The sequence below is a fragment of the Sphingobacterium cavernae genome (assembly GCF_008520265.1).
GTDB lineage: Bacteria > Bacteroidota > Bacteroidia > Sphingobacteriales > Sphingobacteriaceae > Sphingobacterium > Sphingobacterium cavernae.
Window position 1 is genome coordinate 3629 of sequence record NZ_VIQM01000026.1, and the last position, 57671, is coordinate 61299.

Sequence of the window (57671 nt, forward strand, 5' to 3'; positions counted from 1 at the left end):
CTTCTCATCTTTCTCTCGGTAACCATTCCATATGGGATGGGCACTTTCTTCAAAATCTCTTTTGTCTTTTTATTTAATCATGTATATAACGTAACGAGAATCAATAACTGTTCTCTAGAAAGGAGGTATTCCAGCCGCACCTTCCGGTACGGCTACCTTGTTACGACTTAGCCCCAATTATCGGTTTTACCCTAACACGCTCCTTGCGGTTACATGCTTTAGGCACCCCCAACTTTCATGGCTTGACGGGCGGTGTGTACAAGGCCCGGGAACGTATTCACCGCGTCATTGCTGATACGCGATTACTAGCGAATCCAACTTCATGAGGTCGAGTTGCAGACCTCAATCCGAACTGTGAATGGCTTTTCGAGATTAGCATCACATTACTGTGTAGCTGCCCGCTGTACCATCCATTGTAGCACGTGTGTAGCCCCGGACGTAAGGGCCATGATGACTTGACGTCGTCCCCACCTTCCTCACAGCTTACGCTGGCAGTCTGTTTAGAGTCCCCACCACTACATGCTGGCAACTAAACATAGGGGTTGCGCTCGTTGCGGGACTTAACCCAACACCTCACGGCACGAGCTGACGACAGCCATGCAGCACCTAGTTTCCTGTCCCGAAGGACTTATCTATCTCTAGATAATTCAGTAACTTTCAAGCCCGGGTAAGGTTCCTCGCGTATCATCGAATTAAACCACATGCTCCTCCGCTTGTGCGGGCCCCCGTCAATTCCTTTGAGTTTCACCCTTGCGGGCGTACTCCCCAGGTGGATAACTTAACGCTTTCGCTAAGACGCTGACTGTATATCGCCAACATCGAGTTATCATCGTTTAGGGCGTGGACTACCAGGGTATCTAATCCTGTTCGATCCCCACGCTTTCGTGCATCAGCGTCAATAATGACTTAGACAGCTGCCTTCGCAATCGGAGTTCTGAGACATATCTATGCATTTCACCGCTACTTGTCTCATTCCGCCATCTTCAACCACATTCAAGCCCATCAGTATCAAAGGCACTGCGACAGTTAAGCTGCCGTCTTTCACCCCTGACTTAATAGGCCGCCTACGCACCCTTTAAACCCAATAAATCCGGATAACGCTCGGATCCTCCGTATTACCGCGGCTGCTGGCACGGAGTTAGCCGATCCTTATTCTTCCAGTACATTCAAGCCCCTACACGTAGAGGTGTTTATTCCTGGACAAAAGCAGTTTACAACCCATAGGGCAGTCATCCTGCACGCGGCATGGCTGGTTCAGAGTTCCCTCCATTGACCAATATTCCTTACTGCTGCCTCCCGTAGGAGTCTGGTCCGTGTCTCAGTACCAGTGTGGGGGATTCTCCTCTCAGAGCCCCTAGACATCGTTGCCTTGGTAAGCCGTTACCTTACCAACTAGCTAATGTCACGCGAGCCCATCCATATCCTATAAATATTTAACAGTGGTTTCATGCGAAACTGCTGTGTCATGCGGTGTTAATCCGATTTTCACCGGGCTATCCCCCTGATATGGGTAGGTTGCTCACGCGTTACGCACCCGTGCGCCACTCTCACTAAAATTAAGCAAGCTTAATCTTAGATCCCGTCCGACTTGCATGTATTAGGCCTGCCGCTAGCGTTCATCCTGAGCCAGGATCAAACTCTCCATTGTAAAATGAAGTGTTGACTCTAACTATTTATAATATAAATAGAATTGTCTTTTTTAATATCTATTTAGTTATTGACTAAGGTTTGATTTTATAACTTTCGTCTTTCTCAAACTACTCGTTACGCTACATGATCATTTTCTTAAAGAACTTCTATCGAATCCGCATCGCGCTTCTTCTTATATTTCGAGCATTACTGCTGTACTTAGCTTTTTTTGTCTTCCCTTCGTTTCCGTCGGGACTGCAAAGGTAGAAACTTTATTTTAATCCGCAAATTTTATTTGAAGATTTTTTTTCGTTTTGTTTTTCCCGATTTCTCAGTTTAAACAGTCTCTAACCTCGTATTTCATGTTCCGAAGAACCGCTCCTCCCTTGCGGAGTGTTGCAAAGATAGGAACATTTATACATCACTTCAAAGCTTTAACGTGAATTAATTCTCGATATTGAGTTAACTCACTGGAAGATTGAAGGATAAATTTGTTTTATTATTCTACAACAATCTCAGATTCCTTTCTTAATATCCGCCCTTGCAAATCTATACCTTCCAAAATCAACAAATACTTACCTTTTGAATCAGAAGTGAAGAAATCAAAAGTTGCTTTTCCAGTAGCATCCGTAACTATAGCAGGCTCCCAATGAATAGTAGAACGCAAATCTATATTATACTTTAATGCCTCATCAAGATCATATGCGGGTTTGTAGAATGTCTTTTGCAATTGAAACCCTTGCGGTTGCACAGTAAGGATTCCTCGAGGCACATAATTATTTAATGCTGATGAGCCTCGTTTTGAAGTTATGACAATTAAACCGTTTGCTCCATTAGATCCATAAATCGTCGTATAATTAGCATTACGGAGCACTTCAATACTCTCAATATCCATTACATTGACCATTGCTAAATTATCACCCTCGATATACATACCATCCAAAACAACCTGCATTGGCTGATTGCCTCGTGTATTGTATGGTATACCCGATTGAAAATAAACACCTACCAAACGACCAGCAAGACATATTTCTAACGATGGACAAGTAGACAAATCTTCTGCCGACAAAATTTGATCCGCATTACCAGGACCATTAAGGTTACTGGAATAATCCGGTGCCTTTGAGCGTTGCCTTGTTACCACTACTTCATCTATCTGTATAGCTTTTTCTTTAATCCCTAGACGTTCTAATTCTGCAAAAAATTCTTTGGATGATTTGAGATTCTCTAGATACTTACTATTAATATCCCATAATATCTCAGGAGAATTGTATGTATTACCTATTTCAAAAGGTACATCCTTATTAACGGTAATATCAATATTATTTTTGCCTTTTGCGGCATCCTTCGCTGTAACTAGAAACTTGACGCTATCTGGAAAAAGTAAATTATCAAATTCAAAATAACCTTCTTCATTAGATATAGTGTCTATGTAATCTAAAAAGTTCTTCGTTGAAATCAATTGTACCTTAGCATTCGGCTCCGGCTTACTTCGTCCAATCTTCTTCGTATAACCTGATATTTTCAGACTCTTCTCCGGTTGATATTTTGTCTTCACATCTAAACCTACGGCACTCCAATCAATATTTCTCCAACCTTGAGTTAACAGAAGATGATCTAATTCGATAGTTTTAACAGTGCCATCTTCATTGAAATAAAAATTTGGATTCTCGATATGCCCTTTTATATCATTACTTAATAAAAGAGAAGAAAGGATATTTGCCTCTTGCGCGTGTGAGGTATTAACTTTACTCAAATCAATTACAGAAGCAGAATAAGCACCCATAGCTGTTGAATCCGCACCATCTCCTATTTGAATCTCTACTTGAACTTTTTCGCGTACGCCAAAAACAGGTTTATTAAACAAAATCTTGTTTTTTAAGAATGAGCTTGCTTGATGATGATATATCGGTCGCTCAATAATAGGCTGGAACTGATTACTTAAAATGCTAATGGTCATCACCCCCGTGGCTAACTTTTGCTTATCCACAGTAAACACCAATTCTTCTTTATTCAATTTTGATTTGGACACAAACAAAACTTCGCCCAAATGATGCACGACAAAATACACATCCGAATTGTCCTGTAAATCAGCACTAACATTAAGTTGAGTAAAAAGCCTATTTTCATTTAAATTATTCACCGACAAAGAAAAGCCGCTATCATGAACTGGAGGCGCTTCGATAGTAACCTTAGTGCCATCCGGGTAAATGGCGTAAGCTTTCAAAGGCCTATTATCATTCAAAAAAACAGATATTGCTCCCATCCCCAACATATTCGTTTCAAAAATACCGAGCGTGTCCGTACCTTGTTTTATAACGACATTTGACTGAATACCTAAACCTTGGCTATTTATGCTTTTGGCAGCAATTGTATTCACCCTACCTTTCACCAATTTTCCGCCTTCGGGAAAAAGACTAGTAATAGGCAATTGCTGTGGATCAACAGTTCTTATAATCTTATTAACTACATTTTTGTCTATATTTTCGAATCGAAGTTTTAGAATTGGGTTAATAAATTTATTACTCACAGAAATTTCTACAATCCCTTCCTCAGAGGAGGTCTGTGATTTCTTCTCTACAATCTTATCGCCTTCAGATATTGTATACGAAACACGTTTTTTCGCAATCGGCAACTTTGTCACACTGCTAAGATCGATTTTATATAAAACATCTTTCTCACGACTTTCGAATACAGTGTGTGTGATTACATTATCCGATCTTCCATTATATATTGGAACTTTTTTATCAAAGAAATAATCCTCGCCTGCATTTTTCATCCAATTCGTGTAAGCACGAACACGGTAAACTCCTTCTGTAATGGTATCAGAAAGCGTAAAGTCTCCGACTCCTATCCCCATCGGAGTAGAAATTGTCACACGTTGTACAATTTCGTTAGCAGGAGAAATTAACTCAGCGTACAAAATCCCACTCAAACTTGACAATAAATTAGCAGAACCAATAGTGGAATACGATTTGAAGAAAATATTTTCACCTGCGGAATAAACAGGTTTGTCAGTATGTAGGTAAACTTTTTCCTGCGCATTGCTAAGACTATGGTCTTGAAGCTTCTCTAAAAATTGTTGAATATCTTGACCCTGAGCGGACGAAAAAAGAAAAAGAAAAAATACTATAAAAAGCTTACAGTTCATATCTAGCTTATAATTAGAATTCTAAAGATATTTTATTTTTTCGAAAAATTAGGTTAAACAGAGTTTAAAATTTAAGATTATCCTGTGAGATTGTATATTTGTAGTATGAACATCTTAATCGTTGGATCGGGCGGTCGTGAATCTGCCTTTGCTTATAAAATAGCGCAAAGCCCTAAATTAACTAATCTTTATATTGCTCCTGGAAACGCAGGAACTGAACAATACGGAAAAAATGTAGACCTAAAAGTTACAGATTTTGAAGGCATTGCATCATTTGCTTTGCAAAACAATATTGAAATCATTCTTGTCGGCCCAGAAGAGCCTTTGGTTAAGGGTATTCATGACTATTTTTTAGGTAGAGAAGATATCAAACATATTGCTATTATAGGCCCTCAACAATTGGGTGCACAGCTAGAAGGATCTAAAGATTTTTCTAAAGAATTTATGTTTAGACACAATATTCCTACCGCAGCCTACAAATCTTTCAATCAATCAAATTTGGAAGAAGGTCTAGCATATTTAGAAACACAAAAACTTCCAATCGTACTTAAAGCTGATGGTTTAGCTGCTGGTAAAGGTGTTTTGATTTGCGAAACATTAGAGGATGCCAAAGCAGAATTGAAGGCAATGATTGCTGACGCAAAATTTGGTGCAGCAAGTAGTGTTGTTGTAATTGAAGAATTCTTGAAAGGTATTGAATTATCAGTTTTCGTGCTTACTGACGGCGATTCATATAAAGTTCTTCCTTCAGCTAAAGATTACAAACGTATTGGCGAAGGTGACACAGGCTTAAATACGGGTGGTATGGGCTCGATCTCCCCAGTTCCATTTGCAAATGAGGAATTCTTATCCAAAGTAGAAGAGCGTATCATCAAACCAACGGTTGAAGGTTTGAAAAAGGACAACATCCCATATAAAGGGTTTATTTTTATTGGTTTAATGAATATAGATGGCGAACCGTTTGTTATCGAATACAATGTGCGCATGGGTGACCCAGAAACAGAATCCGTATTACCTCGTATTGAATCAGATTTAGTTGATCTCTTAGAAGGAGTTGCTACTGGCGATTTAGCAAATAGATCGTATACAGTGAGTCCAAAAACTGCTGTAACAGTTATGCTTGTATCTGGTGGCTATCCTGGAGATTACGAATCAGGTAAAGTGATTTCAAACATTGAAAATGTAAAAGAATCTATTGTTTTTCATGCTGGTACAAAAGAAGAAAATGGTGAAGTATTAACTGCTGGCGGTCGCGTAATCGCAGTTACTACGATGCAAGATGATTTATTTTCGGCTCTTCAACAAGCTACCGCAGATGCTGGACGCATATTTTTCCAAGGAAAATACTTCCGCACAGACATAGGGTTTGACTTGATTTAAAAATATTAATTTCAAAATCAGCAGCTTATGAAAAAGTAGCTGAAAATATTTTGATGATGCATATTATGCCCTTATATTTGCATCATCAAATCCGATAAGGCCCGTTCGTCTAGGGGTTAGGACGCCAGATTTTCATTCTGGAAACAGGGGTTCGATTCCCCTACGGGCTACAGATCTTCAGATCAAAACATACAAAAGCTTGCAAATCAAATGATGGCAGGCTTTTTTTTTTTCATTATTTACTATAACTTACTATCTTTAGGTCAGCAACAAAATCCTGTCGTGAATATAATCCATTGACTTTCAATCCTCGTTTTGCAAATTCATTAGAGGATTGAATTAAGAGATCCAATCGGTCATCAATAAAATAAAACTGGGTATTATCTGCTTTTTCTGATGGTAGTCAGTCAAATACTTGACATTGTAATATGCCAATGCTATTTTTCCCGCTCCCAGTGTATACCAGATAATGCCTTTCCTTCTACCTTCGTCTAGATTTGCAGTTATTGCCATATTAGCAAACACTTGCGGATAACGCAAATATGTTTTTAGTACTTTCCTCACGCACATAAGCTATATCATATCGTAGAATAAAACCTAAACCTTCTCTACTGAACAACGACGTAAATATCTTATGCGTAGGACTGTGAGGTTTCTTATTCATCTTGTTTTCTGGACTATGCTTTATAACTAACAGATTGTTATCCTTCAGCAAAAAGTTTTCCTGATCTTCTAAAGCTACATCAGGATTGTTCGTTGTATTCTATCTAAAAATATAGATTCAAAGATATTACTATCCGATCATCTAATTTACTCTCGTAAAGTAATATACGTATGCCCCAAACGCTTTAAATGTAATAGCGCTGGAATCTTTACACGTGAATTTTCGTTAAATGCCATTCTAAAAGTTAGAAGATTTGATTAAACAATATTTCTAGATCTGTTTTTACGGTGTCAAAAGTCGGTAATTTCTTAGGTGAAATCTGATGCCCGAGGCTAGTTTTCCAAGCTTTTTTCACAGTACTCTCACTCTTAGCATTAAGAAATTGTTCTACACCACAATATTCGAGTCCTTTAAATTCCATTTTTTTCAAAAAGGCCGTTTTTATTTCAGACCAATCAATATCTCCTCCGTATTTGGATAGACACCATATATCATAGTAATCCCGAGGAGCGGTGTAAGAACGTTGAATTAATGCACTCAGCTTTTCAGACAATACCTCACGTATGTCATAACATGAGATAGCCGATACAGCAGAGGAAAGCTCGTCCGAATAATCATGATAGACTGGCTTGCCAATAGGTCTAAATAGCATTTGCTCATAGAGAATGATTTCTATTTTAATAGAAGTCGTCCACCTAGCAGGAGTAGGGGAAGCTTGGTCTTTAGCATGGTCCGCTCCCCAAAACTTTACAATCGCCGCATATCCCGTCAACATATCTTTATGACGTAGCTCAGTTAACTTATCTAAATGAAGAGGCATCTCTGTCCTTTGCTGAACAGAAGTTATTATTTCTTGCATCAACTGCTTAGCCAACTTAAACTCCGTATTTATAGAAGTAAAATCCAAGTCCTCTGAAAAACGGTAATCTGGGAAATAACACTTGCGCAAGCAAGTTCCTCCCTTAAAAATTAAAGAATCTCGACAAATCTTGTTTGAAAATATAGCATCTATAAAATGACCTAATACCCAATCTTTATCAATTGTACTTCTAGAAACGTCGTGTTCCAGCTCTTTTTTATCGACTTCCTTTTTCAGTATCATCAATATTGTTTATTAGAGATATCTAACAATTCTCCACGACTGATATTCAATCGCAACCGCCATTCCGCGACAAACTCACCCTCTTCCAACCCCTGGGGATCAAACAAATTATATTTGTTATTTACTTGGCTTTTTGCATAGTCAATAAAAGTTTCTAAACCTTCTATACGGAGCAATTCAATTAGATATCCTAATCGCTTAGTGACAGCTATATTGTTCAACTGCTGACTATATTTAATTAATTTATGAGCCTCCATTTCCGCTTGGCCAACCGCTCGGATCAACTCTGCGTATCCTCCCGAATATTGAGGCAGGTCAAAACAATCAACAATCGTTTTTTCCACATCAGTAATAGCATATTTAAGACTTCCATACCCATTGTAAGTAATACCTGCTTTTTTATACGAAGCAATTCTTACAAATTTATACGACGTGCCTAATATAGTTTTATCCAGTTTTTTGTGGGTTGTCTGAATAAAAACCGTATTCGAAAACTGTTCTGTCAATCCATGCAGATTCAATGCAGACCAGTACGCGACAGCACTGTTTTCCGTAACGAAGGTGCCTATCACGTATTCGTCCCTGAAATTTTGTCGACAAAACTTTCCTTTTTCTATCCGAGAGAGGAGTTCCTTATCAACCAGATTTTCCAATATCTCACTTAAGTTATCAAATGTTTGATCCAAAAGCTGTTCTATTTCAGTGAATTTAAAAATCTGTATTTCATAATCATCCAACAACTTTAAGAATTCAAGCTGTGGTTTAGTTAAGTGTTCCGATATATAAACGCTGTCTGCCATATTACCAATTGAGGAACGATAAGACCCAATTATTAGGTCTTATCGTTCCGCGATTGGTAAAGATATGAAACGAAATAGATAAAAAACAAGCAAAGAATTGATATCCTAAATCAAATTGGAACATCATTAATTTCTACAAAAGTTAATAACAATGGCACTCAATTTTATATCTTAACCCAGAATTGCATAATGCGTAATGAATTACACACCAAATGACATAAAACTTATTCTTAGGCTCTTTAAAGGTCGCGAAGATGTGTTTGCTACTCGTTGGGAAAAGGCTGGTAAATCTGCCTATATGCCCGCCTATAGTTACGACCCGTATCATTATAGGTTGCATAAAGCAAATGGAGGTACATTTAAAAGCTATCAACACAAGACATACTTGCCATTATCGGAGATAGAGATTGATAAACACTTAAGAGGAGATCAGCAGATTGGCATTTATCCATTGCTACAGGATAATACTTCTTGGTTCATCGTAGCTGACTTTGACAAATCAGACTGGCAAGAACAAGCTGCAAAGTATTTGGAAGCTTGCACTAATAAAAATATTCCCGCTTATCTTGAACGTTCTCGTTCAGGCAATGGAGCACATGTGTGGATATTCTTTGATCAGCCATATCCCGCCATTAAAAGTCGTAGGATATTCCTTCGTATCTTAGAAAATTGTGGAGCTTTCTCTATGTTTGATAAGAGTTCTAGTTTTGACAGAATGTTTCCAAGCCAAGATTATCATTCAGGTGAAGGACTAGGGAATTTAATCGCACTACCTTTATATTTACCAGCGCTAATAAAAGGTAATAGTTGCTTTATCGATTCTGAAACATTAGAAGCATTTCCTGACCAAGTCACCTACCTGAAAAACATCAACAAGGTCAATTTGGAATTACTGGACCGACTAGATAATGAAATTGATAGCGACGAGAATAACCCTAGCTCTTATATTGATAAAAAACTTAAAATAACTCTAAATAACACAATTCGGTTAAATCGTTTCTCCATCCCATTTACTCTGATCAATTTTCTAAAAGAAAACCTGAACTTTGCAAATTCTGCTTTTATCATAAAGAAAAAAGCCGGTAGAAGCACGTTTGAAACACCTAGGTTCTATAATTTAATAGAAGAGAAGAAAAATGAACTTCACATCCCTAGAGGATTTATTGGGAGACTTTTGAGGTTCTGTAGAGATATAAAATTAGAGCATGAATTTGTGGATGAAAGAAAAGCACTTCCTGTTATCCCTTTTGTTTTTCAAGCGACATTAAGAAATCATCAAAATAACACAGTAGAGGCTGTTGCAAAAAAAGACTTTGGAATAATTGTCGCGCCACCTGGTGCAGGAAAAACCGTTATTGGATTAAAAATTATTGCAGACAAACAACAGCCAGCTCTTATCCTTGTACATCGTAAGCAACTTTTAGATCAATGGATAGAACGTATTGAGGGATTTTTAGTCATTCCTAAAAAAGACATAGGTATCATTGGTAAAGGAAAAGCTAAAATTGGCAATCATATTACAATAGCTACTATCCAGAGTCTCCCTAAATATATCGACACTTTACATGATAAGTTTGGAACAATTCTCATCGATGAATGTCATCACGTTCCTGCAGAATCATACCGTAATACCATTAATGCTCTACAAAGCAAGTATTGTTATGGACTTACAGCAACACCATTCAGGAAGCATAACGATGATAAGCTAATTTTTACATATCTCGGTGACATTATAACCGAAATCAAATCTGAAGAAATTGAAGACTATAAAAAAGCAACAATAATTATTAGAAACACAACGCTTAATGTACCATACAATTCGAAAACAGACAATTTTGAGGTTCTTTCTCAAATACTAATCCATGATACAGCCAGAAACAATATCATAAGGGATGATGTAGCTAAGGAACTAAATCAAGGAAAGAAAGCTGTAATAATTACGGAGCGAAAAGAACATATCGAAACATTAAACCTGCTTCTAAAATCTAATTATGAAACCATAACACTCAGTGGCGACGATACAGACAGTAATAAGAAAGCAAAGTGGAAAACACTTTCAGAAGGGAATTTTCAAGTGTTAATTACTACAGGACAATACTTCGGTGAAGGCTCCGACATTAAGCATATTAACACACTTTTTTTAGCTTATCCATTTTCATTTAAAGGGAAATTAATACAGTACATCGGCAGGGTACAAAGGTCCGAAATCAACCCAACGATATACGACTATCGGGACTTGCAGATTGACTATCTTAATAAACAGTTTTTGAAACGAAACACATATTATCGTCAAATAGATAAACAAGTGACATTGTTTGATGAACCAACCTTAGATTACCAACCCAATACAGCAGACCTATTTATATTAGAAAAATCAGTCAAAATACCAATTGACAATCTTTCTTTTCATTATGGTCATGTGACATTTACCTATAAAGTTGATGAGATGCACAGTATGTTAGAGTTTCAGATTGAAAACAAAGAAATGCGACCTGAATTTGATGTATTAAAAGCATATTTCAGCAAAAACTTAAAGTCAAAAAATATAACTGTCGAAATTAAAGCAGAATTTGAGTACGGAAAACTAGTAGCACAAATAGCTACTTCTAAAGATATCGAACATATCAATAAAGAGATAGTAGAAGGGGTAAAATTCCAATTTCTCAATAAAGGTTTATTAGGGAGAAGCCCTTTTCAAAAGAAAGATATACTAACCGCAGAGCAATTACAGGAAGGACATAATATATATAAAAATGCAAAGGATATGATATCCGATATTCTTAAGCAACGACAATACAAACATTCCGATCAAATTCGTTTTTTAGCCGACCAGCATAGAACTGATATTATGAAAATTCGCTTTGTGCTTAGTCCGTTTGCTTTTGTATTCCTTTTTTCAGGGAATAGACAATATCACATCATTCTAGAAACACTAGATACAGAAGAAGCAACATACATCTGGCATACAGATAAAAACAGATCTTCATTAATAGAAGCAATCGAAATCATTAACAAAGACCTTCAGGTTATTCGAGAAAAAGGCAGACAAGTGTTTTTAGATGAATACATTCCTTCAAATTTTAGTCGAATACTACATGACTATACAGAACCAGAGAAAGGTTTCATATTATGGAAGAGCATGTTGGAAGAAGTCATTCACTGAGAGACAAGCTTAAAATTACAGTCAACACCGTATAATACTCATGAGTATATAAATTCCTCAATCATGTAACACAAACCTTACTTTCTCCAATTATTTACTCAAAAACAAATATTACAATTAGATAATATTAAGAAAAATCACTAAATTTATCAAATAGCAATTGCGGCTAAAATGTATATCAAACAAGTGAGATATTCAGTATGTCTGAAAAAATAAGGTTTGTAAATCACTGATAAAGAGATTGATGTTCGGCAGGTGTTATTCCCCTACGGGCTACGAAAAGCGACTACAAAAGAGTCGCTTTTTTATTTTAAGACCTCATCCAAAAACAATATTAAATGATTCCAAGCGCGTTTTGCCATTGTAGGGTTATAATCATTTGATGCAGGATTTGTAAAAGTATGACCGCTATTTGCGTAAGTTATGATTTGGTAATCTGCTTTCCCCTCTTTTAATTCTTTTTCTAGATTGTCGTAATCAGCCTTACTAACAGATTTGTCTTCAGCTGGATGCTGAACCAACACCCTCGTCTTAATTGTACCATTTATTCTATCTGATCCTTTCGACAAACCTCCATGAATACTCACAGCACCTAGGACATCAAAATTTGCTCTCGCTACCTCTAGTGCTCCTGTCCCTCCAAAACAATATCCGATTACAGCAATTTTTTCAGGATCAACCCCTTTCTCAATAAATGTTTGTAATGCTAATTTAATACGATGTTGGTAAGCTTTGTAATCTGACTTATACATCCCAGCTAGTTTACCTGCTGCAGCGTTGTCTTGCGGCACATTTCCCTCGCCATAGATATCAGCAATAAAAACATTGTAGCCAATTTTATGCAATTCTACCGCAGCGTCTTTGGCCTCTTGATCAATTCCCTTCCATGCTGGCAAAATAAGAACACCGGGCTGCAAATTACCTTTGGTCGAGGTAATAACCAAACCTTTAAGTATTTGTGTGTTATCCTTGTAAATTACTTCTTTTAGTTCTTGGCTAAAGGAATTGCTAACACAAAGTAAGCATAGTAATACTGCAATTAGATTATTTTTCATAAAGATCTTAGATTAGTGATATTTAATTTACAACATATAATCTATACAATTTGTTCGGCTATATTAAATCAAATATTTACTTGCTTGTTTTTGAAAAATTAAATACTGCTTTTAAAACGGCCATTCTACCACGTAGTTCATAGCTGTTTTGAGATTGCATATTAGCATTGATGTTATAAGTATTGAATCTCTTGTTATTTCCAATATTGGATATACGAAGCTCAAAATCTGTTTTCCATTTCTTATGCGCGTAACGCATAAAGGAGTCCATGAAAAAGTAATTTATATCTTGTAATGCTTGTTGATGGCTATATAAATGTCGACCACTAACCTGGATATGAAATTTCTTGTATAAAGTCAACGGAAAACTCAGATTTTGAGAAATGCCAAATGTTTTTTGATCTAGATCCATATCTGAATGCATTTGTTCTGTCTTCGTCCAATTCATATTTCCACTGTAGGAAAGATTTAACTTCTTCCATAGTCTAGTTTCAATTTTTGGACTTAAAGAATAAGTTGTATTTAAAAATGGCAACAACTCGTCATTGAATATTTGATTGTAATCAGTCCAGTTTACAGAGGATCCTATTTTTAATGATGTTGCCCATTTGAAAATATATTTATCAAAACCCGCATTTACACCATAACTATTTATCGCATTCTCTTGTTCTATTAGCACAATCTGCGAGTTGTCTACATCAATCCTATTCGAAATCATCGTTGAAGAAACTGATTTATTATAATTCAATCCCAGATTGTAGAAAAGAAGCTTCACCGCTTTACCGGATTTATAATTCAAAGTAAAATTGTTGTGTATAGATTCATTAATTCCTGCGGTATTGTTTGCAATCATCCGGTAATTTCGTACGATATATCCACGATAAACATTCTCTATATTGCCAAAAGTATTGCCTCGCTGAAAATTAAATGATAGTTCATTTTGTGCATCAAAATTGTATCTACTTGAAAAAGCTGGCTCAAACATTATCTTATTCAAATTTTCTTTGAGCTGAAACAGCGGATCATTGTACGATGTATGTTGAAATGCTAATGGCAAAACAAGTTGAGACGACAATTTTCGATGTTTATAATCATACGTCGCTAGTGCAGCTACAGAAGACCGCGACCACTCCATATCATTTTGCGTAGATATTGCAGTTAATGGTATTAGACTATTGCCATCTTCTAGGGAAATATCGGAATTTAAATTTTGCTTGTCCGCGGTAATATTTACACTATAATACTGCGAAATTCTACCTTTTGGAAGCCTATAGCCAACACTCATATTTGTCAACCAAGAAGGAACTTCTACGTGCTGATTAATCTTATCATAAGGAGAATCCTCATTCAATAAGTCAACATATACTCCTGGCGTAATACCTAATATTTGTGGTTTAGAACCGTAATTAAAATACCAGCCAAATTGAATGATATCGCCATTTTTCAATGCGGGTACATAATCCAATTTATTCTTAAATCCTTTTATTAAATAATCGCGGTTAAGTTCGAATGATGAGTTATTTGAAAATATAGAAGCATTAGCATGTGCGTTTTCAATTTCCCACGCAAATTCATTATTGAAATAATACTTCTCAATATTTTTAGCGAAGCTAGCGTTGAATGAACCCACCCATTCTTTTTCCAAAGCATGTTGTTTCTCGTCAAAACTTATATCTCCACCCTCTGTAAAATAGGTTGTTTTTCCAAAAAATTCCTTCGAACTTTTATCCAATACCCCCTGTATGTTAATTGTCAACGTCCAATCTTTCTTGAATTTGTAAAGATTGTTCGCGTTAAATCCTACTGAATTATTCATTAAATAATGCGCTCTTTGGATCGGTGGATTTCCTACCGTGCCTAAATCCAATAGGTTATTAATTGGTGTTCGTCCTAATCGCGATAATAGCGAAGATGAATTAAACCCAATTAAATCTCCCTTCAGCTCATTTCCAATATTATTTCCTTGTAATACATTTAGACCTTTATATTTCTTATTGAACATCACACTATTCAATTCCATGTCATATTGCTTTGGAAGTCCTATACCAATCTTCGCTTGCCCAGACACAGAAATTTTGGCTTCATCTTTAGTCACCAAATTCAATGCAACATCATCGCTGTACCTTCTATTTTTTAGTACTTTCATATGCTCATGATTGCTAATCATCTCCACATCTTGAATTAGTTTGTGTCCTATAGTCTTTGTGCCTATTCGATATTTGTCCTTCAACAGATCATCCCCATCCAAATAAAAATTTGATATAGCCTTACCTTGATATTTTATTTGTCCAGACTCAGACACTTCAATTCCTGGCATTCGCTTTAGCACGTCGCCTATAGATCGATCTTCATCTTGCGCAAATGAAGACACATTATAAGCTAGAGTGTCTCCAACTTGCTGTATCCTTGGCTTGCTTTTTACTTCTACATCTTCTAATAAAATTGTACTCTCTTCAAGTTCAATAATCTGTGTTTGCCCTTTATTGATAAGGTCATGTCGCTTCTTTTTATAACCTAAGTGATTAATCTCAAGGTAGATTCCTTCTATTTGTTTAGAAGTTTGAAGTACAAACTCTCCTTCTTTATTCGTTGACTTAAAAGTAATTATTTTGTTTTCATAACTTTTCAATAAAACTGTAATTGCTTGTAAGCTTTTTTTGGTTTCGTAGTCAATAACTTTGCCTGAAATCTCAGTAACTTGCGCGATGCCGTGTATGCATACGAATGTGCAAAAGAAGAGTAATAACAGTATTTGACGCATACAAACTAAGGAATCAGTTCTATAGGATTATTAGTAATCTGTGAAGGCTTATAGTTCTCTTCATTATTGATTGAAATAGATTTAATCCGAGATGGATCCATAACTCCTCCAGCCGCACTTCCGCTAGATGAAGACTTCACAACCACACCATTACCTGATGAAATCATTTTACTATTATTCGCTTGTCTGGACTCAATGTATGCAGATGGATTATTTCTAAATGCTTTATCCAACTTTTCTACTTCCTCCTTTGTCGCAGAAATCGCTTTTTCAGAAGGTTGAATTTTTAAAGGAGTATCGCCTTCGATTTTTTCAAAACCATCGAATTCAAACATAACTTCTTGTTTCGTATCTGCTGCTGATAATATTAATCCAGGCAATCCATGCAATTTCCATGGTCCAAAAGGCATAGGTATCTCCGTTGTAAACCAAGCTTCATAAGTTCTTCCTTTAAACTTTGTTGTAGCTTTCTGACAAGTGTATCCGCCTATTACTTTTGAGTCTTCAAAAATCTCCCAGTCCAATACTGGAAAGTTTTCTTTTAAAAGATATTCATCTGATGCTACACGATATACTTCCTGCAATTCATTTTTAGCTAAATCTAACACATAAGATGATTTTATCGTTGATGTGTTTTTACTAAGGACGATATTTCCGTCAAAAGAAGGGTTACTCATTTGCTCCTTTAGCTTTTCATTGACTTTGTCACTAGATACACTCGTATAAAGACTAGTCTTTACACCTAAATATGTACCAACATTATCACGCAAGAATTTATCACGCTGCGCGGTATCATTCATATGTTTAAAAACATAATAGATTTTTGCGATAGGTGTTTCTTGTGCTATTGATTGTAAGCAAAACACCAATAAAAACGATAGAATTGAAAGTCTCATAATATATTAATTTACGATTTTTTAGTAATACTACGGTTTTTTAGTAACTAACGCAAATTTTTTCTTCCTTTCAATTCTTTGGGGTTATTAGTTTCAAAAGAAGGCTTATAATCGTCATCGGTCCTTAAATCGAAATGATGCTTTGAATAATCAATTCCCATTAAATCATTACCGATCTCCATTCTTCCAGAATTTTGTAAGGATTGAAAATAGGTGCCTTGATCTTCATTAAAGGCTTTTCTTATCTTCTCAATTTCAGATGGATTAGACTTTATCACGTAAAATGGAATTTCTACCCGAGAATCATCATCAAGTTTTTCAAAACCATGATATTCGAATTTTACTTCTCTTTTATCATCATATGCTTCTAATATAAGTCCTGGTAAGCCATGAAGTTTCCAAGGTCCGAAAGGAAATGGTAACTCTGTTGTAAACCAAGCTTCATACGTTCTTCCTTTGAATTGTGTTATGGCTTTCTGACAGGTGTAACCACCAATTTCTTTTGTTTCTTCTAAAATTTTCCAGTTTTATTCCACTAAAGGCACTTTATAAGTAAATGCATCAAAGGTTGATGATATAGTTACCACCTTATCCACCTCTTTACTCTCTTTATGAATCAACTAGAATTCATTAATTGCTGTGGTAGTGAACTTGAGAACTATATGCCCTGTAAAATCCGCTAAAACTTTTTGTGCAGCTATGTCTTTTTGAATAATAACATTACTATACGTTGTATAATAAGAAGAATTATTACTTAAGTAAGTAACTACTTTATCTCGTAACGGTTGATCTATGTGATTTGAATCGTTGATGTGGTGAACTACCCATTTGCTAAAGACAAATGGGCTTCGGGCTTCACAGACTTGTGCTTTGTTGCCAAAGTCTTATTTGAGTCTCCGCCCGTGTAATCGCCAGTTCCTGACGATATTATTTTTAATCCTTCTTTCAGAATGTTTTTTGCAGCGTTTAAATCACGGTCTAAAACGTGTCCATTTTTGCAAGTCCATTCTCTTATTGAAAGATTTAAGTCTTGATTTATCCAACCGCACTCACAGCAGGTTTTACTTGATGGATAGAAGCGATTGATTTTTACAATCTGTTTATCGTTCCAATCAGCCTTGTATTCAAGCAACCTAACGAAAGTTCCCCAACTTGCATCAGAAATATGTTTTGAAAGTTTATGGTTTTTCACCATACCTTTCACATTCAAATCTTCTAATGCAATTATATCGTAGTTAGAAACTAATTGGTGCGATACCTTATGTAAGTTATCCATTCGTGAGTTGGTTATCTTCTGGTGAAGTCTTGCTGTTTTTCGTCTTTGTCTTTCAAACGAATTACTGCCTTTTGTCTTACGAGAAAGATGTTTTTGTGCTTTCGCTAATTCTTTTTCATATTGTTTTGTGTATTTGTTGTTCTTGAATTTGACACCATCAGAAGTAATAGCAAAGTCTTTTAAACCTAAATCTATTCCACAAAAAGCACCAGTCTTTTCTTTTACTTGATATTCTTCTTCTGATAGTATTGATACAAAATATTTTCCTGTTGGTGTTTTACTCAAAGTACATTTACTAATTTCGCCTTTAACTTCACGATGAACATTAACTTTAATACCTTCTTTGAATTTTGGTGCAAAAAATCTACCACCTTCAAGTTTTGCGAACTGTGGAACTGTGAATGAGTTTTTCTTTTTCCTTGACTTAAATCGTGGAAACTTAGCATTACCTCTAAAAAAATTCACGTAAGCAGTATCTAAACATCTTAAAACAAATTGTAATGATTGACTATTCACTTCTTTCAGCCAAGCAGTTTCCTCTTTCTTTTTTAGTGCAGTTAAGGTAGCTGCCTGTTTATAGTAATTATCAGACTTTTTATTTGCTTGATATTGCTCTTTCTTTTCATTTAAAAAGTAGTTGTAAACGTAACGGATACATCCAAAATGCTTATCCAACAACACTTTTTGCTCTTGTGTTGGCTGCAATTCAAATTGATATGTCCGAAAAATTATCTTCATTCTACTATTAAATAGTTTTATTTTATGCAAAAAAACATTTTATTTATGCAGTCCGATGCGTTTTTTGTAAATATCTCCATTTTCATTGAGAAACATTCACAAAAAACTTCGCTAATATGTCTAAAAAATGTAATTACATCAGCACAAATCGTTCAAAACACTACTTAAAGTGTCATTTAATCTTCGTTTGCAAGTATCGTAAAAAGTTACTTGTAGGTCAGTTAAAAGATGATATGCGTTCTCTCTTAAACATTACTTCTAATTCAGATTTTCAAATTGAAGTGTTTGAATCTGATTTAGAACACATCCATTTTCTTATTCGTTATATCCCCCGTGTTTCAATTACTTCTATTGTTCGCAAGTTAAAACAAGAATCTACTTATTACATTTCCCGTTCACCACACAGGTCATTCTTATTTAAACATTTTTGGAAAGAACATACTTTCTGGTATGATGGTTATTTTGTTTGTTCAATAGGTGAAGCATCTCCTGATACTATTCGTGAGTATATTCTCAATCAGGGTGAGTCGCTTACATCCAACAGGCTAAAGACCTGTGGGTTTTACGCTCCGTTTTATAAAATTTTTACAAATGATGCTTTTATTGAAGCATATCCATAATATAACGATTCATGAAAGGAATTATTTTATCAAACTACTAAATTTTAGTAATAATACGATTATTCAGTAGGTAACATCAATTTTATAGTTATGCAAAATACCAGAGGAAAATATTATCCTACTATGCTATAAGCCAATCGATAACAATGCCGTCTTTTTCCATCTTTCGAAAATAAGTCATCTGTCTCTTCGCATAGCGATGGATTTCGGTTTCTAATTTTTTCACAAAATTATCGTAAGGAATCTTTCCTTTGAGGTAATATGAGATATACTTGTATTCCAAACCGTAATATTCGAGTTCATCATGCGTTATTCCACGCTCCAAAAGATCTTTAACCTCAGCGATCATACCTTCATCCAAACGCTGTAGCAGACGCTTACTAATTCGATCTCGGCGAGTTTCGACAGAGGGGTTTAAACCTATAATTTTATAACGGTGTAATTTCCCAGTACTAAAATCATATTCTGGATTTGCTACTAGAAATCTACATATTTCAACAGCTCTAATCATTCGTTTTCGGGAAGAAAAATCAATTTGAAAATTAGATGGGATGGACTCTTCTTTTAATAGAATTTGAAGTTCTTCCTTATTAAGTGATTCTAATTCACTACGCAATTGCAAATCATTGGGAATTTGTGTGTAACGTTTAGTTTGTAAAAGGCTTTGAATATAAAAACCTGTACCACCACAGACTATCACACATTTGCCGCGTTGAATAATATCGTAATAACTATCTTCAAAATCTTTCAAAAACAAATCGACATTATATTTTTCTCCAGGCTTAAGAATATTTATTAAGTGATATTGAATATCTTGGTATTCGGCCAAATCCTTGCCCGTACCTATATCCATATGCCGATAAACTTGACGTGAATCTGCGGAAATAATTTCGGCATTAATATGTTTTGCAATTTCTACAGCAAGTTTGGTCTTACCGCTGGCAGTTGGGCCAAGAATTATTAATAAATCTTCAGGAAGAAGTTGAGCATCTTCCTGAAGATCTGTTATAATTTTTGAAGTGTTTATCACACCACAAATTTAGTCCATTTTTCGTTACTTTCGTTGCTTTTTACTACAGTATCAATAAATGCCATACCTCTTACCCCATCAGCTACTGTAGGGAAATCTAATTGTTCAGGAGTCGGTGTTTTACCTTCATTTTTGGCTGAAACTGTTAACGCAAAATTTCGGTAAATATTTCCAAAAGACTCTAATAATCCTTCAGGGTGACCTGCAGGAATACGCGTATTATGCGTTGCAAATGAACTTAAAGTATACGGATCTGCATAATTATTTCCCGTACGATAAATTTGACGTGGAATATCCAGCATCTTAACAATTAAATTATTTGGATCTTCATTTGCCCACTCCAAACCACCTTTTTCTCCATAAATACGTATACGCACTGCATTTTCTTCACCGGCACAGATTTGCGAAGCCATCAAAACTCCCTTTGCGCCGTCATTGAAACGTAATAACACATTACCATCATCATCCAACACACGTCCTTCTACAAATGAAGTTAAGTCAGCACACACCTCTTGAATACGCAATCCTGTAACGTATTCTGCCAAATGCGCGGCATGCACACCAATATCTCCCATAGCAAGAGATTTACCCGAACGCTTTGGATCTGTACGCCATGCAGCACCAGCATTACCTTCACGCTCTGATAATCGGCTTAGCCATCCTTGCGGATATTCAACTACTACCTTACGAATCTTACCAAAATGACCCGCAGCAACCATCGCTTTTGCTTGTTTTACCATCGGATAACCTGAATACGTATGAGTCAAACACAAAGTACGACCAGTGCGTTCTACAATCTCTTGTAAAGATTTCGCTTCTTCCAGTGAAACTGTAATTGGCTTTTCTACAACCACATCAAAACCCGCTTCTAAAGCTAATTTGGCAGGATCATAATGTAAAAAATTAGGTGTAACGATAGTCAAGAAATCCATACGTTCGCCTTCAGGAAGTTGCGCTTCTTTTTCAATCATAGTTTGATAGTCAGGATATACCCTGTCATCAGCCACAAATAAATCGCGACCAGATTGAATAGAAATTTCTTGATTAACACTAAATGCACCACAAACCAACTCAATTTTGCCGTCCATGAATGCTGCTATACGGTGTACTGCTCCGATGAAGGCGTCATTTCCTCCACCCACCATACCCATGCGTAGTTTTCTCTTCATTATATATTTAGTTTATATTGACTTTTCTAATTTAACAAAAACTTATCAGAGATAAAGCTTCAATTTTATACTGCCGCTATTTTTTATAATATAATCATAATTTTCTTCGTCTGCTGCATAATTCAATCTTTTGCCATCCTTTACCTTAAACGTTTGTCTATCCGTATTATTCACGACCTGAAAACCAATAGTTTCTAAAGAAGATTGTTGGCTCCAATCACGATCTGCGTACGTCATAATATCATTGGGTTTGAAATCCTTGATAAATGCCTTGATCAACTTTGAAATACCTCCAGTTATCAAATAATCCGTTTTATGGCAAAATCGAACCAGTTCAAATGAGCGGTAGTCTTCACTAATTTCATGCAAAATCCTTCCACCACTAAATACCGCAACACTTACCAATTCTCCTTTATAAAATAATCCATAACGATATTTGCCAGCCATCGGACCATTTATATGATTTTCTTCCAAAAAATCCAACGTCACCTTTTTATCTATACGAGCTACCACTGTTTTACGTGCATATAGACGTTTTCCTTTCCCTATCATACCTTTCAGTCGTTTTAAGACCTTTTGATAAGAATGAATTAATACATCTATATCCAGATGAATTGTTTTTAACTCCTCTTCTATATTCAGACGAGAAGAATGCGGTAGATAAATTAGCAAAAGAAATTTTGAGGTACGGATACGAATAATATGCTCTTCAAAAGTTAAATTTTCTACTATTCTTTCATCTCGAAGATCCGCAATCAACCGCTCCACCTCAGGTAAATCTTTCTGCATAGGGTTAAAAATACAAAAAATTTTCGTCCCTGTCTTATTATAAATAATTGGTAACTTTGCGAACTGAATATTTATAAGAATGAAATTACCCATAGTAGCATACGGAGATCCTGTACTTAGAAAAAAAGCAGAAGAGATTGATGAGGATTACCCAAATTTGAAAGAATTGATTGACAACATGTTCGAAACCATGTACGCGGCACGTGGTGTCGGACTTGCAGCTCCGCAAATAGGGCTACCAATTCGATTATTTGTTGTGGATGGCTCACCTTTTGGCGAAGATGATGAGGATGGTGAAGGCGACCCAACGGTTAAAGATTTCAAAAAAGTTTTTATAAACCCTATCATAGTTCAAGAGTCTGGTGAAAAATGGGCATTCAATGAAGGTTGTCTTTCTATTCCAGATGTGACAGAAGATGTACTACGCCACTCTAATGTGTTGATCAACTATTTGGATGAAAATTTCGTAGAACACGAAATTGAATTGACAGGTCTGGCTGCTCGTATTGTACAACACGAATACGATCATATTGAAGGTAAATTATTCGTGGATAAAATTGGTCCTTTGAAAAAAGCAATGTTAAAAAGTAGATTAGATTCTATTTCTAAAGGATTAATCCGTGTAAGCTATAAAATGAAGTTTCCTTTCCAAAAGAAAGGCAGATAAAAAGATTAGGCTCACATTAAAAGTGAGCCTAATCTTTTAGGATAACCCTAATATTTCTTTATTGAATTTTGCGTCAGCACCTGTAGAAGCAAAATCATCAAAAGCCTTATCCGTCACTCTGATGATATGATCCTGAATGAATTTAGAACCTTCTGTTGCGCCATCAATTTGATTTTTGATACAGCACTCCCACTCCATCACAGCCCAACCATCGTAGCCATACTGTGTTAATTTACTAAAGATAGTTTTAAAATCTACCTGACCATCGCCCGGAGAACGGTATCGACCAGCACGATTTAACCAAGATTGGTACCCGCCAAAAGTTCCTTGTCTCCCTGTAGGGTTAAACTCCGAATCTTTTACGTGGAAAGCTTTAATACGTTCGTGGTAAAAATCTATATATTGGATATAATCCAGTTGTTGTAATACAAAATGCGATGGATCATACAATAGACACGCTCTTGGGTGATTATTTACTTTTTCCAAAAACATTTCATATGTAACCCCATCAAACAAGTCTTCACCTGGATGAATTTCATAGCATACATCTACACCAGCTTCGTCAAAAGCATTCAAAATCGGCGTCCAGCGACGAGCTAACTCTGTAAATGCTTCATCTACTAATCCTTCGGGACGCTGTGGCCAAGGATGAAAATATTGCCACAATAATGATCCACTAAAAGTCGCATGCGCATTCAAACCTAAATTTTGAGAAGCTTTTGCCGCATAAATCATCTGCTGTGTAGCCCATTCTGTACGTGCTTTTGGATTATTGCGGTATTGCTCTGGCGCGAAAGCATCAAATAACTTATCATAAGCCGGATGCACAGCCACCAATTGACCTTGTAAATGTGTAGACAACTCTGTGATTTCTAAGCCAATTTCTTGCAACTTACCTTTATACTCGTCAGCATACGTTTTGCTTTCTGCTGCTTTTTGTAAATCAAAATATGTTGGGTCATTTGTAGGAATTTGCAATCCAACAAAATCTAATGATTTTGCCCACTTTGCAATATTCTCAATGGAATTAAATGGCTCTTGATCGGAGATAAATTGCGCTATAAATATACCCGGTCCTTTAATTGTTTTCATAACTGTTAGTTTACGATTTAAATCTTTATTGATAGAAACTAAAAATAAGGTAAAATTTGTTGGTATAAAAATTGTTCGGCAAAGAATAGTAAAATTCTGATTATTTTACTTATATTCTTACAATCAAGCACACTAATCGTGTGCTTTTTTATTTTTTTCTTCTATCCAAAGTGACATATATTTTGTTGCATTCATTTGTTGTTGCAATAATATCTCACTTATAAAATGTTTCTTCCTAATCGCATTCAAGTTTGTCTTATAATGGTTAACCGTTTCTAACATCTCTTCCGAATAAGAAGTATTTGCAATATCTGCATTAAACATCTCAAAACCCAGATGTTGCTTTTCCTTCCAAAGCTGCTCATCTGTATAAAGAAGAGCACATTTTTCTATAAAATCTGACTTATCATCTGTAATAAAACCATTCCAATTGGATTCTGTCATCGACTCTGCCCCTACACGTGTAGTAATAGAAGGAGTTCCTGAAGCCATAGCGTCAACAAATTTTCCTTTAGCTCCTGCGCCAAATGGAATTGGCGCAATCATAACGCGGTATTGCGCAATCGTGTTACGCGCATCCTCTGCTCTACCTTTTACTAAAAAGCGCTCTTTAGGATTATGTAATTGCAAAACTTTCTCCGACGCATAAGCACCATAGATATGCAATTCAGCCAATGGGCATTTTTTCCGAAGAATTGGCCAAATTTCCTTTTTTAGTATTTCTACTGTTTTAAAATTAGGCTCATGAATAAAATTGCCAATAAATACAAAATCCTTTCTTTTTCCGAAACCCGGTAAATTCTCCATGTAATCTTCGGTAAGCGATTCTTCTTGGAATGGAATATAAAGCAATTTATTATTAGGTATGTTAAATTGTTCCGATAGCAATTGCATTTCCACTTTTGAGATAATTAATGATATATCCGAACGTAAGATCGACGCTAATTCGCGCTTTGCTGTAGGTGAATGATAATCAACTTCCTTATTTTTCTTATAAGCTTCTTGACGAGCCAATCGCACAAAGTGCAAATCTTCTGTATCTAATACGCGTAACGCACCTGGACAATGCTCAGCTATTCGCCAGCCATATTGCTCCTCTACCATGAAGCGATCGAAGACAACAATGTCAGGTAATAAATTTTTTACAAAGTCATCAAAGGAAGAATCATTCAAAAAAATGGACTTTTCTTGAACGCCTAAAGAGGACAATTCAGCACTGTGAATTGACTTCATCGCTGCTGAAGCAAACAAAACCTCACTTATTTTGCTAAAACATTTTATCAAGTGCAAAATCCGCCATCCTGCTGCTGATGATGTTGGCTCAGGCCAAACTAATCCGATGAATAAAATTTTCAAAACTCGGGCTTTACTTAATGAATTTTTTATATATATTTATTTTACTAATACAAAAGTATAATAAAATATAAACCAAATAATGTCTACGTTTCAAATAATAGAAGAGTCTACAGTATACGATGCCGTAGTGGTCGGATCTGGTGCTGGAGGCGGTATGGCAGGCTATATTCTTGCGAATGCAGGACTTAAAGTCTTGATGCTTGAGGCAGGTCCATTTTTCGATCCTGCTAAAGATGCTTTACAATTGCGATGGCCGTGGGAATCTCCTCGTAGAGGAGCAAGTACTACACGCCCATTCGGAGATTTTGATGCTGCTTTTGGTGGATGGCAATTGGAAGGAGAGCCTTATACGCACGAAAAAGGCACGGAATTCGACTGGTTTAGAGCCCGCATGCTGGGTGGAAGAACCAACCACTGGGGTCGTATTTCTCTACGAATGGGGCCAGATGATTTCAAACCGAAAGATGGATTGACCGATGAATGGCCGATAACATACGATGAAGTAAAGCCTTTTTATGATCGTGTAGATCGTATGATAGGAATCTACGGAACTGTGGAAGGTATTCACAATGAACCTGATGGTATTTTCTTGAAACCACCTAAACCTCGTTTAAGTGAACTTTATATTCGCAAAGCCGGACAAAAATCTGGTGTTCCTGTTATTGCAGGACGTGGATCTGTATTAACTGAAGCATTACCAGGTAACAAAGACAGAGGAGTTTGTTTTTATTGTGGTCAATGTGGTCGTTCTTGTAAAGTCTATGGTGACTTTTCTTCTTCTTCATGCTTGGTAATTCCCGCTATGAAAACTGGTAATTTGACCGTAATAGACAATGCAATGGTGCGTGAGGTGTTAACAAATGATGAAGGCCTTGCTGTCGGGGTTTCTTATGTTAATACTAAAGATTTAAAAGAATATTCCGTTAAAGGAAAAACAGTAATATTAGGTGCTTCTGCCTGCGAAAGTGCGCGCCTTATGCTAAACTCAAAATCTGCATCGCATCCAGGTGGAATTGGAAATAGCTCAGGTCTTGTTGGGAAATACCTACACGATTCGACTGGAGCTGGCTTAGGTGGATTTTTACCTCAGCTTCTTGACCGTAAGAAATATAATGAAGATGGCGTTGGTTCAGTACACATCTATTCTCCATGGTGGCAAGGCGACAAGAAACTTGATTTTGCTAGAGGATATCACATTGAATATTGGGGCGGAATGGGAATGCCAAGTTTTGGTTACTTCCACGGTATTCAAAATTACAATCACCTAGCGCCGAAAGCTGATGGCACAACCAGTGAAAGTGGTGGATATGGCGCTGCCCTGAAGCAAGATTATAAACGTTTTTATGGAGCTTCTGTGGGTATGGATGGTCGTGGTACCGCCATCGCAAGAAAGGAAAACTATTGTGAAATAGATCCTAATAGAGTTGATAAATTCGGTATTCCGGTACTAAAATTCAATTACAAATGGTCGAATGAAGAGGTACTGCAAGCAAAACACATGATGGAAACTTTTCAAGAAATCATGCATAATATGGGCGCAATTATCACTTCACCTATACATGGTGCAGACACCTTGTATGGTTTGCAAACACCGGGTAAAATTATCCATGAAGGTGGTACAACCCGTATGGGCAACGATGCTAAAACATCTGTCTTAAATAAATGGGGACAAGCACACGATTGTAAAAATCTTTATGTGGTAGACGCAGGACCTTTTGTACAGCAAGGTGATAAAAATTTGACTTGGACAATTTTAGCTCTGTCAATGCGTACCGCTGAGTATATTTTAAAGGAAAAAAATAAATTAAATAGCTAAGCAATGAATAGAAGAGATTCATTAAAAGCCTTAGGACTAATTGCAGCTGGATCAGCTGCAGTTTTGTCAACAAATTCATGTGATAATAAACCCGCAAAATCAACGGCAGCAGCAGGTCAAGGAGATAAGTTACCAGGTGTCCAAGATTTTGAACATGAACGTACGCAAAAATTACTTGAAGAAGTTTATTTTGACGAACATGAAATGGCAACAATTGCAGTACTGGCGGATATTATCATTCCAAAAGATGATAACTCACCATCGGCTACAGAGGTTGGCGTTCCAGATTTCATTGAGTTTATCGTTAAAGATATTCCTTCCTACAAATTACCAATGCGAGGCGGCTTGAAATGGTTAGATATACATGCACAAAAAAGATTCAAGAATGTTTTTGTAAAATGTACGAGTGAAGAACAAATTGCAATTGTAGAAGAAATCGCATTCCCTAAGAAAGCAAAACCTGAGGTTTCTCAAGGCGTAAGCTTTTTTAATACTATGCGAGATTTAACTTCTTCGGGATACTATACGACGAAAGAAGGCATTGCAGAAATTGGATATGTAGGCAATAGACCTGGTGTATGGACTGGCGTTCCTGACGAAGTATGGAAAGCCCACGGCTTTGCTTCTAACGAAGGCTAGTTTGTAATATCCAAGACACAAAAGCCAATAGGACGAACTCCTATTGGCTTTTCTATTTGACTATTTTGTATTTTTGTAAAAAAGGGATAATATGCTTGGTTTAAAATTATTGACAGACCCGAGATGGGCTAATATCGCAGAATCTAATTTGGAGGAAATTCTTTCGGATCACGCGTGGTGTGAACAAAAAGCGGCGTCTAATGCTATTATGCTGATAACACAAAATCCAGAATACGAAGATTTGGTTCATGAATTGACGGCTATTGCTATCGAAGAAATGGAACATTTCAAAATGGTAATCGAAATTATCAAAGAAAGAGGATACACTTTAGCGCGCGAACGCAAGGACGATTATGTGGGTCAGTTAATGAAATTTAATAAGAAAGATGGTTCACGCAATCAAGCATTTATCGATAGATTACTTTTCGCTGCGATGATCGAAGCGCGTAGTTGCGAACGATTCCGTGTATTATCTCAAAATATCAATGACAAAGAATTAGCTAAGTTCTATTATGACTTAATGGTCTCTGAGGCCAACCATTATACGACATTTTTAAATTTCGCGCGAAAATATGCTGTTGATGTTGATGTAGAAAAGCGCTGGCAAGAGTGGTTGAACTTCGAAGGAGAGCTTATTCAATCGTACGGCACTAAAGAATATATTCACGGGTAATTCAGTATATTATAGCACCATATCGGTGCTTTTTTTATGTAAAATTCTTAACATAGATTAAGAATATGTGAAGTACAAAGGCCTATTTTTGTGGTATATAGAAAGGAGAATTATTATGTTAGAATTAGGAGTTGGAATGTTTGGCGATTTGCAAATTGATCCTATTACAGGTGAAATTCAATCAGCACAACAACGACTACAAGAAATAATTGAAGAAGTAAAACTAATGGATGAAGTTGGTCTTGATTTCTTTGGTATGGGTGAGCATCATCGCGAAGATTATGCTGTAGCCTCTCCTGAGATTATCTTAGCCGCAGCTGCTTCTGTAACTAAAAATATAAAATTGGGTTCTGCTGTATCTGTTATTAGTTCAACCGATCCAGTAAAACTTTACAAAGATTTTGCTACCGTCGATTTGATCTCTGGCGGTAGAGCTGAAATCATGGCAGGTCGCGGATCTTTCATAGAGTCATTCCCTGTATTTGGATATGATTTAAAAGATTATAGCGAACTTTTTGAAGAAAAACTTGATTTATTATTAAAATTAAGGTCAAATCCAACCATTAACTGGACAGGAAAATTCAGAAAATCATTAATCAATCAAGATATATTTCCTCGTGCTACAGAGAACGGTTTACCTATTTGGGTAGCAGTAGGTGGTACAACTTCATCAGTGATCCGTGCTGGGAAATTAGGATTGCCAGTAATGTTTGCAATAATTGGTGGAGCTTGGGAACAATTCCAACCGTTATTCGAGATGTACAGACAAGCTTATGAAGATAATGGACATGATATGTCCAAATTCCAAGTAGGTGTCCATATGCACTCCTTCTTCGGCGATGACAGTAAAAATATAGCAGACAGCTACTACCCTACTTATTCTGCACAAATGAATAGAATAGGTGGATCTAGAGGATGGCCACCATATCAACGATCGCAGTATGATTTTGGCCGTTCGTCTTTAGGACATTTGATCGTAAGTGACGCAACTCAAGCAATAGACAAAATATTAGCTATACAAGAAAAATTTGGTTTGACACGTTTTTCAGCTCATATGGATGTAGGTAGTCCTGATCACAAGGATATGATGAAATCAATAGAAATATTTGGAACTAAAATAGCTCCAAAAGTTCGTGAAGCGACTAAGTAAATATTTTATACAATAGGGTAAACTTTTGTTTACCCTATTTTTTCACTTTTCATTTAGCTCCCTAATATATTATTATGAAATAACAGTGTAAGTTGTTAAATTTGAAATAATTAGTATGATCACACAGTCAACATCAGGCGTCAGTATATCAGTCGAGTACGAGTATCAACCCGAATACTCTAATCCTGAGAATATGCATTATATGTTTGCATATAGGATTACTATTGAAAATATTTCCGATCATACCATTCAGTTATTAAGCAGGCATTGGGATATTTTTGATTCTATCGGCGAAACTAAAGAAGTCGATGGGGATGGTGTCGTAGGTCTGCAACCTATTCTTGCGCCAGGAGAATCGCATCAATATATCTCTGGGTGCAATCTCAAAAGTGAAGTTGGTTACATGGAAGGCTATTACACCATGAAAAGAGAAGTCGATAATTATCTTTTTGAAGTAAACATTCCAAGATTCAATCTTATCGCCTCATTTAAGTTAAATTAACAGCTATTTGTCATAAACAGACCTACTATTATAGTTTTTTAACATACAAAATCGAATTAATACGTATTTTTGTAATTGGATAGTTATGTCTGATACAAAGTACGAAGCATTGGTTTTAGGGTCTTCTGGTTTAATAGGAATGGAGACAATAAATTTATTATTGAAAAATGATAAATATGAGACTATTTATGCAATTACTCGATCTGAATTACCCATTAAGAACAATAGACTTATTCAGATTATCGCAGATTATCATAGTATCGAAACGCATATAAATGATCTTCATATAGACCATTTTTTTTGTTGTATTGGATCAACCAAAGCCAAGACACCTGATAGAGATAAGTATTACGAAATCGATTTGGAATATCCAAAAAAAGTCGCAAGAAGTATAATTGCTAATGGAACTACTACCCTATGTCTTGTCAGCAGTATTGGCGCAAATCCAACTTCCAACAATTTTTATTTAAAATTAAAAGGAGATGTTGAAGAATCCTTAAAAGCTATTGGGTTTAAGAGTTTTCATATTTTTAGACCTTCTCTCCTACTTGGAAATAGAAAAGAATTTCGTTTGATGGAAAAAATAGCACAACTCATCTACCCGATTTTTAATTTTCTATTAATTGGCAAAATGAAAGATTATAGAAGTATAAAAGCAAAAGATATTGCATCCGCTATGATTAACGTTTCAATAACGTCCAATCCCGGCGTACACATATACCAAACACAACTTATAAAAGAATTAGCGTGAGTATTATTAGCACAGAACAAGTTGGTCATTCTTTCAATGACAAGTGGCTATTTAAAGAATTACATTTTGGATTACAAAAAGGTGATCGAGTTGCATTAGTCGGAATTAATGGAACTGGAAAATCAACTTTATTAAAGATTCTAGCAGAACTATTTCCACCTCAACAAGGAAAAGTAGTAAAAGAAAAAGGTATTCGCATTGGCTATTTGCCACAAGACCCAGATTTCACAGGGCTAAATACGATTAATGATTTCATTTTTTCTAATGATAATGAGCAACAGCAATTAATCAAAGAATACGAAGAAATTGTAGAAAAAGAAATTGTTGATGAGCAAAAATTAGCTGATATCATGGATCGCATGACAGCTCTAGACGCTTGGGAATATGAAAACGATATTAAGACAATTCTTAATCGTCTTTCCATCTCCAATTTTGATCAGAAAATAGATAGCCTTTCTGGCGGTCAAAAGAAAAGACTTTCTTTAGCCAAGCTTTTAATAGATGAGGCTGATGTATATATCTTAGATGAGCCTACGAATCATTTGGACATTGAAACAATAGAATGGCTTGAAAAACTTCTGACAACTGGTCAAAAAACAGTTTTAGTAGTTTCTCACGATAGATACTTCTTAGATAATATTTGTACAGAAATAAGAGAACTAGATAAAGGCAAGTTATTTTCATACAAAGGCAATTATGGCTATTTCTTAGAGAAGAAAGCAGAAAGAGAATATAACGATGTACTATCGGCTGAAAAGGCAAGAAATCTACTTCGCACAGAATTAGAATGGATGCGCCGCCAACCAAAAGCACGAGGCACAAAATCTAAATCAAGAATTGACTCTTTTTACGAACTGGAAGAGAAGTCAAAAGGTCCTCGTACGCAAGATAAAGTTCAGTTGAGCGTAAAAGTATCCAGACAGGGAAATAAAATTCTTGAATTAGAAAACGTAAGTAAGTCTTTTAAAAACAAAACTGTAATCGAAAACTTTTCCTACACCTTCAAAAAAGGTGATCGTATAGGTTTAACGGGAAAAAATGGGACAGGAAAAAGTACATTCTTAAACTTGATTACCCTAAACTTACCTCAGGATAATGGTGTAATTAGTGTTGGGGAAACTACAAAATATGGATATTACAAACAGGGTGGTTTAGAATTTAGTGAAGGAGAACGCGTTTTAGATGTGGTCAAAAATATTGCTGACTATATTCAAATGGCAAATGGCGATACGCTTACAGCTTCTCAACTATTGACATTATTTCTTTTCCCACCTGAAAAGCAATTTGGTTTAGTTTCTAAGTTGAGCGGTGGAGAGCGTAAGAGATTACAATTAATGCGTGTACTAATGGCAAATCCAAATTTCTTAATTCTGGATGAGCCATCCAATGACTTGGACATTGACACATTAAATGTATTAGAAGATTTTCTTGTAAACTTCCCAGGTATTTTAATTCTAGTTTCTCACGACAGGTATCTAATTGACAAATTAACAGATCAGCTTTTTATATTCGACGGAACTGGAACTGTATCTATTTACAACGGTAATTACGCAGATTTCAAATTCGAACAAGAAGAAAGAATTAAAGAAGAAAAACTTTTAGAGAAAAAATTAAAAGCAAACCCTACGCCTATCCAAATAGAATCTGAAAAGAAGAAATTATCCTTTAAAGAGATAAAGGAATATGAAGAATTAGAATCTATTATTTCGGATTTAGAAGATATAATACAAGAGAAAACTAAAGAATTAAATAATACAACTGATCATCAACTTTTATCAAGCCTAGCTAAAGAAGTAGAAATTTTACAAAAACAGCTTGATCAGAAATCAGATCGTTGGATTGAATTAGCAGAATATATATAACGTTTCACGTGAAACGTTGATAAAAAAACAATTGTTTCACGTGAAACAAGGTAATTAAATATGTTTAATAAATATAATGTAATCGTAGTTGGAGCAGGACATGCAGGTTGTGAAGCCGCGGCTGCTGCTGCTAACCTTGGATCATCTACCCTACTTATCACTATGAATATGGGAGTAATAGCTCAAATGAGCTGTAACCCTGCGATTGGTGGTGTAGCAAAAGGTCAAATTGTACGTGAAATTGATGCAATGGGTGGATACACTGGTATTATTGCGGATAAATCAACAATTCAATTTAGGATGTTGAATAAATCAAAAGGACCCGCTATGTGGAGTCCACGTACGCAGAATGATAGAATGCGCTTTGCAGAAGAATGGAGATGGCAATTAGAATCCTTACCAAACTTAGATATTTGGCAAGATACCGTTAAAGAAGTGATTGTAGAAGGTAATACTATTAAAGGTGTTATTACATCACTAGGAATACGCATAGAAGCGGATGCTGTAGTACTTACAAACGGAACATTCTTAAATGGTATAATACATATCGGTGAGAAAAAATTTGGTGGCGGTCGTACTGGTGAAAAATCAGCAACTGGTTTAACTGAACAACTTGTGTCCTTGGGTTTCGAATCTGGCCGTATGAAAACCGGAACTCCTCCTCGAATTGATGGTAGAAGCTTAAACTACTCTTTGATGGAGGAACAATGGGGAGATGATGATGGTGGAAGATTCTCTTATACAGATATAGAATTACCAATCGAAAAAAGATGTTGTTGGATTACGTATACAAATGATAAAGTCCACGAAATCCTAAAAACAGGATTTGAAAAATCTCCAATGTTTACAGGACGAATTAAAGGACTCGGTCCAAGATATTGTCCATCTATTGAAGACAAAATAAATCGTTTTGCAGAAAGAGATAGACATCAAATTTTCGTAGAACCTGAAGGTTTCAGAACAGTCGAAATATATGTAAATGGCTTTTCTACATCATTACCAGAAGATGTTCAACAAAAAGCATTGCGATTAATTCCTGGTTTTGAAAACGCAAAAATGTATAGACCAGGATATGCCATAGAATATGATTACTTCCCTCCTATGCAATTGGATTTGACATTAGAAACATTACGTGTCAAAAATTTATTTTTTGCAGGACAAATCAACGGTACTACAGGTTATGAAGAAGCAGCTGCACAGGGTTTCATTGCTGGAGTTAATGCTCATCAAAAAACTAGAGATCTACACGAATTAATTTTGAAGCGTTCAGAATCTTACATAGGAGTATTGATAGATGATCTAGTTACCAAAGGTACAGAAGAACCCTATCGTATGTTTACATCTAGAGCAGAACATCGTTTACTTCTTCGTCAAGATAATGCAGATATTAGATTGACACCAATTGCACATAAACTTGGCTTAGTTTCAGATGAACGTTTAGCTAAAGTGAATAAGAAAGTACAAGATTCTGACGATTTGATTAGATACATGAAAAATAATTCAATAGAACCATCGGGTATAAATTCTATACTATCCGAGATTGGTTCTGGTGAATTAACTCAAAAAACTCGTTTGTATAATGTATTGAGTAGACCGCACGTTAGTATTCGACATTTAGCAGATGCAGATCAGGAGTTCAAAGTAGTAACTGAAGCATATGATAAGGACACTATAGAACAAGCTGAAATAAAAGTAAAATACGATAGCTACTTCGAGAAAGAATTAGAAATTGTAAACAAAATGAAAAAAATGGAAGATAAAGAGATCAATCCAGACTTTGATTATAAATCACTTACTTCCCTTTCAATCGAAGCACGCGAAAAACTATTAAAAGTTAAACCAAGAACACTTGGTCAAGCTTCACGTATATCTGGTGTATCACCATCAGATATTAGTATATTAATGGTTCACATGAACTAAAGAAATCATAAATTAGCGGTATAAGAGAAATACTTTTATGAATACAACCATTTTTGAAGAGAATTTGAAATCGAAAATAAAAAGTTTACGAAACAACTTTATATTTGTTTTCGCCATACTTATATCGCTAACACTTGCACGTTGTGCAAATATGCAAACACCAACGGGAGGACCAAAAGATTCAATTCCTCCTATTATACTATCGGAAAATCCCGTAAATTTTAAACGAAATTTTACCGATAAACAAATTGTTCTAGAGTTTAATGAATATATTAAGCTAAACAATTATCAAAAAGAATTTAGTATATCTCCTGATTTAGAAAAACAACCAGATTATAAGGTAAAAAAGAAAAATCTAATAATCACTTTGCCTGATTCGCTGGAACAAAATACTACTTATACAATAAATTTTGGTAAAGGTTTAGTAGATTTTAATGAAGGAAATCCAATAGTAAATTACAATTATGTATTTGCCACTGGCCCTGAATTAGATTCACTCTCTGTATCAGGTTCTGTTAAAAATGCCTATACCAAAACATTCGATCCAAAAGAAGATTTATCTGTTCGAGTTTTACTGATACCTACAAGACAAGATTCTATTTTCGGAAAACGGAAAGCCAATATATTTACAAGTGTAGACAGTTCAGGTAATTTTATAATTAAAAATCTAAGAGAAGATACATATAGAATATATGCACTGAAAGAAGAGAATAACGATCGTATATATAATAATCCAGATGAACTAATAGGATTTCTTCCAGATAGCATTGTATTGAAAGAAAACATAGAGGATATAAAACTGGAATATTCAAAAGGAAAACCAAAAGATTTTAGAATTCCTGAAAGAAAAATTCAAAAGGATAGTCGCATTTCTATTAAGTTCAACCAGCCTCTTGATTCCCCTTCTACACGAATTATCTTTCCAGAAGATCTACAAAAAGACGCGTATTACAAATATGCTGATACAAATGATTCTCTTTATATTCTTTTACCTAAAATGGAATTTGATTCCATTAAAATAGAAGTTTCTAATAGAAATAATATACTTGATACTACATTATTGCGTAGAGGTAAAAATGATAAATACAATAGAGAATTGATACCTAAACTTAATGTTACAAATAAGGTTGATAAAATCAACCACATTACAATCACAAGTGATTTTCCTATAGCCAACATTGATAAAGAAAAATTGATATTAAAAGAAGACAGTGTATTCAGACGTAACTTTCAACTACAGAAAGATACATTAAATTCTAACCTATATCATGTTCGATTTAATTGGAGAACAAAGCGTAAATATGAATTCACAATTCAAGAAAATGCTATTACTTCTATTTTTAATGACACAAATAAGGAATTGGTTACTACCGTTACTTTAGATGAAACCGATAACTTTGGAGATATAAATTTCATCATTAACGATCTAGACAGTAATACTAATTATATTGTCCAGTTAATGGATGATAAAAAAGAAAAAGTAATAGATAATAAGTATATATACAATACGAAAGAACTCAGATACACTAAATTTCCTGGAGGAAAATATATATTACGCATAATCAAAGATCTCAATGAGAATAAACGATGGGATGGTGGTGATGTGTATAATAAGACACAAGCTGAACCAATATGGTATATGGATAAATCATTTACGATACGTGCAAATTGGGAACAATCCGAAACAATTTCACCCAAATTTGAATAAACTATCTATTTCAGATTTGTAAACCAAGAGGAATAAAGTACATAATTGTGCGGAAGATTTTCTAATAAAGCCATTTGCTCATCTGTAAGTGGCTTTATTTTTTTAGCAGGTACACCAGCATACAAATAACCTGATTCACATAGTGTATTCTCTAATACGACTGCTCCCGCAGCTATAATTACTTTAGATTGAATCACAGCTTTATCCATAACAATAGCTCCCATACCAATCAAAACGTAATCTTCAATAACACAACCATGTACTAATGCATTGTGCCCTATATTCACATAATTACCTATATCCGTACCATTTTTTAAATACGTTCCATGAATAGTAGCATTATCTTGGATATTAGTGTAGTTTCCAATTCTAATATAATTTACATCACCACGAACTACTGCGTTAAACCAAATAGAACAGTGATGACCAATAGTTACATCTCCCACAATAGTACAATTCGGTGCAATAAACGTTTCTTCAGCTATATACGGAAAACTTTCTTTGACTGGTAAAATAGTAGCCATAATCTATAATATTGTATCTTCTAATACGTCTGCATGATTTGGGAAGTCTGTTGTATAATGCAATCCCCTACTCTCTTTACGGTTCATCGCAGATTTAACCACCAAATATGCTACCTGAATAACATTTCGCAATTCACAAAGTTTCACAGAAAGCTTTGTATTTTTATAAAAAGATTCTGTTTCCTCATGCAACAAACCTAATCTTCGCATCGCTCTCTCTAATCTAAAGTCCGAACGAACGATTCCTACATAATCAGACATAAACTTTTGTGTTTCACGAAGATTATGCGTTACTAAAATATCTTCATTTAATAATTTAGTATTTGAATCATCCCAATCAGGTATATTTTCCTTATAAGAAATTGAATTAATTTTCTTTTCAGCATCTACAAAAATACGATGTGCATACACTGCGGCTTCTAATAAAGAATTGGAAGCCAATCGATTAGCACCATGTAGACCAGTAGAAGAGCATTCGCCACATGCATACAAATTCTCGATACTACTAGCGCCATATTCATCAACCAATATACCTCCACACAAATAATGTGCAGCCGGGGTTACTGGAATATAATCTTTAGTCATATCTAAACCAATAGAAAGACATTTTTCGTAGATATTTGGAAAATGTGAAAGCAAATCTTCTAACGGTTTATGCGTGATATCTAAATACACATAATCCAAACCAGATTTTTTCATTTCAGAATCAATGGCACGCGCTACGATATCTCTTGGAGCTAATGATCCACGTGAATCATACTCTTCCATGAAAGATTCTCCATTTGCTCTTCGCAAAATTCCACCGAAACCGCGTACAGCTTCCGAAATTAAAAATGCTGGATATTCGCTTGGATTGTATAAGGCTGTAGGATGGAATTGAATAAATTCCATATTACGTACTTTTCCTTTGGCTCTATACACCATCGCTATACCATCACCGGTTGCAATAGTTGGATTAGTCGTACTTGAATATACATGACCAGCACCTCCAGATGCCATTAAAGTAATTTTGGATAGAAATTTTTCTACAATTCCTGTACGTGTATTAAAAGCATAAATTCCGTAGCATTCTATATCCGTAGATTTTTTATCCACATGTACCCCCATATGGTGTTGCGTAATCAAATCTACAGCGAAATAATGCGTAAGAATTTCAATATTTGGATGTTGATGAACTTTCTCTAGCAATGCACGCTCTATCTCATAACCCGTAATATCCTTATAATGTAAGATACGATGTGCAGAATGTCCACCCTCTTTTGCTAAATCATATTCACCAGAATCTTCCTTGTCAAATGAAGTCCCATATGCTATCAATTCTTCAATTCGCGCTGGACCTTCCTTTATTACGTTTTCCACAATTTGTGGATTACATAAACCATCACCTGCAATTAATGTGTCTTCAATGTGATTTGCAAAGCTATCTGATTGATCTGTAACCACTGCCACACCACCTTGTGCATATTTTGTATTTGATTCATCTTCGTTGGATTTTGTAACTATTAACACTTTACCAACATTCGCAGCTTTTAATGCAAAACTCAAACCTGCAATTCCCGACCCTACTACCAAAAAATCTACTTTTCTTTCCGACATAAACCTATTGTATGCTTAAAAATTGAAACAAATTAACAAATAATGTGGAAAACGTGTAAATAAAACGTTAATTAAATTTTAAAACTATTTATTATTCCACAAACCGACATATTTACACACATGTTTCACGTGACGAGTATGAAAAAATAGACGATATATTAACAATTATTTAACAAGGAGTAATTCACAAAATCTTATGGAAAATAAAAAATATGAAAAATCACAGTACTGTAAATCAGCACTAAAAGATCTGATATCTGTGGATAAATTGTTGAAAAGTACAAGATAACTCAAAAATGAAATTTAAAAACATACAGTTATCCCCATTTTCCACAGACTAATAAACAATAAGACTCTCTCTTATAAAAAAGATTATTATTTATTGAAAAAAAGGAATGTGAATTTCGTTTGAATTTCTTTGTTTACTTTTGTGAAGTTGATTAGTCAAAGTGATTAACCAAATTACAGAAGAGAGAGAATGAATAACACTTATCAAAGAGATTTGGAAGCAAAGGGCTTCATTGATCTTCCTGTGGATCCAAGTTTGGATTTAGTTCAGGAAATTCTACGTTTGAAAAAAGAGAAAAATGCTGTTATTCTGGCGCATTATTACCAAGATGCTGAGATTCAGGATTTAGCTGACTATATTGGAGATAGTTTGGGGCTTTCGCAACAAGCTGCTAAGACTGATGCAGATGTGATTGTGTTTGCTGGTGTGCATTTCATGGCAGAAACCGCAAAAATTCTTTCACCTTCCAAAAAAGTGTTATTGCCGGATTTGAAAGCAGGTTGTTCGTTGTCGGATTCTTGTCCGCCTCATCTTTTTGCAAAATTCAAAGAGCAATATCCTGATCATTTGGTGATTACATACGTCAATTGTACAGCAGAATTGAAGGCGTTATCGGATATTGTGTGTACTTCGAGCAATGCTGTGCAGATTGTAGAGTCACTTCCAGCTGATCAAAAGATTATTTTTGGTCCCGATCGCAATCTCGGCGATTATGTGAAGAAGAAAACGGGGCGTGATATGGTGCTTTGGAACGGTGCTTGTATGGTTCACGAGATTTTTTCACGTGAAAAAATTGAAAATCTACGTGCAGAATATTCTGGATCAAAATTTATTGCCCATCCAGAATGTGAAGAACATATTTTGGCTGAAGCAGACTACATTGGATCGACTTCTGGAATGTTGAAATACACCATTGAAGATGAGGCTTCTACCTATATTGTGGCAACAGAATCTGGTATTTTGCATCAAATGCAAAAATCTAGCCCACATAAAACTTTTATTCCGGCTCCGCCGAATAATGCTTGTGCTTGCAACGATTGTCCACACATGAAATTGAATACATTGGAAAAATTATACAACTGTTTGAAATACGATCAACCAGAAATCGTTCTTCCAGAAGATGTAATCAATAGAGCACAAAAACCGATTGAACGGATGTTGGAAATTTCAGCACGTTTAGGCTTATAAAATTAACATGTTTCACATGGAAACTTGATTATTTATGTGGAACACTGTTCAAAAATTTAGAAATGGGGCATTTTTTACATTTTCCCTATTTTTAGCTCTTCTATCCATGGGAGATTAATCTGTATCTTTGTTGTGGAAAAAATGTGAATATGTTTGATAATATAGATAAAACTGATATAAGCGAATTAGGTGAATTTGGTTTAATAAAACACCTTACACAAGCTGTAGAATTGACACAGGAATCTACGCACAAAGGAATAGGTGATGATGCTGCAGTGATGGATTTTACTGGTTATAAAACCTTGATTTCTACGGATTTACTATTAGAAAATGTTCATTTCGATTTGCGTTATGTTCCACTTAAACACTTAGGTTACAAGGCAGTACAAGTTAATTTGTCGGATATTTATGCGATGAATGGTATAGCATCGCAAATAACTTTTTCTATTGGACTTTCATCTAAATTTCCATTAGAAGCAGTAGAAGAAATTTACGAAGGCGCTTTAATTGCTTGTAAAAAATTCGGTGTTGATTTGGTTGGTGGTGATACTTCAGCATCATCACAAGGCTTGGTAATTTCTGTGACAAGTATTGGCTATGCAAACGAAGATAAAATTGCTTATCGCTCAGGTGCAAAAGAAGGTGATTTATTGTGTGTTTCTGGTGACTTGGGTGGAGCTTACGTAGGACTTCAGCTTTTGGAAAGAGAGAAGCAAATTTATTTGGAAAATCCTAATATTCAGCCAGATCTAGAAGGTAAAGATTATATTATAGAGCGACAATTAAAGCCTGAAGCACGTAAGGATGTAGTAGAATTATTAAAACATTTGGATATTACACCTACTTCTATGATTGATGTATCAGATGGTTTGGCATCAGAGATTTTACATATTTGTAATGCATCAAATGTAGGTTGCAAATTGTACGAAGATAAAATACCTTTAGATCCAATGACTTACGAAACTGCGCGAGAATTTGGATTGGATCCTACGGTATGTGCATTGAATGGTGGTGAAGATTATGAATTGTTATTCACTATTCCTCAAACTGATTACGATAAAGTTAAAGGGCAATTGGATATTTCTGTAATTGGTTATATTACTGAAGTTAATGCCGGAAGAGAAATGATATCTAAATCAAATAATGTGCATGAAATTAAAGCACAAGGTTGGAATGCTTTTAAAAAGTAAGAATAAAATAACTAAATAGATGGTTAATTTTTTTATGTTTATAGCATGAAAAAATTAACCATTTTATTTGCTTCTATAATTTTTCTAGCTGCTTGTGACACTAAAGAAACACGCGTATTTAAGTTTACACAACATGTAAACGATAAGGAAAACGAAATAAAGGATGAATTTCTTATCAAATCTAAAGCGTTCTATGTCAATAAGAAAGAAATAAATTTAGATCTGATTCTGAAAACAAGGGCGATTGATACGATACCTGGTGTTGATATTCCTAAGATAGAAAAAGTCGTTACAACATTATTTGAAAAAAATCCAAACGGAAAGGATATAATTGATGGCGGAACTGAAGTGAATCTACGGTTATATAATTCTGCTGGTGTGAAAATATCCGAAATTCCACTCAAAGATTACAGTACAAAAGATCTAATTATACTGAATAAGTAATCAAAAAAGGTCATTGTTAATTGCAATGACCTTTTTAGTATATTTAAGTGTACCAAATTATAAACATATGTCAATATCATTGTGGACTCCTTCCCAAGACTATGTAGAAAGTTCAGTCTTATTTGCTTTCAAAAATTTTGTAGAATCAAAATACGAATTACAATTTGCTGATTATCATGATTTTCATCAATGGTCGATAAATAATATAGCAGACCTTTGGGAATCCATACTCCTATTTTTTGATATTAGTTATACGGGTAATTATTCAAAAGTCTTGGATTGGGATGCAAATAGTGAAAATTTTATTGATGCTAAATGGTTTGATGGTATAGAACTTTCCTATTCGGAACATATTTTTAAATATTATGAAGAAGATAGTATTGCTTTAAAATTTCAATCCGAATACGAAGATTATGAAGAAATTACTTGGAAGGAATTACATTGTAAAGTGAGTAAGATTCAACAATATTTGTTGGATAAAGGAATTAAAAAAGGTGATAGAATAGTTGGGGTATTGAATAATCGTGTAGAAACGATAGCTATCTTTTTGGCTGTTAATTCTTTAGGAGCTGTTTGGTCTTGTTGTTCACCTGATTTTGGAGATAAAGCTCTAGTTGAACGATTTGAACAAATAGAACCCAAGTTACTTTTTATTGAAACAGAATATCAATATAATAATAAAAAATTCTTTAAAAAGGGAACTTTAGACATGTTGGTAAGTAAGTTAATAACCTTGCAAGAGGTTGTTAATGTGAATGATAGTGTGTGGAAAGTAGAGTTGGATAATTACAAATCTAAGGATTTGATGTTTACTAGAGTTCCTTTTTCCCACCCTATTTGGATATTGTATTCGTCAGGTACAACTGGTAAACCTAAAGCTATTACGCATAGTACAGGCGGAAATCTTCTGGAGCATTATAAAGCGTTGTCATTGCATCAGAATGTACAAGCAGGAGAAAATTTTTTGTGGTATTCGACTACAGGTTGGATGATGTGGAATTACGCTTTATCTTCTCTTCTTTGTGGTGGTACATTATGTATTTTCGATGGAATAATAAATCACAATAATAACCAGACTTTTTGGGATTTCATTAAGCAAGCTCACGTAGATCATTTAGGTGCTGGAGCAGTTTATTTTACTTCTATTGAAGATTTAGATATAAAGAATTACGAACCTAAAGTAGTTGGATCTACTGGTTCTCCTCTACCGGCATCTACTTTCGAAGCTTTACAAGCTAAATTTCCTAATGCGCATATTATTTCCTTAAGTGGTGGTACAGATGTTTGTTCAGCCTTTCTATCTGGAAATTCCTTATTGCCTGTATATGCAGGACAATTGCAATGTAAAGCATTAGGTGCTGATATAGCAGCTTACAATGAGCAAGGTGAGGAAATTATAGATGAAGTCGGTGAATTGATTATAAAGCAGCCTATGCCTTCTATGCCTTTATATTTTTGGAATGATAGTAATAATGAAAAATACAAAGAAAGCTATTTTGATAAATTTCCCAATGTTTGGGCTCATGGGGATTGGATCAAGATAAATAGCGATGAAGGAATACTAATTTATGGTCGTTCGGATGCAACACTGAATCGTGGAGGTGTGCGAATAGGTACAGCTGAAATTTATAATGCTGTAAATGATTTGGAGGAAGTTAAAGATTCTTTGGTTGTCACGACAGATGAAAGTGATGGTTCTTCCAAAATGTTGCTATTTGTGCAATTGATAGATGATCTAGAATTAAATTATGAACTTCAAACTAAATTGAAAAGTAATCTCAGAAAGCAATATAGTCCACGACATGTACCAGATGTTATTTTTCAGGTAAAAGATATTCCATATACTTTGAGTGGTAAAAAGCTAGAAATACCCGTTAAAAAGATTTTTTCTGGTGTTTCAATTGAAAAAGTAGTTTCCAAGGATATTATGCGTAATCCGGAAAGTCTTAAAAATTTTTCAGCAATATATCAAAAATACTTCTAAAAATTTTTCATAGCTACTAATTCTAATTTATAACTAATTACAGGACTTGAACTTTCTGCATTCAATATTAACTTATCGCCATCAAAATGATATTTATATTTTCCAGATAAATAGTACGGATATTTAAATTGAAGTGTTCTAATTAATGTATCTTGAAAAGTGATAGTATTGTTTTCAATTGAATATTTACCTGAGCCAGAAACAACATAATACATATACTTGTCTATTTGATAACTAGTTTTATTTTGATTATTGAATGAGAAAGTATTATCATGATTTAAGAATAATTCTACATTTTTTAAGATTATATTATAATTCATATCCTTAGCTTGAAAATTGCCAACAAAAGCAGTTGTTGGAAATGGAACGGAAGGTTCATCTTTCTTGCAGGAAGTATTTAAAATGCTAAGTATACAAAGTAGAGTAGAAATCTTTAATATAGTTTTCATAATTAATTGTTTAGTATGATTATAACGATATAAAATAATTTTTGCTACAAAATATTTTATGTTTGTATTACCCCAACATTATATCTAGGAATATCTGCATTCTGATTAGCGGCTTCTATTCCCATTGAAATTATCTTTCGTGTGTCTTTTGGATCAATGACTCCGTCTACCCAAAGTCGAGCTGCTGCATAATATGGGCTTAATTGCTCATTGTAACGGTCTTCAATCTCATTTAATAAAATTTGTTTTTCTTCTTCACTAAGTAATACCCCTTTAACCTTCAATGTTGCTTCTTGTATTTGTAATAATGTTTTACCAGCTGAAGCCCCACTCATCACCGCCATTTGAGCTGTAGGCCATGCATAGATTAGTCGAGGATCATAGGCTTTCCCACACATCGCATAATTTCCCGCGCCATAGCTATTTCCTGTTATAAAAGTAAATTTCGGTACTACAGAATTCGCCATGGCATTAACCATTTTTGCTCCATCTTTAATGATTCCAGCATGCTCGGAACGAGAACCAACCATAAATCCAGTTACGTCTTGAAAGAATACTAAAGGAATTTTTTGTTGGTTACAATTCATAATGAAACGAGCTGCTTTGTCTGCGGAATCCGAATAGATTACACCACCCATTTGCATTTCTTGTGTACCACCTGGTTTCTTTGCTTTCACAATTTCGCGTTGATTAGCAACAATACCTACAGCCCAACCATCTATTCGTGCTAAAGCACAAACAATAGTCTTTCCATAGTCTTTTTTGTATTCCTCTAAAGAATCCGCATCGACAATAGCGTCTAAGATTGAAATCACATTATAGGGTTTTAACCTGTCTTCCGGTAAATTCTTGTAGATTGATTCGGGAGTCAATTTGGGTAATTTTGCTACTATTTTAGAATATCCCGCTTTAGGGTTCTCTCCTATTTTATCTATTATATTTTTGATAGCATCTAAGCAAGATTCATCATCAGGATATTTGTTATCTACTACACCCGAAATTTCGGTATGTGTAGCCGCCCCACCCAAAGTTTCGTTATCAATAACTTCACCAATAGAAGATTTTACCAAATAAGATCCTGCTAAGAATACCGAACTTGTTCCTTCTACGATTAATGCATAATCAGACATAATAGGTAAATAAGCTCCACCGGCTACGCAAGAACCCATAATTGCTGCTATTTGTGGAATGCCCATAGCGGACATTTTAGCATTATTTCTAAATATTCGACCAAAATGTTCTTTATCTGGAAATATTTCTTCCTGCATAGGCAGATAGACACCTGCAGAATCTACCAAATAAATAATAGGTAATTTATTCTCCATAGCAATTTCCTGCGCTCGGAGATTCTTCTTACCCGAAATAGGAAACCAAGCTCCTGCTTTTACCGTTGCATCATTAGAAACGACAACGCACAATCTATTTTTTACATAACCAAGAACAACAACAACGCCTGCATTGGGACATCCGCCATGCTCGACATACATATTATCCGCTGCGAAAGTTCCTATTTCAGTATAAGGGTTTTCTTCATCCAAAAGATAAATAATACGCTCCCAAGCAGTCAGCTTTCCTTTTGATTTATGCTTTTGAATTTTATCAATACCACCGCCTAAGTGGAGTTGTTCGTACTTTTTCTTAAGATTGTCAAGAAGCTTTTGCATAAGTGATTTTTATTAAAATAAAAATTTACAGTTGGTTATTTTATTTAATATTTTAAATATGGTAAAATATAATTTGATTTTTACGATATTTATAAAACTAGTTCTTACCTATATATAAACTTAAGGAAAAATCACGATGTACACGAATCACGACAACGAGCAGTTAGCTTTAGTGCGCGAAAGTGCCAGAGAATTTGCAAAAACATATATCAAACCCTACGTAATGGATTGGGATGAACGCCAACATTTTCCAGTTGATCTATTTCACAAAATGGGTGAATACGGTTTTATGGGTATTTTGGTGCCCGAAGAATACGGCGGTGCTGGACTGAATTATCAAGAATATATAACTATTCTAGATGAAATATCAAAAGTCTGTGGATCTATTGGTCTTTCTGTAGCTGCGCATAATTCGTTATGTACAAATCATATTTTATCCTTTGCAAATGAGGAACAAAAGAAAAAATATTTACCAAAATTAGCATCAGGAGAATGGATAGGCGCCTGGGGATTAACAGAAACAGGGTCTGGTTCAGACGCAGGTGGAATGACAACAACCGCAGTTCAAGATGGAGATTACTGGATTTTGAATGGTTCTAAAACTTTTATTACGCATGCCATCAGTGGGCATGTGTCGGTCGTGATGGCTCGCACGGGTAATATAGGTGATAAGCATGCCATGAGTGCATTTATTGTAGAAAAAGGAACAGAAGGTTTCACTTCTGGAAAAAAAATTGATAAATTAGGGATGCGAGCATCAGAAACTGCTTTCTTGTTTTTTGATAATTGTCGTGTGCATAAGTATCAGGTTATTGGAGAGATTGGTAATGGTTTTGTTCAGGCACTTAAATTATTAGATGGAGGTCGTATTTCTATCGCTGCCTTGTCATTAGGTATTGCGCGCGGAGCTTATGAATGTGCATTGCGTTATGCAAATGAGCGAGAGCAATTCAATCAAAAGATCTATGATTTCCAGGATGTATCTTTCACAATAGCGGATATGGCTACGAAAATAGATGCATCTGAACTCTTAATCAGAAGGGCAGGTTATTTAAAAGATAACCAGCAGAAAGTTACGAAAGAAAGTGCAATGGCAAAATTATATGCCTCGGAAGTAGCAGTAGAGGTTGCAAATCAATCTGTGCAAATACATGGCGGATATGGCTTCACAAAAGACTATCCAGCGGAGAAATTTTTTAGAGACGCTAAATTATGTACAATTGGGGAAGGCACAAGCGCTATACAAAAAATGGTCATTTCACGTGAAATTAAAAAGGATGTCTAACCCTTCAGAAATTAAAATTATTGATTGTCCCCGCGATGCGATTCAAGGTAGAACAAGTATTATACGCCCTGAAAAGAAAATTCAACATATTAATAAGCTAATCAAAAGTAATCTATTCGAATATATAGATTTTGGTTCTTTTGTATCTGACAAAGCAGTTCCTCAAATGCAAGATACAAGCTATGTCGTGCATGGTATTGAAAAAATTAACAATACAAAATTACTAACTGTAGTTGCTAACACTAAAGGAGCTTTACACGCAAAAGCATTTGAAAAAATAGATTATTTGGGGTATCCTTTTTCTATTTCCGAAACTTTTCAAAAAAGAAATACTAATTCATCTATTGATAAGTCATTTAATACTGTAGAGGAGATATTGACTACGATAGCCAGTAATCATCAAGAGTTGGTAATTTACATTTCAATGGCTTTTGGCAATCCGTATGCTGATCATTGGAGTGAAGATTTGGTATTGAAGTGGGTTGATAAATTAAAAGATTTAGGTATTAAACGGTTTTCAATCGCAGACACGACAAGTGAGGCTACTGTAATAGGCGTTAATTCATTATTCAAAAGTTTGTTTAAAGAATTTCCTAGTTTAGATTTTAGCGCACATCTACATAGTACTACTTACCAAGCTCTAGAAAAAATAAATGCGGCTTACGAAGGAGGCTGTAGACGTTTTGAAGGGGCAATGATGGGATTTGGAGGCTGTCCATTTGCACAGGACGAATTAGTTGGAAATATTCCTACTGAAATGTTGCTAAATAGGTTTAATATAGGTGCACCTATCAATATTAATAAATTAAAAATTAGCTTTTTTGAAATGATAAGTTAAATTGCATGTATAAATATATTAAGGTTCAAAAAATAGGATATCAGTTTTTATTGACATTATCTAGATCGGAGAAAAGAAATGCTTTTACGCCGACAATGGTCAATGAGATTTATCATGCTTTTCAAGAAGCTAATAATGATCATGAAATAAAGATTGTCTTAATTAAGGCTGAAGGTCCTGTTTTTTGTGCTGGAATGGATTTGAAAGCATTTGAAAATCCTAAATTAGATATTCATAATCCTACAATATCTAACCAAAATATTTCATTTGGTCAGGTATTTGATCAATTGTTTAAACCATCTATAGCAATAGTTGAGGGAAATGTGATAGCTGGCGGATTTCTTATTATTTTGGGCTGTACTTATGTATTTTGCAAACGTGAGGTCCGATTTAGGCTGCCTGAACTCGAAATTGGTTTGTTTCCTTTTCAAGTTATGGCCAGCCTCTTAAAGGTGATGCCTGAAAAACAAGCTTTACAACTGTGTCTACATACTGAATATTTTGATGCTGAAAAAGCTAAAGAATACGGTCTAGTAGATGGACTTTTGGAAGAAATAAACTTAGCTACTTTTATTTCTTCGTTCGCTAGTAAATCGACTAAAGCTATTAAAAATGGGATTCAAGCTTTACGAACTTTGCCGAGTGTAGATTACACTGAACGGTATAAATATTTGAAAGAAGTATTGGATGCGCTTAAAGAAAAATAACTATTCTTCATCTTCATCAAAGGATTCTTCAGGAGCATTTGGATCTTTTGTAGCTACTGCGAAGTTATTATACCCCATCCCGACTTCAATTTCCAATAGTTTTTGTTGAAGCATTTCTAATATTGCTAAGAAATTGAATACAAATTGCACTCTGTTTTCTGAGTTTTTCAGGATCATTTGAAAATCTAGCTTTTTATTTAAATCCAAAAGCGCAGAAAGTGCATCTTTTTGTTGCTCGATAGTATAAGGAAACTTGACAACGGTATGCGTGACAGGAACCACACGATGTGTGAAATGATACATCATCTTTTCATACACCATCATCAATTTGTACAAATCAAATGAAGCTAATTCTTCTTCCGAAATTTGACGTTTGGTGTGTTTGAGATCAAAAGTGATATTTGCGCGCTGATGTAGTTTTTCTCTATTTGATTCCAATACTTTTAAATCTTCACAAACATCTTTGAATTGCTTGTAAAGTATAAGTTTTTGAACAAGTTGTTCTTTCAGATCAACTTCGTTCTCATTTTCGTCCAATTCAGGACGAGGAAGCAGCATTTTAGCTTTGATGCGCATCAAGGTTGATGCAACGAAAATAAATTCCGACGCTAATTCTATATTAAGGGAATGCATTTTTTGGATATAGTCCAAAAAATCGTCCGTTATTCTGGAGATTGGAATATCATGTATATTGAGCTCATCACGTTCGATAAAGAACAACAACAAGTCAAAAGGACCCTCGAATTGCTCGAGTTTTATTTCGTAATTTGTGGCTTCCATATAATGGATCAAAAATACGCATTTAGTAATTAATAATTGTTTTAAAACAGGAAACTAAAACATTGGTCACAATTATTTGTATATATATATACCAATTAATGGAATAAATCTGTTACTTTGTAACTTATTTTCAAACTTATTTTAAGGTATGCAAATAGAAGCAGGAGCACTTTTAAAAAATATTCTTTATCCTTCGGATTTGAGAAAGCTTAAAGAATCGGATTTAGAAGAAATTTGTAAAGAGCTCAGACAATTCATTATTGATATAGTTTCTGTCAATGGTGGTCATTTTGCGGCGAGTTTGGGCGTCGTAGAGTTGACAGTAGCTCTTCATTATGTGTTGAATACTCCTTATGATCAAATAGTATTTGATGTAGGACATCAAGCCTATGGTCATAAAATACTCACAGGTCGTAGAGAACAATTCCATACAAATAGATTATTAGGTGGTATATCAGGGTTTCCTAAACGTGAGGAAAGTGAATATGATGCGTTTGGAGTAGGTCACTCTTCCACTTCTATTTCAGCGGCTTTAGGTATGGCTGTAGCTTCAGCATACAAAGGAGAAACAGATAGACAACATGTCGCTATCATTGGTGATGGTGCATTGACAGGCGGTATGGCTTTTGAAGCTTTGAATCACGCGGGCATTGAGAAATCAAATTTATTGGTTATTCTGAATGACAACTGTATGTCTATAGACCCGAATGTAGGCGCATTAAAGGAATATTTGACAAGTATAACTACTTCTAAGAGTTACAATAAATTTAGAGATGAGCTGATTTCTGTATTAGCTAAAATATCCAAAAATGGTCCTGATGCGTACGGTTGGGCTAAGAAATTAGAACAAAGCATTAAAGGTACTCTTCTGAAGAATGCTAATCTTTTCGAGTCTTTAAATTTTAGATATTTCGGACCAGTGGATGGACACGATGTCAATAAACTGGCTAAGACTTTAGAAGATTTAAAAAGTATAAATGGTCCTAAACTTTTGCACGTTGTCACAGTAAAAGGAAAGGGATATTCTCTAGCAGAGAAAGATCAAACGAAATGGCATGCGCCAGGTTTATTTGATAAAATTACGGGAGAAATTAAGAAAACGGTTTATGAAAAGCCGCAGCCTCCAAAATATCAAGATGTATTTGGTCACACATTAGTGGAATTGGCGGAAGCTAATGACAAAATAATGGGTATAACTCCCGCTATGCCAAGTGGCTCGTCGATGAATATTATGATGAATGCGATGCCAGATCGTGCATTTGATGTAGGTATTGCTGAGCAACATGCTGTTACATTTAGTGCAGGATTAGCTACACAGGGGCTTGTTCCATTTTGTAATATCTATTCGTCATTCATGCAACGTGCTTATGATCAGGTGATTCATGATGTCGCATTGCAAAAATTAAATGTAGTGTTTTGCTTGGATCGAGCAGGTTTGGTTGGTGCAGATGGTCCTACGCATCATGGTGCTTATGATGTAGCTTTTATGCGCTGTATACCTAATCTTACGATAGCGGCGCCTATGAATGAGGAAGAGCTGCGTAATATGATGTACACATCCCAACTGGAGGATATGGGTCCTTTTGTGATTCGTTATCCAAGAGGAAATGGTGTTATGCCTGATTGGAAGCGCCCATTCAAAGCATTGCCTATTGGTAAAGGCCGCAAATTAATGGATGGCGAAGAGGTTGCTATAATTACTTTAGGTCATATAGGTAATGAAGCTGCTAAAGCAATAATAGAATTAAATACTGAAGGAATTTATCCTGCACACTATGACATTCGTTTTGTAAAACCAATTGATGAGGACTTGTTACACGAGGTTTTCCAAAAATTCAATAAAGTAATAACTGTGGAAGACGGGGTGCTACCTGGTGGTTTCGGGTCTGCGGTATTGGAATTCATGTCTAATAACAATTATTCTGCACAGGTAATTCGTCTTGGTATTCCTGATGAGATTGTGGAACACGGTGAACAAACTGAACTTTGGAATATATGTAAATACGATGCGAAGTCAATTTCTGAAATATGTAAAAAGTTGGTTAAAACTTTGCCTACGCATTCACAAGTGGGATAACGCTTTAGTATTAAAAATATAATTAAAAAGCCACAAATTTTGTGGCTCTTTTTCTTTTAATATAATGGAATATTTTACTTATTTTAGGTGTAGAAAGTTTTCCACAAGCTTATAAATAAACCTCAATAAAAGTTTTGTTTTTTGATTTAATTTATCTTTATTAAAGAGGTGTGGAAAAGTTTGATTTAACATCAAAATATGAACCTGTGATCATTAAAATTTAACTTAACTAATTGATTATTAATGATTTTTATTTTTTTTATAGTTTAACTTTTTTAGGTGAGAAATTTTTGTCATCTTCGTTGAAAGGGAAAGTTATAAACAATTTTTGTATCAATAATTGGTTATCAAGTTATTAACAATTTAAGAATGGAAAAAACGTATACAAGTGTTTGGATTAATTGTCTTCAAGTGATTAAAGACAACATTCCGGCGCAAAGTTATAAGACATGGTTCGAACCTGTGAAAGCAGTTCGTTTGGAGGAGAACGTTTTAACTATTCAAGTGCCTAGTTTATTTTTTTACGAGTGGTTGGAAGAACATTATGTAGGTATCCTACGTAAGACGGTGAAGAAATTTTTAGGAGAACAAGGAAGATTAGAGTATAATATTGTAGTAGAGAAATCGTCTACTAACACGCCTTATACAACTAATCTACCATCTAATGGTAATGGTGCTGAAGGCAAAAAGCAGTCTATACCTGTCCCTGTAGCATTAAACAAAAATATAAAGAACCCTTTTGTCATTCCAGGACTTAAAAAGCTACAAGTTGATCCGCAATTGAATCAAAACTACACGTTTGAGAATTTTGTGGAAGGCGAATGTAACCGTCTGGCACGATCTGCCGGTTATGCTGTAGCAAATAAACCTGGAGGAACTTCTTTTAATCCGTTAATGTTATATGGTGATGTAGGTTTAGGCAAGACACACTTGGCTCAAGCTATAGGTAATGAGATCAAGAGGAATTTACCAGATAAGTTGGTTATCTATGTTTCTTGTGAAAAATTCTGTCAGCAATTCGTGGACTCATTGAAAAACAATACAATCAATGATTTTGTGAATTTTTACCAAGCAATGGACGTCATTATTATGGATGATGTACACAATTTTGCTGGAAAGGAAAAAACACAGGATATTTTCTTCCACATCTTCAATCATTTGCATCAATCTGGAAAGCAAATTATTTTGACTTCAGACAAACCACCTAAAGACTTGTCTGGTTTGGAAGAACGTTTGTTAAGTCGTTTTAAATGGGGATTATCTGCGGATATTCAAATTCCAGATTTGGAAACAAGAATGGCTATCTTGAAGAAGAAAATGTATTCTGATGGTATTGAGCTTCCAGAGACAGTCGTGGAATATGTTGCTACACAAATCGATAATAGCGTACGTGAATTAGAAGGCGCTATGGTTTCATTGTTGGCACAATCTACGCTTAACAAGAAAGAAATAGACTTGAATCTAGCGAAGTCTATGCTGAAGAATTTCGTTAAGAATACGCATAAGGAGATTTCGATGGAGTATATTCAGAAATTGGTATGTGAGTATTTTGAAGTTCCGGTAGAGATGGTTAAATCAAAAGTACGTAAACGCGAAATCGTACAGGCGCGTCAAATTTCCATGTACTTGGCTAAAAATCACACTAAATCTTCACTTAAGACGATTGGTAACTTCTTTGGTGGTCGTGACCACTCTACAGTTATCTACGCTTGCCAAACAGTTGAGGATTTGATCGAAACGGACAAGAAGTTTAAAACATATGTCCAAGACATTCAGAAGAAATTAAAAACTTCGTAAGAAGGAACGAAATAATTTTAGTGGTAAAATGAAAAGGCGGAAATTAATTCCGCCTTTTTTGATTCATGAAATCAGTGATTTCTAAAATTGCAATAAATTATGAATTAGATTTTTAGTTGTTTCCTTCTTCTTTTTTCTCTTCTTTATGTTCAGCTTGCTCTTCTTCTTTTTTACCTTTTTGCTCTTCTAAATATTTAGCGAAAGCTACTTTTTGATCATCATTTAGTTGTTCTGATATTTTTTGATGAGCAGTAGCTTGAGCAGCTTCAATTTGTTGTTTTACTACATCAGCAGCTAATGTTGTGTCTGCTTTGATTGCGTGTTTGGCAGTAACTTTTTCCAATACTATAGTAAATATAGCCGCTTGTTGATCTTCATTCAATGTCAAGACTTGTGTCAGCTCATCGACTTTTTGTTTTGCTTTTGTTTCTGGATTAATGTCTTGTGCAAATGTTAATGTAATTGCAAATAAAAAGCTTAGACCTGTTAAAATTAATTTTCTCATAGCATTTAAAATTTATGTGTTTACTCTTTTATTAATTCATTTAGTACTATAACTGTTGAAAAGGGTAAAATGTTGTGTTGATTGTATCTTGTTTGTTACAATTTAACATGTTTTAACAAAAAAGGGCTTATTTCAACGAAATAAGCCCTTTAGTTAATATGTGTATACTACTAGTTGTTTGGTCTTTGGCCACCAAAGCCTCTTCCTCGTTGACTAGCTATCTCATCATATTTTTTTCCTTGTTCTTCATTTAAGAAAGTTTTCACCTTTTTAGTTTGTTTTTCACGAATAGCTCTCATACTATTCATTGCAGCTTCACGATCGTCTCCTGCGTTACTAAAAACTTTTTGCATTTCCACAGAAGAAGCTAAAACATATTTTTTGATGGAGTCTTGTTGTGTTTGTGTAAGGTTTAGTTCTTTTGTAAGACGTTCCATTTGCATTTTCGTCATTTCTTCAGGCGTACGTTGCTGACGTGGACCACCTTGTTGCGCATTAGCAAGCCCCAAGCTTAATACTAATGCTAATAAAGTAATTACACTTTTCATAAGTTTTAAATGTTTTTAAGTTTATAATTGAACTTAGACTCTAACTTGATGAAATAGTTTAATTTAGATTATGAGAAATATAATTTTCTATAAAATGATCAAAGGTTGTTTGTTGATGATCTGCTGATTGCAAATGGATAGGGATGTAGTATAAAGGATAGTTTTGAAAAGCACTATCTTCTATGCGTTGTATGTCTTTCTCCGTTGTAAGAATCAATTTATTCGAAGATTGAATGAAATCAAATTTTGCTTTAATGTTATCAAAATCACTAGACGTGAAATTATGATGGTCTGGATATTTTACTAAATGAACAATATTTCTATTCTTTTCCAAAAATTCGACAAGTGGTTTTGGATTTGCGATTCCGCAGAATAATAGTATATCTTTACCTTCCAATTTTTCTGATAAAACTTCTCCTTGTTTATTATGCGGAATATCATAGCCAATTTTGGTATAGAAAATAGGTGCTATATTGTGTTTGCGGAGTATATGTTCTATATGTGCTTTTTGTTCGTCTGTAATAACATCTGGACATTTGGTAATAATAATAAGATCAGCTCTTTTGGTGGAAGAAATAATATCCCTAAAATCACCTGTCGGTAAAGTGATTATTGGCTTTCTGAAAGAATTAAAGTCAAAAAGTAATATCGCGTAGCCCGGCTTTAATTTTCTGTGTTGAAAGGCATCATCCAATAGTATTACATCATGTTGGTCTTGCAGTTTCTCAACACCTTCGCAACGATTTTCATTAACTGCGACAGTTACTTCAGGAAATTTAGTTTTAAATTGTAAAGGCTCATCTCCTACTTCAAATGCTTTTGAATTTGTTTGTACAAGTCTAAAACCTTTTGTCTTGCGTCCGTAGCCACGACTTAGTGTTGCAATTTTGTATTTATCCTTCAGTAATTTGATAAGGTATTCTGTCAATGGGCTTTTGCCTGTACCACCAATAGCCAAATTGCCGATGACAATAGTTGGAATTTGGAAGGACTTGCTTTTGAGGATTTCTTTGTCATACAATAGATTTCTTAGCCAAATGATGCTATGGTATATTAGGGTAAAAGGTAATAAAATCCACCGTAGAATAGTTATCATTTTTTGATGATTTTGATGCCAACATCAATCACTTCGGGCAAAGGGTTGACCCGCATATTCTGCTCTAATCCAAAAGTATATACTCCTGTATCGGGGAAAGTAAAATTAGATTTCGCTAAATACTGTATTTCATATAAGGAGCCAGAAGATTGACTTACCCATTTCCCATCAAGTTCTGCCAACTTAATTTCTTTGCGGTAGCTGGTGTCTGCTATACCTTTTCCCTTTGCGTGTAATAGCAAGTATATATTCGAATAATCATACAGGTTTGTATGCCTTAAGTTGATGTAGACATCATATTTAGCTTTATTATCCTTGATATTGACGGCAAACGAAGGCACTTGGCTATAATTCCAGGACCTATCAGTTACTTCTTTATTCTCTTCATAGTAGGCATCACTGGTACATGAAGAAAACAAATTACATACGACCAAGAAAGCTAAAAACTTTTTCATATTAAAAAAATATAGGTGGTGAAATTATTCACCACCACTTTGTTGTTTATTGTCGTTTGATTTATTCCTATTGCGGTTATTGTTGAATCTCCTTTTTTTCTTTTGTTCGGGAGATTTCTGCGTGTTGTCATTAGGCTTTACTTCGGTATCTACCTTTTTGTGCTCTCTAGGCGCAGGTCGAGGCTTTTGTTCTTTGTTGACTGGTACAGATACCGATTTATCATTTTCTACTTTAGTAGCAACAACAGCTTGTTTAGTACGAGGCTTTTTCTTCTTGCGTTTTCTGTTTTTTTCATCCAAACGTGTCAAACTATCTTGGCCGACAACATTTTCATAATCTAGAATTACAGGTTTAGCAACTTCCATTTTTTCAGGAGCACGATCTAAGCTTTCAGGCTTCTCACCTTTTTTATTTTGCTCTGCTAGCTCTTTTACTTTTTTGATAGGCAAAGGAATCCAGCTCTCAGCTCCAGGGTACGAAAACCACATTGTTTTTTTGAAAATATCGGTTTTTTGTAGATATGCAACACCATTACGCGTTTCAATACGATCTACATCATTCGGAATATCCTTCAAAGCATCCATGTAGCTATCCAATTCATAGTTGAGACAACATTTCAACTTACCACATTGACCCGCAAGCTTAAGCGTATTCAAGGAAAGATTTTGATAACGTGCTGCCGAAGTAGAAACTGTTTTGAAGTCTGTCAACCAAGTTGAACAACACAATTCGCGACCGCAAGAACCAATTCCACCTAAGCGACTAGCTTCCTGACGCATTCCAATTTGGCGCATTTCGATACGAATACGAAAAGATTCCGCCATTTTTTTGATTAACTCACGGAAATCCACACGTCCTTCAGCCGTATAATAAAAGGTTGCTTTTGTCTTATCTCCTTGGTAGTCTACATCTGAAATTTTCATGGAAAGACCTAAGTCCAAAGCCAATTTACGCGCCTTATGCATGGTTTCCCATTCCAATTCTTTTGCCGCATTGTATTTCGCTACATCAGCTTCATTCGCTTTTCTGTAGATTTTCTTCTCTACTGTTTCAGGATTTACATTGTTTTTCTTCAGTTGAAGACGAACCAATTCTCCTGTAAGCGATACGTGTCCAATATCATAACCTCCCGTAGAAGGTTCTACTGCGACCATTTCCCCCATTTCAAGATAAAGATTGTCCGTGTTCACAAAGAAATCTTTGCGAGATCCTTTGAAACGAACTTCTACTATATTGAAAGGTTTATAATTTGATGGCAAATCCATATCGGAAAGCCAGTCATACACATCTAATTTATTACATCCGCTGGTCATGCAGGTTCCGTTGTTATTACAGCCTGCAGGTACAGTACCTAATTTGCTGCTCGTACCACAACCACCACCGGATGAGCAACTGCCACATCCCATATTTTTCTTTCTATATATATTGAGTCCCTTTTGGGAACGTTTGATATTTGAACAATAAAACTAATTGCAAAGATAAATCTAAAAATAATATTTTAGGATTACCATTTCTTTCGATGCCGTAATGTGTTTTTTCTAACAAATCGATGGCTTCTGTCAACTGTTCAAATAGGTATAATTCACTAAATTTTTCGACAAACTTCAGCTCTTCTTCTTTCAAAAATACTAAACTCCGTAAACCTTGCTGAATCAACATGATTTGTCGAATTATATTAATAGCATAAAGTAAGAAACTTTTTTGATTTTCACGTCCTAGTTTTGAAAGATTGTCGTCACTGAGTTTCAAAATATCAGCTCCGCGATCGGTTACAATGGCGCGCATCCATTCAACAAAAGTTGTAAAATTACTATTATGCTCTTGATAGGATAAAAGATTCAGTGCTTCTTGCACATTTCCATCGGCGATGAAGGCAATTTCATTAGCCACCGAAT

The 57671-nt window shown here is 35.1% G+C and carries 46 protein-coding genes, 1 tRNA gene, 1 rRNA gene and 1 pseudogene (1 of these 49 cut by a window edge); 23 read left to right on the top strand and 26 right to left on the bottom strand.

Going from position 1 to position 57671, the window contains the following annotated elements:
* Positions 1-118 precede the first annotated feature (118 nt).
* Together FLS47_RS05225 and FLS47_RS05230 are read right to left on the bottom strand one after the other, a co-directional pair.
* Positions 119-1648: ribosomal RNA gene (locus tag FLS47_RS05225) — 16S ribosomal RNA — on the bottom strand.
* Positions 1649-2128: 480 nt separating this feature from the next.
* Positions 2129-4780, bottom strand: coding sequence for a TonB-dependent receptor plug domain-containing protein (locus FLS47_RS05230; protein ID WP_149913329.1), 2652 nt, complete (start codon positions 4778-4780; stop codon positions 2129-2131).
* Between the two features lie 105 nt (positions 4781-4885).
* On the opposite strand from FLS47_RS05230, the gene purD reads away from it, so the two are divergent.
* Both purD and FLS47_RS05240 read left to right on the top strand, forming a co-directional pair.
* The gene (purD, locus tag FLS47_RS05235) at positions 4886-6160 is read left to right on the top strand and encodes a phosphoribosylamine--glycine ligase (RefSeq protein WP_149913330.1); all 1275 of its coding nucleotides are present in this window, start codon (positions 4886-4888) and stop codon (positions 6158-6160) included.
* Positions 6161-6258: 98 nt separating this feature from the next.
* Positions 6259-6330: transfer RNA gene (locus tag FLS47_RS05240), tRNA-Glu, on the top strand.
* 169 nt (positions 6331-6499) lie between these two features.
* Here the strand turns inward: FLS47_RS05240 and FLS47_RS05245 are convergent.
* The 3 genes from FLS47_RS05245 to FLS47_RS05255 form a co-directional block, all read right to left on the bottom strand.
* Positions 6500-6724 carry a hypothetical protein gene (locus FLS47_RS05245; RefSeq protein WP_149913331.1) on the bottom strand — a complete coding sequence of 75 codons (225 nt, stop codon included), beginning with the start codon at positions 6722-6724 and terminating at the stop codon, positions 6500-6502.
* A 344-nt stretch (positions 6725-7068) separates the two neighbouring features.
* Entirely contained in the window at positions 7069-7926 is an 858-nt protein-coding gene (locus FLS47_RS05250; RefSeq protein WP_149913332.1) for a nucleotidyl transferase AbiEii/AbiGii toxin family protein, read from the bottom strand.
* Positions 7926-8726 carry a type IV toxin-antitoxin system AbiEi family antitoxin domain-containing protein gene (locus tag FLS47_RS05255; protein WP_149913333.1) on the bottom strand — a complete coding sequence of 267 codons (801 nt, stop codon included), beginning with the start codon at positions 8724-8726 and terminating at the stop codon, positions 7926-7928. The genes FLS47_RS05250 and FLS47_RS05255 overlap by 1 nt, the downstream gene beginning before the upstream one ends.
* 196 nt (positions 8727-8922) lie before the next feature.
* On the opposite strand from FLS47_RS05255, the gene FLS47_RS05260 reads away from it, so the two are divergent.
* Positions 8923-11889 (top strand): DEAD/DEAH box helicase, encoded by a 2967-nt coding sequence (locus FLS47_RS05260; RefSeq protein WP_149913334.1) that lies wholly within the window; start codon positions 8923-8925, stop codon positions 11887-11889.
* A gap of 305 nt (positions 11890-12194) precedes the next feature.
* On the opposite strand, the gene FLS47_RS05265 is transcribed toward FLS47_RS05260, so the two are convergent.
* The 5 genes from FLS47_RS05265 to FLS47_RS05285 all read right to left on the bottom strand — a co-directional run bounded on the left by FLS47_RS05265 (position 12195) and on the right by FLS47_RS05285 (position 18615).
* Positions 12195-12944, bottom strand: a complete 750-nt coding sequence (locus FLS47_RS05265; protein ID WP_149913335.1) for a dienelactone hydrolase family protein — start codon at positions 12942-12944, stop codon at positions 12195-12197.
* A 76-nt stretch (positions 12945-13020) separates the two neighbouring features.
* Complete coding sequence (locus tag FLS47_RS05270; RefSeq protein WP_149913336.1) at positions 13021-15705, bottom strand: carboxypeptidase-like regulatory domain-containing protein; 2685 nt, start codon at positions 15703-15705, stop codon at positions 13021-13023.
* 5 nt (positions 15706-15710) lie between these two features.
* Entirely contained in the window at positions 15711-16601 is an 891-nt protein-coding gene (locus FLS47_RS05275; protein ID WP_149913337.1) for a GLPGLI family protein, read from the bottom strand.
* Between the two features lie 47 nt (positions 16602-16648).
* Complete coding sequence (locus tag FLS47_RS05280; RefSeq protein ID WP_149913375.1) at positions 16649-17119, bottom strand: GLPGLI family protein; 471 nt, start codon at positions 17117-17119, stop codon at positions 16649-16651.
* Positions 17120-17421: 302 nt separating this feature from the next.
* Positions 17422-18615, bottom strand: a complete 1194-nt coding sequence (locus FLS47_RS05285; RefSeq protein ID WP_149913338.1) for an RNA-guided endonuclease TnpB family protein — start codon at positions 18613-18615, stop codon at positions 17422-17424.
* Between the two features lie 116 nt (positions 18616-18731).
* Between FLS47_RS05285 and tnpA the strand changes: the two are divergent.
* Positions 18732-19139: pseudogene (tnpA, locus tag FLS47_RS05290) on the top strand (IS200/IS605 family transposase); the annotation flags it as partial.
* A gap of 217 nt (positions 19140-19356) precedes the next feature.
* Here tnpA and miaA read toward each other — a convergent pair.
* From miaA to FLS47_RS05305, 3 genes are read right to left on the bottom strand one after another with little or no spacing between them, the layout of a single operon-like run.
* On the bottom strand, positions 19357-20265 hold the full coding sequence (miaA, locus tag FLS47_RS05295; RefSeq protein ID WP_149913339.1) for a tRNA (adenosine(37)-N6)-dimethylallyltransferase MiaA: 909 nt from the start codon (positions 20263-20265) through the stop codon (positions 19357-19359).
* Positions 20262-21434, bottom strand: coding sequence for a Gfo/Idh/MocA family protein (locus FLS47_RS05300; RefSeq protein WP_149913340.1), 1173 nt, complete (start codon positions 21432-21434; stop codon positions 20262-20264). The genes miaA and FLS47_RS05300 overlap by 4 nt, the downstream gene beginning before the upstream one ends.
* Before the next feature lie 45 nt (positions 21435-21479).
* A complete protein-coding gene (locus tag FLS47_RS05305; RefSeq protein WP_149913341.1) occupies positions 21480-22223 on the bottom strand; it encodes a hypothetical protein in 744 nt (247 codons plus the stop codon).
* A 79-nt stretch (positions 22224-22302) separates the two neighbouring features.
* On the opposite strand from FLS47_RS05305, the gene def reads away from it, so the two are divergent.
* Entirely contained in the window at positions 22303-22890 is a 588-nt protein-coding gene (def, locus tag FLS47_RS05310; RefSeq protein ID WP_149913342.1) for a peptide deformylase, read from the top strand.
* A 36-nt stretch (positions 22891-22926) separates the two neighbouring features.
* Here the strand turns inward: def and FLS47_RS05315 are convergent, their stop codons facing one another.
* On the bottom strand, positions 22927-23982 hold the full coding sequence (locus FLS47_RS05315; RefSeq protein ID WP_149913343.1) for a sugar phosphate isomerase/epimerase family protein: 1056 nt from the start codon (positions 23980-23982) through the stop codon (positions 22927-22929).
* A 132-nt stretch (positions 23983-24114) separates the two neighbouring features.
* On the bottom strand, positions 24115-25338 hold the full coding sequence (locus FLS47_RS05320) for a glycosyltransferase (protein ID WP_223225142.1): 1224 nt from the start codon (positions 25336-25338) through the stop codon (positions 24115-24117).
* A gap of 79 nt (positions 25339-25417) precedes the next feature.
* Here FLS47_RS05320 and FLS47_RS05325 point away from each other — a divergent pair, with 79 nt between their 5' ends.
* The 9 genes from FLS47_RS05325 (at position 25418) to FLS47_RS05365 (ending at position 36359) form a co-directional block, all read left to right on the top strand.
* Positions 25418-27154, top strand: a complete 1737-nt coding sequence (locus FLS47_RS05325; RefSeq protein ID WP_149913345.1) for a GMC family oxidoreductase — start codon at positions 25418-25420, stop codon at positions 27152-27154.
* A gap of 3 nt (positions 27155-27157) precedes the next feature.
* Positions 27158-27793, top strand: coding sequence for a gluconate 2-dehydrogenase subunit 3 family protein (locus FLS47_RS05330; RefSeq protein WP_149913346.1), 636 nt, complete (start codon positions 27158-27160; stop codon positions 27791-27793).
* A gap of 91 nt (positions 27794-27884) precedes the next feature.
* Positions 27885-28466 (top strand): tRNA-(ms[2]io[6]A)-hydroxylase, encoded by a 582-nt coding sequence (gene miaE / locus FLS47_RS05335; protein WP_149913347.1) that lies wholly within the window; start codon positions 27885-27887, stop codon positions 28464-28466.
* A gap of 115 nt (positions 28467-28581) precedes the next feature.
* Positions 28582-29616 carry an Atu2307/SP_0267 family LLM class monooxygenase gene (locus tag FLS47_RS05340; RefSeq protein WP_149913348.1) on the top strand — a complete coding sequence of 345 codons (1035 nt, stop codon included), beginning with the start codon at positions 28582-28584 and terminating at the stop codon, positions 29614-29616.
* Between the two features lie 115 nt (positions 29617-29731).
* Entirely contained in the window at positions 29732-30118 is a 387-nt protein-coding gene (apaG, locus tag FLS47_RS05345) for a Co2+/Mg2+ efflux protein ApaG (protein ID WP_149913349.1), read from the top strand.
* Between the two features lie 85 nt (positions 30119-30203).
* Positions 30204-30869, top strand: coding sequence for an NAD-dependent epimerase/dehydratase family protein (locus FLS47_RS05350; protein WP_149913350.1), 666 nt, complete (start codon positions 30204-30206; stop codon positions 30867-30869).
* Positions 30866-32731: an ABC-F family ATP-binding cassette domain-containing protein gene (locus FLS47_RS05355; protein WP_149913351.1), complete on the top strand. Its 1866-nt coding sequence runs from the start codon at positions 30866-30868 to the stop codon at positions 32729-32731. Before FLS47_RS05350 ends, FLS47_RS05355 begins: the two co-directional genes overlap by 4 nt.
* Positions 32732-32791: 60 nt before the next feature.
* Entirely contained in the window at positions 32792-34651 is a 1860-nt protein-coding gene (gene mnmG, locus FLS47_RS05360; RefSeq protein ID WP_149913352.1) for a tRNA uridine-5-carboxymethylaminomethyl(34) synthesis enzyme MnmG, read from the top strand.
* A gap of 37 nt (positions 34652-34688) precedes the next feature.
* Entirely contained in the window at positions 34689-36359 is a 1671-nt protein-coding gene (locus FLS47_RS05365; protein ID WP_149913353.1) for an Ig-like domain-containing domain, read from the top strand.
* 5 nt (positions 36360-36364) lie between these two features.
* Here FLS47_RS05365 and FLS47_RS05370 read toward each other — a convergent pair whose 3' ends face one another.
* Positions 36365-36883 carry a gamma carbonic anhydrase family protein gene (locus tag FLS47_RS05370; RefSeq protein WP_149913354.1) on the bottom strand — a complete coding sequence of 173 codons (519 nt, stop codon included), beginning with the start codon at positions 36881-36883 and terminating at the stop codon, positions 36365-36367.
* 3 nt (positions 36884-36886) lie between these two features.
* Complete coding sequence (gene nadB, locus FLS47_RS05375) at positions 36887-38479, bottom strand: L-aspartate oxidase (RefSeq protein ID WP_149913355.1); 1593 nt, start codon at positions 38477-38479, stop codon at positions 36887-36889.
* 478 nt (positions 38480-38957) lie between these two features.
* Between nadB and nadA the strand changes: the two genes are divergently transcribed.
* The 4 genes from nadA to FLS47_RS05395 all read left to right on the top strand — a co-directional run bounded on the left by nadA (position 38958) and on the right by FLS47_RS05395 (position 43574).
* Positions 38958-39956, top strand: a complete 999-nt coding sequence (gene nadA, locus FLS47_RS05380; RefSeq protein WP_149913356.1) for a quinolinate synthase NadA — start codon at positions 38958-38960, stop codon at positions 39954-39956.
* A 149-nt stretch (positions 39957-40105) separates the two neighbouring features.
* The gene (gene thiL / locus FLS47_RS05385) at positions 40106-41146 is read left to right on the top strand and encodes a thiamine-phosphate kinase (RefSeq protein ID WP_149913357.1); all 1041 of its coding nucleotides are present in this window, start codon (positions 40106-40108) and stop codon (positions 41144-41146) included.
* Positions 41147-41191: 45 nt separating this feature from the next.
* Positions 41192-41590, top strand: coding sequence for a hypothetical protein (locus FLS47_RS05390; RefSeq protein WP_149913358.1), 399 nt, complete (start codon positions 41192-41194; stop codon positions 41588-41590).
* A 67-nt stretch (positions 41591-41657) separates the two neighbouring features.
* Positions 41658-43574 carry an acetoacetate--CoA ligase gene (locus tag FLS47_RS05395; RefSeq protein WP_149913359.1) on the top strand — a complete coding sequence of 639 codons (1917 nt, stop codon included), beginning with the start codon at positions 41658-41660 and terminating at the stop codon, positions 43572-43574.
* On the opposite strand, the gene FLS47_RS05400 is transcribed toward FLS47_RS05395, so the two are convergent.
* Positions 43571-44023: a hypothetical protein gene (locus FLS47_RS05400; protein WP_149913360.1), complete on the bottom strand. Its 453-nt coding sequence runs from the start codon at positions 44021-44023 to the stop codon at positions 43571-43573. The two genes, FLS47_RS05395 and FLS47_RS05400, sit on opposite strands and share 4 nt — an antisense overlap.
* Before the next feature lie 56 nt (positions 44024-44079).
* A complete protein-coding gene (locus tag FLS47_RS05405) occupies positions 44080-45687 on the bottom strand; it encodes an acyl-CoA carboxylase subunit beta (protein WP_149913361.1) in 1608 nt (535 codons plus the stop codon).
* 136 nt (positions 45688-45823) lie between these two features.
* On the opposite strand from FLS47_RS05405, the gene FLS47_RS05410 reads away from it, so the two are divergent.
* The 3 genes from FLS47_RS05410 to FLS47_RS05420 are packed head-to-tail and all read left to right on the top strand — an operon-like array spanning position 45824 to position 48517.
* Positions 45824-46972, top strand: coding sequence for an acyl-CoA dehydrogenase family protein (locus FLS47_RS05410; RefSeq protein WP_149913362.1), 1149 nt, complete (start codon positions 45824-45826; stop codon positions 46970-46972).
* Positions 46965-47810, top strand: coding sequence for a beta/alpha barrel domain-containing protein (locus FLS47_RS05415; protein ID WP_149913363.1), 846 nt, complete (start codon positions 46965-46967; stop codon positions 47808-47810). The genes FLS47_RS05410 and FLS47_RS05415 overlap by 8 nt, the downstream gene beginning before the upstream one ends.
* A 5-nt stretch (positions 47811-47815) precedes the next feature.
* Positions 47816-48517 carry an enoyl-CoA hydratase/isomerase family protein gene (locus FLS47_RS05420; RefSeq protein ID WP_149913364.1) on the top strand — a complete coding sequence of 234 codons (702 nt, stop codon included), beginning with the start codon at positions 47816-47818 and terminating at the stop codon, positions 48515-48517.
* Here FLS47_RS05420 and FLS47_RS05425 read toward each other — a convergent pair whose 3' ends face one another.
* Positions 48518-49297 (bottom strand): segregation and condensation protein A, encoded by a 780-nt coding sequence (locus tag FLS47_RS05425; protein ID WP_149913365.1) that lies wholly within the window; start codon positions 49295-49297, stop codon positions 48518-48520.
* 148 nt (positions 49298-49445) lie between these two features.
* Here FLS47_RS05425 and dxs point away from each other — a divergent pair, with 148 nt between their 5' ends.
* Positions 49446-51374 (top strand): 1-deoxy-D-xylulose-5-phosphate synthase, encoded by a 1929-nt coding sequence (gene dxs, locus FLS47_RS05430; protein ID WP_149913366.1) that lies wholly within the window; start codon positions 49446-49448, stop codon positions 51372-51374.
* Between the two features lie 369 nt (positions 51375-51743).
* On the top strand, positions 51744-53171 hold the full coding sequence (dnaA, locus tag FLS47_RS05435; protein ID WP_149913367.1) for a chromosomal replication initiator protein DnaA: 1428 nt from the start codon (positions 51744-51746) through the stop codon (positions 53169-53171).
* A gap of 112 nt (positions 53172-53283) precedes the next feature.
* On the opposite strand, the gene FLS47_RS05440 is transcribed toward dnaA, so the two are convergent.
* From FLS47_RS05440 to FLS47_RS05465, 6 genes are all read right to left on the bottom strand, one after another.
* Positions 53284-53676: a hypothetical protein gene (locus FLS47_RS05440; RefSeq protein ID WP_149913368.1), complete on the bottom strand. Its 393-nt coding sequence runs from the start codon at positions 53674-53676 to the stop codon at positions 53284-53286.
* Positions 53677-53846: 170 nt separating this feature from the next.
* On the bottom strand, positions 53847-54224 hold the full coding sequence (locus FLS47_RS05445; protein ID WP_149913369.1) for a hypothetical protein: 378 nt from the start codon (positions 54222-54224) through the stop codon (positions 53847-53849).
* 58 nt (positions 54225-54282) lie between these two features.
* Positions 54283-55320 (bottom strand): tetraacyldisaccharide 4'-kinase, encoded by a 1038-nt coding sequence (gene lpxK / locus FLS47_RS05450; RefSeq protein ID WP_223225143.1) that lies wholly within the window; start codon positions 55318-55320, stop codon positions 54283-54285.
* Positions 55317-55775 (bottom strand): gliding motility lipoprotein GldH, encoded by a 459-nt coding sequence (locus tag FLS47_RS05455; protein ID WP_149913370.1) that lies wholly within the window; start codon positions 55773-55775, stop codon positions 55317-55319. The genes lpxK and FLS47_RS05455 overlap by 4 nt, the downstream gene beginning before the upstream one ends.
* Positions 55776-55799: 24 nt before the next feature.
* Positions 55800-57182 (bottom strand): PSP1 domain-containing protein, encoded by a 1383-nt coding sequence (locus tag FLS47_RS05460; RefSeq protein WP_188347362.1) that lies wholly within the window; start codon positions 57180-57182, stop codon positions 55800-55802.
* A 10-nt stretch (positions 57183-57192) separates the two neighbouring features.
* A protein-coding gene (locus FLS47_RS05465) for a DNA polymerase III subunit (RefSeq protein ID WP_149913372.1) crosses the window boundary here: on the bottom strand, positions 57193-57671 show its final stretch. 667 nt of this gene lie beyond the right edge of the window; only the last 479 of its 1146 coding nucleotides appear in the window; its start codon lies beyond the right edge, outside the window; the stop codon is at positions 57193-57195.

Bases quoted from the DNA above. Each gene is read 5' to 3' on its own strand.
- FLS47_RS05230 (WP_149913329.1), bottom strand. From the start codon at position 4,780: ATGAACTGTAAGCTTTTTATAGTATTTTTTCTTTTTCTTTTTTCGTCC.
- purD (WP_149913330.1), top strand. From the start codon at position 4,886: ATGAACATCTTAATCGTTGGATCGGGCGGTCGTGAATCTGCCTTTGCT.
- FLS47_RS05250 (WP_149913332.1), bottom strand. From the start codon at position 7,926: ATGATACTGAAAAAGGAAGTCGATAAAAAAGAGCTGGAACACGACGTT.
- FLS47_RS05255 (WP_149913333.1), bottom strand. From the start codon at position 8,726: ATGGCAGACAGCGTTTATATATCGGAACACTTAACTAAACCACAGCTT.
- FLS47_RS05260 (WP_149913334.1), top strand. From the start codon at position 8,923: ATGAATTACACACCAAATGACATAAAACTTATTCTTAGGCTCTTTAAA.
- FLS47_RS05265 (WP_149913335.1), bottom strand. From the start codon at position 12,944: ATGAAAAATAATCTAATTGCAGTATTACTATGCTTACTTTGTGTTAGC.
- FLS47_RS05270 (WP_149913336.1), bottom strand. From the start codon at position 15,705: ATGCGTCAAATACTGTTATTACTCTTCTTTTGCACATTCGTATGCATA.
- FLS47_RS05275 (WP_149913337.1), bottom strand. From the start codon at position 16,601: ATGAGACTTTCAATTCTATCGTTTTTATTGGTGTTTTGCTTACAATCA.
- FLS47_RS05285 (WP_149913338.1), bottom strand. From the start codon at position 18,615: ATGAAGATAATTTTTCGGACATATCAATTTGAATTGCAGCCAACACAA.
- FLS47_RS05300 (WP_149913340.1), bottom strand. From the start codon at position 21,434: ATGAAGAGAAAACTACGCATGGGTATGGTGGGTGGAGGAAATGACGCC.
- FLS47_RS05305 (WP_149913341.1), bottom strand. From the start codon at position 22,223: ATGCAGAAAGATTTACCTGAGGTGGAGCGGTTGATTGCGGATCTTCGA.
- def (WP_149913342.1), top strand. From the start codon at position 22,303: ATGAAATTACCCATAGTAGCATACGGAGATCCTGTACTTAGAAAAAAA.
- FLS47_RS05315 (WP_149913343.1), bottom strand. From the start codon at position 23,982: ATGAAAACAATTAAAGGACCGGGTATATTTATAGCGCAATTTATCTCC.
- FLS47_RS05325 (WP_149913345.1), top strand. From the start codon at position 25,418: ATGTCTACGTTTCAAATAATAGAAGAGTCTACAGTATACGATGCCGTA.
- FLS47_RS05330 (WP_149913346.1), top strand. From the start codon at position 27,158: ATGAATAGAAGAGATTCATTAAAAGCCTTAGGACTAATTGCAGCTGGA.
- miaE (WP_149913347.1), top strand. From the start codon at position 27,885: ATGCTTGGTTTAAAATTATTGACAGACCCGAGATGGGCTAATATCGCA.
- FLS47_RS05340 (WP_149913348.1), top strand. From the start codon at position 28,582: ATGTTAGAATTAGGAGTTGGAATGTTTGGCGATTTGCAAATTGATCCT.
- apaG (WP_149913349.1), top strand. From the start codon at position 29,732: ATGATCACACAGTCAACATCAGGCGTCAGTATATCAGTCGAGTACGAG.
- FLS47_RS05350 (WP_149913350.1), top strand. From the start codon at position 30,204: ATGTCTGATACAAAGTACGAAGCATTGGTTTTAGGGTCTTCTGGTTTA.
- mnmG (WP_149913352.1), top strand. From the start codon at position 32,792: ATGTTTAATAAATATAATGTAATCGTAGTTGGAGCAGGACATGCAGGT.
- FLS47_RS05365 (WP_149913353.1), top strand. From the start codon at position 34,689: ATGAATACAACCATTTTTGAAGAGAATTTGAAATCGAAAATAAAAAGT.
- FLS47_RS05370 (WP_149913354.1), bottom strand. From the start codon at position 36,883: ATGGCTACTATTTTACCAGTCAAAGAAAGTTTTCCGTATATAGCTGAA.
- nadB (WP_149913355.1), bottom strand. From the start codon at position 38,479: ATGTCGGAAAGAAAAGTAGATTTTTTGGTAGTAGGGTCGGGAATTGCA.
- nadA (WP_149913356.1), top strand. From the start codon at position 38,958: ATGAATAACACTTATCAAAGAGATTTGGAAGCAAAGGGCTTCATTGAT.
- thiL (WP_149913357.1), top strand. From the start codon at position 40,106: ATGTTTGATAATATAGATAAAACTGATATAAGCGAATTAGGTGAATTT.
- FLS47_RS05390 (WP_149913358.1), top strand. From the start codon at position 41,192: ATGAAAAAATTAACCATTTTATTTGCTTCTATAATTTTTCTAGCTGCT.
- FLS47_RS05395 (WP_149913359.1), top strand. From the start codon at position 41,658: ATGTCAATATCATTGTGGACTCCTTCCCAAGACTATGTAGAAAGTTCA.
- FLS47_RS05400 (WP_149913360.1), bottom strand. From the start codon at position 44,023: ATGAAAACTATATTAAAGATTTCTACTCTACTTTGTATACTTAGCATT.
- FLS47_RS05405 (WP_149913361.1), bottom strand. From the start codon at position 45,687: ATGCAAAAGCTTCTTGACAATCTTAAGAAAAAGTACGAACAACTCCAC.
- FLS47_RS05410 (WP_149913362.1), top strand. From the start codon at position 45,824: ATGTACACGAATCACGACAACGAGCAGTTAGCTTTAGTGCGCGAAAGT.
- FLS47_RS05415 (WP_149913363.1), top strand. From the start codon at position 46,965: ATGTCTAACCCTTCAGAAATTAAAATTATTGATTGTCCCCGCGATGCG.
- FLS47_RS05420 (WP_149913364.1), top strand. From the start codon at position 47,816: ATGTATAAATATATTAAGGTTCAAAAAATAGGATATCAGTTTTTATTG.
- FLS47_RS05425 (WP_149913365.1), bottom strand. From the start codon at position 49,297: ATGGAAGCCACAAATTACGAAATAAAACTCGAGCAATTCGAGGGTCCT.
- dxs (WP_149913366.1), top strand. From the start codon at position 49,446: ATGCAAATAGAAGCAGGAGCACTTTTAAAAAATATTCTTTATCCTTCG.
- dnaA (WP_149913367.1), top strand. From the start codon at position 51,744: ATGGAAAAAACGTATACAAGTGTTTGGATTAATTGTCTTCAAGTGATT.
- FLS47_RS05440 (WP_149913368.1), bottom strand. From the start codon at position 53,676: ATGAGAAAATTAATTTTAACAGGTCTAAGCTTTTTATTTGCAATTACA.
- FLS47_RS05445 (WP_149913369.1), bottom strand. From the start codon at position 54,224: ATGAAAAGTGTAATTACTTTATTAGCATTAGTATTAAGCTTGGGGCTT.
- lpxK (WP_223225143.1), bottom strand. From the start codon at position 55,320: ATGATAACTATTCTACGGTGGATTTTATTACCTTTTACCCTAATATAC.
- FLS47_RS05455 (WP_149913370.1), bottom strand. From the start codon at position 55,775: ATGAAAAAGTTTTTAGCTTTCTTGGTCGTATGTAATTTGTTTTCTTCA.
- FLS47_RS05460 (WP_188347362.1), bottom strand. From the start codon at position 57,182: ATGGGATGTGGCAGTTGCTCATCCGGTGGTGGTTGTGGTACGAGCAGC.